The sequence below is a fragment of the Serratia proteamaculans genome (assembly GCF_008830365.1).
In the GTDB taxonomy this organism is placed as follows: domain Bacteria; phylum Pseudomonadota; class Gammaproteobacteria; order Enterobacterales; family Enterobacteriaceae; genus Serratia; species Serratia proteamaculans.
The window spans coordinates 230,687-285,612 of sequence record NZ_WBKI01000005.1; the positions used below are offsets into that span (position 1 = coordinate 230,687).

At 54.8% G+C, this 54,926-nt stretch carries 61 protein-coding genes and 1 other RNA gene (2 of these 62 running past the window's edge); 36 read left to right on the forward strand and 26 right to left on the reverse strand.

The features are described from left to right. On the forward strand, nt 1-6 hold the 3' end of the coding sequence (gene nadB, locus F8R23_RS18485) for an L-aspartate oxidase (protein WP_170925066.1). It extends 1,596 nt beyond the left edge of the window; the window shows 6 of its 1,602 coding nt (coding positions 1,597-1,602); its start codon lies off the left edge, out of view; the stop codon is at nt 4-6. Nucleotides 7-45: 39 nt separating this feature from the next. On the opposite strand, the gene trmN is transcribed toward nadB, so the two are convergent. Continuing rightward, entirely contained in the window at nt 46-828 is a 783-nt protein-coding gene (trmN, locus tag F8R23_RS18490; protein WP_129938960.1) for a tRNA(1)(Val) (adenine(37)-N(6))-methyltransferase TrmN, read from the reverse strand. A gap of 99 nt (nt 829-927) precedes the next feature. On the opposite strand from trmN, the gene srmB reads away from it, so the two are divergent. Next, entirely contained in the window at nt 928-2,253 is a 1,326-nt protein-coding gene (gene srmB, locus F8R23_RS18495) for an ATP-dependent RNA helicase SrmB (protein WP_085118366.1), read from the forward strand. 57 nt (nt 2,254-2,310) lie between these two features. Here the strand turns inward: srmB and F8R23_RS18500 are convergent, their stop codons facing one another. From F8R23_RS18500 to grcA, 3 genes are all read right to left on the reverse strand, one after another. Then, nucleotides 2,311-3,066, reverse strand: a complete 756-nt coding sequence (locus tag F8R23_RS18500; protein ID WP_129938959.1) for an ankyrin repeat domain-containing protein — start codon at nt 3,064-3,066, stop codon at nt 2,311-2,313. After that, nucleotides 3,059-4,021 (reverse strand): Tle-like phospholipase domain-containing protein, encoded by a 963-nt coding sequence (locus F8R23_RS18505; RefSeq protein WP_129937428.1) that lies wholly within the window; start codon nt 4,019-4,021, stop codon nt 3,059-3,061. The genes F8R23_RS18500 and F8R23_RS18505 overlap by 8 nt, the downstream gene beginning before the upstream one ends. A gap of 186 nt (nt 4,022-4,207) precedes the next feature. After that, nucleotides 4,208-4,591, reverse strand: coding sequence for an autonomous glycyl radical cofactor GrcA (gene grcA / locus F8R23_RS18510; RefSeq protein ID WP_112348576.1), 384 nt, complete (start codon nt 4,589-4,591; stop codon nt 4,208-4,210). Nucleotides 4,592-4,936: 345 nt separating this feature from the next. Here grcA and ung point away from each other — a divergent pair, with 345 nt between their 5' ends. Then, the gene (gene ung / locus F8R23_RS18515) at nt 4,937-5,620 is read left to right on the forward strand and encodes a uracil-DNA glycosylase (RefSeq protein WP_112348575.1); all 684 of its coding nucleotides are present in this window, start codon (nt 4,937-4,939) and stop codon (nt 5,618-5,620) included. A 51-nt stretch (nt 5,621-5,671) separates the two neighbouring features. On the opposite strand, the gene grpE is transcribed toward ung, so the two are convergent. After that, entirely contained in the window at nt 5,672-6,244 is a 573-nt protein-coding gene (grpE, locus tag F8R23_RS18520; RefSeq protein ID WP_017893731.1) for a nucleotide exchange factor GrpE, read from the reverse strand. Nucleotides 6,245-6,368: 124 nt separating this feature from the next. Between grpE and nadK the strand changes: the two genes are divergently transcribed. The 3 genes from nadK to bamE all read left to right on the forward strand — a co-directional run bounded on the left by nadK (nt 6,369) and on the right by bamE (nt 9,447). After that, nucleotides 6,369-7,247: an NAD(+) kinase gene (nadK, locus tag F8R23_RS18525; protein ID WP_085118374.1), complete on the forward strand. Its 879-nt coding sequence runs from the start codon at nt 6,369-6,371 to the stop codon at nt 7,245-7,247. Nucleotides 7,248-7,333: 86 nt separating this feature from the next. Further along, entirely contained in the window at nt 7,334-8,995 is a 1,662-nt protein-coding gene (recN, locus tag F8R23_RS18530; RefSeq protein ID WP_165366400.1) for a DNA repair protein RecN, read from the forward strand. 113 nt (nt 8,996-9,108) lie between these two features. Then, a complete protein-coding gene (gene bamE / locus F8R23_RS18535) occupies nt 9,109-9,447 on the forward strand; it encodes an outer membrane protein assembly factor BamE (protein WP_012146393.1) in 339 nt (112 codons plus the stop codon). Between the two features lie 114 nt (nt 9,448-9,561). Here bamE and F8R23_RS18540 read toward each other — a convergent pair whose 3' ends face one another. Both F8R23_RS18540 and F8R23_RS18545 read right to left on the reverse strand, forming a co-directional pair. Continuing rightward, a complete protein-coding gene (locus F8R23_RS18540; RefSeq protein ID WP_112348572.1) occupies nt 9,562-9,846 on the reverse strand; it encodes an RnfH family protein in 285 nt (94 codons plus the stop codon). Next, nucleotides 9,839-10,273, reverse strand: coding sequence for a type II toxin-antitoxin system RatA family toxin (locus F8R23_RS18545; RefSeq protein ID WP_020828273.1), 435 nt, complete (start codon nt 10,271-10,273; stop codon nt 9,839-9,841). The genes F8R23_RS18540 and F8R23_RS18545 overlap by 8 nt, the downstream gene beginning before the upstream one ends. A gap of 161 nt (nt 10,274-10,434) precedes the next feature. On the opposite strand from F8R23_RS18545, the gene smpB reads away from it, so the two are divergent. Next, nucleotides 10,435-10,917, forward strand: a complete 483-nt coding sequence (gene smpB, locus F8R23_RS18550) for an SsrA-binding protein SmpB (RefSeq protein WP_085118380.1) — start codon at nt 10,435-10,437, stop codon at nt 10,915-10,917. A gap of 49 nt (nt 10,918-10,966) precedes the next feature. Then, nucleotides 10,967-11,347, forward strand: a transfer-messenger RNA (tmRNA) gene (ssrA, locus tag F8R23_RS18555). A gap of 436 nt (nt 11,348-11,783) precedes the next feature. Here the strand turns inward: ssrA and F8R23_RS18560 are convergent. Next, nucleotides 11,784-12,131 carry a DUF6404 family protein gene (locus F8R23_RS18560; protein ID WP_129937470.1) on the reverse strand — a complete coding sequence of 116 codons (348 nt, stop codon included), beginning with the start codon at nt 12,129-12,131 and terminating at the stop codon, nt 11,784-11,786. A gap of 346 nt (nt 12,132-12,477) precedes the next feature. On the opposite strand from F8R23_RS18560, the gene F8R23_RS18565 reads away from it, so the two are divergent. Next, complete coding sequence (locus tag F8R23_RS18565) at nt 12,478-12,987, forward strand: hypothetical protein (RefSeq protein WP_129937430.1); 510 nt, start codon at nt 12,478-12,480, stop codon at nt 12,985-12,987. A 274-nt stretch (nt 12,988-13,261) separates the two neighbouring features. Here the strand turns inward: F8R23_RS18565 and F8R23_RS18570 are convergent, their stop codons facing one another. From F8R23_RS18570 to F8R23_RS18580, 3 genes are read right to left on the reverse strand one after another with little or no spacing between them, the layout of a single operon-like run. Then, the gene (locus F8R23_RS18570) at nt 13,262-14,398 is read right to left on the reverse strand and encodes an HlyD family secretion protein (RefSeq protein ID WP_151415885.1); all 1,137 of its coding nucleotides are present in this window, start codon (nt 14,396-14,398) and stop codon (nt 13,262-13,264) included. A gap of 9 nt (nt 14,399-14,407) precedes the next feature. After that, entirely contained in the window at nt 14,408-14,755 is a 348-nt protein-coding gene (locus tag F8R23_RS18575; protein WP_112348568.1) for a DUF3302 domain-containing protein, read from the reverse strand. A gap of 40 nt (nt 14,756-14,795) precedes the next feature. Then, nucleotides 14,796-15,449, reverse strand: a complete 654-nt coding sequence (locus F8R23_RS18580) for a DUF3313 domain-containing protein (protein WP_129937432.1) — start codon at nt 15,447-15,449, stop codon at nt 14,796-14,798. A gap of 125 nt (nt 15,450-15,574) precedes the next feature. On the opposite strand from F8R23_RS18580, the gene F8R23_RS18585 reads away from it, so the two are divergent. From F8R23_RS18585 to F8R23_RS18615, 7 genes are all read left to right on the forward strand, one after another. Continuing rightward, nucleotides 15,575-16,522 carry a LysR family transcriptional regulator gene (locus F8R23_RS18585; RefSeq protein WP_165367318.1) on the forward strand — a complete coding sequence of 316 codons (948 nt, stop codon included), beginning with the start codon at nt 15,575-15,577 and terminating at the stop codon, nt 16,520-16,522. A gap of 201 nt (nt 16,523-16,723) precedes the next feature. Next, the gene (locus F8R23_RS18590; protein ID WP_112348566.1) at nt 16,724-17,104 is read left to right on the forward strand and encodes a Spy/CpxP family protein refolding chaperone; all 381 of its coding nucleotides are present in this window, start codon (nt 16,724-16,726) and stop codon (nt 17,102-17,104) included. A 160-nt stretch (nt 17,105-17,264) separates the two neighbouring features. Then, entirely contained in the window at nt 17,265-17,945 is a 681-nt protein-coding gene (locus F8R23_RS18595; protein WP_129938955.1) for a helix-turn-helix domain-containing protein, read from the forward strand. Between the two features lie 233 nt (nt 17,946-18,178). Beyond that, complete coding sequence (locus tag F8R23_RS18600; protein ID WP_390901306.1) at nt 18,179-19,357, forward strand: efflux RND transporter periplasmic adaptor subunit; 1,179 nt, start codon at nt 18,179-18,181, stop codon at nt 19,355-19,357. 13 nt (nt 19,358-19,370) lie between these two features. Further along, the gene (locus F8R23_RS18605; RefSeq protein WP_151415887.1) at nt 19,371-22,472 is read left to right on the forward strand and encodes an efflux RND transporter permease subunit; all 3,102 of its coding nucleotides are present in this window, start codon (nt 19,371-19,373) and stop codon (nt 22,470-22,472) included. Between the two features lie 51 nt (nt 22,473-22,523). Then, the gene (locus F8R23_RS18610; RefSeq protein ID WP_151415888.1) at nt 22,524-23,276 is read left to right on the forward strand and encodes a MipA/OmpV family protein; all 753 of its coding nucleotides are present in this window, start codon (nt 22,524-22,526) and stop codon (nt 23,274-23,276) included. Between the two features lie 167 nt (nt 23,277-23,443). Next, complete coding sequence (locus F8R23_RS18615) at nt 23,444-24,724, forward strand: DUF3300 domain-containing protein (protein ID WP_151415889.1); 1,281 nt, start codon at nt 23,444-23,446, stop codon at nt 24,722-24,724. A gap of 39 nt (nt 24,725-24,763) precedes the next feature. Here F8R23_RS18615 and F8R23_RS18620 read toward each other — a convergent pair whose 3' ends face one another. Beyond that, nucleotides 24,764-25,216, reverse strand: a complete 453-nt coding sequence (locus F8R23_RS18620) for a GNAT family N-acetyltransferase (RefSeq protein ID WP_115183963.1) — start codon at nt 25,214-25,216, stop codon at nt 24,764-24,766. Nucleotides 25,217-25,377: 161 nt separating this feature from the next. Here F8R23_RS18620 and F8R23_RS18625 point away from each other — a divergent pair, with 161 nt between their 5' ends. Further along, nucleotides 25,378-26,112, forward strand: coding sequence for a class I SAM-dependent methyltransferase (locus F8R23_RS18625; RefSeq protein ID WP_151415890.1), 735 nt, complete (start codon nt 25,378-25,380; stop codon nt 26,110-26,112). A gap of 80 nt (nt 26,113-26,192) precedes the next feature. Here the strand turns inward: F8R23_RS18625 and F8R23_RS18630 are convergent, their stop codons facing one another. Continuing rightward, on the reverse strand, nt 26,193-26,471 hold the full coding sequence (locus F8R23_RS18630; protein ID WP_012146411.1) for a GNAT family N-acetyltransferase: 279 nt from the start codon (nt 26,469-26,471) through the stop codon (nt 26,193-26,195). Nucleotides 26,472-26,702: 231 nt separating this feature from the next. Between F8R23_RS18630 and F8R23_RS18635 the strand changes: the two genes are divergently transcribed. Beyond that, on the forward strand, nt 26,703-27,116 hold the full coding sequence (locus F8R23_RS18635; RefSeq protein ID WP_085118394.1) for a DoxX family protein: 414 nt from the start codon (nt 26,703-26,705) through the stop codon (nt 27,114-27,116). A gap of 47 nt (nt 27,117-27,163) precedes the next feature. On the opposite strand, the gene smrA is transcribed toward F8R23_RS18635, so the two are convergent. After that, nucleotides 27,164-27,736, reverse strand: coding sequence for a DNA endonuclease SmrA (gene smrA, locus F8R23_RS18640; RefSeq protein ID WP_129938912.1), 573 nt, complete (start codon nt 27,734-27,736; stop codon nt 27,164-27,166). A gap of 172 nt (nt 27,737-27,908) precedes the next feature. Between smrA and F8R23_RS18645 the strand changes: the two genes are divergently transcribed. Then, a complete protein-coding gene (locus F8R23_RS18645) occupies nt 27,909-28,247 on the forward strand; it encodes an MbeD/MobD family mobilization/exclusion family protein (protein WP_099062725.1) in 339 nt (112 codons plus the stop codon). A 66-nt stretch (nt 28,248-28,313) separates the two neighbouring features. After that, nucleotides 28,314-28,760, forward strand: a complete 447-nt coding sequence (locus tag F8R23_RS18650; RefSeq protein WP_085118398.1) for a DUF1198 family protein — start codon at nt 28,314-28,316, stop codon at nt 28,758-28,760. 29 nt (nt 28,761-28,789) lie between these two features. On the opposite strand, the gene F8R23_RS18655 is transcribed toward F8R23_RS18650, so the two are convergent. The 3 genes from F8R23_RS18655 to F8R23_RS18665 form a co-directional block, all read right to left on the reverse strand. Beyond that, nucleotides 28,790-29,128 (reverse strand): DUF2002 family protein, encoded by a 339-nt coding sequence (locus F8R23_RS18655; protein WP_012146416.1) that lies wholly within the window; start codon nt 29,126-29,128, stop codon nt 28,790-28,792. A gap of 102 nt (nt 29,129-29,230) precedes the next feature. Then, complete coding sequence (locus F8R23_RS18660) at nt 29,231-30,421, reverse strand: MFS transporter (RefSeq protein WP_112348558.1); 1,191 nt, start codon at nt 30,419-30,421, stop codon at nt 29,231-29,233. A gap of 94 nt (nt 30,422-30,515) precedes the next feature. Beyond that, on the reverse strand, nt 30,516-31,529 hold the full coding sequence (locus tag F8R23_RS18665) for a helix-turn-helix domain-containing protein (RefSeq protein WP_129937443.1): 1,014 nt from the start codon (nt 31,527-31,529) through the stop codon (nt 30,516-30,518). Nucleotides 31,530-31,657: 128 nt separating this feature from the next. On the opposite strand from F8R23_RS18665, the gene F8R23_RS18670 reads away from it, so the two are divergent. After that, nucleotides 31,658-32,698, forward strand: coding sequence for an alpha/beta hydrolase family protein (locus tag F8R23_RS18670; RefSeq protein ID WP_129937444.1), 1,041 nt, complete (start codon nt 31,658-31,660; stop codon nt 32,696-32,698). Here F8R23_RS18670 and F8R23_RS18675 read toward each other — a convergent pair. After that, a complete protein-coding gene (locus F8R23_RS18675) occupies nt 32,658-33,554 on the reverse strand; it encodes a LysR family transcriptional regulator (protein WP_129937445.1) in 897 nt (298 codons plus the stop codon). The two genes, F8R23_RS18670 and F8R23_RS18675, sit on opposite strands and share 41 nt — an antisense overlap. A gap of 106 nt (nt 33,555-33,660) precedes the next feature. Here F8R23_RS18675 and F8R23_RS18680 point away from each other — a divergent pair, with 106 nt between their 5' ends. Together F8R23_RS18680 and F8R23_RS18685 are read left to right on the forward strand one after the other, a co-directional pair. Next, a complete protein-coding gene (locus F8R23_RS18680) occupies nt 33,661-35,043 on the forward strand; it encodes an MFS transporter (RefSeq protein ID WP_129938911.1) in 1,383 nt (460 codons plus the stop codon). Continuing rightward, the gene (locus F8R23_RS18685) at nt 35,040-35,420 is read left to right on the forward strand and encodes a DUF4440 domain-containing protein (RefSeq protein WP_129938910.1); all 381 of its coding nucleotides are present in this window, start codon (nt 35,040-35,042) and stop codon (nt 35,418-35,420) included. The genes F8R23_RS18680 and F8R23_RS18685 overlap by 4 nt, the downstream gene beginning before the upstream one ends. Before the next feature lie 183 nt (nt 35,421-35,603). Here the strand turns inward: F8R23_RS18685 and asr are convergent, their stop codons facing one another. Next, on the reverse strand, nt 35,604-36,035 hold the full coding sequence (gene asr / locus F8R23_RS18690) for an acid resistance repetitive basic protein Asr (RefSeq protein ID WP_129937448.1): 432 nt from the start codon (nt 36,033-36,035) through the stop codon (nt 35,604-35,606). A gap of 218 nt (nt 36,036-36,253) precedes the next feature. Here asr and F8R23_RS18695 point away from each other — a divergent pair, with 218 nt between their 5' ends. Then, nucleotides 36,254-36,562, forward strand: coding sequence for an ElaB/YgaM/YqjD family protein (locus F8R23_RS18695; RefSeq protein WP_099062733.1), 309 nt, complete (start codon nt 36,254-36,256; stop codon nt 36,560-36,562). Nucleotides 36,563-36,625: 63 nt separating this feature from the next. Here F8R23_RS18695 and pdxR read toward each other — a convergent pair whose 3' ends face one another. Continuing rightward, on the reverse strand, nt 36,626-38,059 hold the full coding sequence (gene pdxR, locus F8R23_RS18700; RefSeq protein WP_198642579.1) for a MocR-like pyridoxine biosynthesis transcription factor PdxR: 1,434 nt from the start codon (nt 38,057-38,059) through the stop codon (nt 36,626-36,628). A gap of 96 nt (nt 38,060-38,155) precedes the next feature. Between pdxR and F8R23_RS18705 the strand changes: the two genes are divergently transcribed. The 5 genes from F8R23_RS18705 (at nt 38,156) to nrdF (ending at nt 42,624) form a co-directional block, all read left to right on the forward strand. After that, nucleotides 38,156-38,587 (forward strand): carboxymuconolactone decarboxylase family protein, encoded by a 432-nt coding sequence (locus tag F8R23_RS18705; RefSeq protein ID WP_129937450.1) that lies wholly within the window; start codon nt 38,156-38,158, stop codon nt 38,585-38,587. Nucleotides 38,588-38,868: 281 nt separating this feature from the next. After that, a complete protein-coding gene (gene nrdH / locus F8R23_RS18710; RefSeq protein ID WP_112348549.1) occupies nt 38,869-39,105 on the forward strand; it encodes a glutaredoxin-like protein NrdH in 237 nt (78 codons plus the stop codon). An 8-nt stretch (nt 39,106-39,113) separates the two neighbouring features. Beyond that, a complete protein-coding gene (gene nrdI, locus F8R23_RS18715) occupies nt 39,114-39,518 on the forward strand; it encodes a class Ib ribonucleoside-diphosphate reductase assembly flavoprotein NrdI (RefSeq protein WP_099062737.1) in 405 nt (134 codons plus the stop codon). Next, nucleotides 39,500-41,644, forward strand: coding sequence for a class 1b ribonucleoside-diphosphate reductase subunit alpha (gene nrdE / locus F8R23_RS18720; protein ID WP_112348548.1), 2,145 nt, complete (start codon nt 39,500-39,502; stop codon nt 41,642-41,644). Before nrdI ends, nrdE begins: the two co-directional genes overlap by 19 nt. 8 nt (nt 41,645-41,652) lie before the next feature. Next, entirely contained in the window at nt 41,653-42,624 is a 972-nt protein-coding gene (nrdF, locus tag F8R23_RS18725; RefSeq protein ID WP_129937451.1) for a class 1b ribonucleoside-diphosphate reductase subunit beta, read from the forward strand. A 51-nt stretch (nt 42,625-42,675) separates the two neighbouring features. Here the strand turns inward: nrdF and F8R23_RS18730 are convergent, their stop codons facing one another. From F8R23_RS18730 to F8R23_RS18745, 4 genes are all read right to left on the reverse strand, one after another. Beyond that, nucleotides 42,676-42,963, reverse strand: a complete 288-nt coding sequence (locus tag F8R23_RS18730) for a type II toxin-antitoxin system RelE/ParE family toxin (protein ID WP_129937452.1) — start codon at nt 42,961-42,963, stop codon at nt 42,676-42,678. After that, on the reverse strand, nt 42,963-43,250 hold the full coding sequence (locus F8R23_RS18735; protein ID WP_151415891.1) for a CopG family ribbon-helix-helix protein: 288 nt from the start codon (nt 43,248-43,250) through the stop codon (nt 42,963-42,965). Before F8R23_RS18735 ends, F8R23_RS18730 begins: the two co-directional genes overlap by 1 nt. 78 nt (nt 43,251-43,328) lie before the next feature. Continuing rightward, entirely contained in the window at nt 43,329-43,544 is a 216-nt protein-coding gene (locus F8R23_RS18740) for a DUF1289 domain-containing protein (protein ID WP_112348544.1), read from the reverse strand. Nucleotides 43,545-43,616: 72 nt separating this feature from the next. Further along, nucleotides 43,617-44,357 carry an SDR family oxidoreductase gene (locus F8R23_RS18745; protein WP_151415892.1) on the reverse strand — a complete coding sequence of 247 codons (741 nt, stop codon included), beginning with the start codon at nt 44,355-44,357 and terminating at the stop codon, nt 43,617-43,619. A 123-nt stretch (nt 44,358-44,480) separates the two neighbouring features. Here F8R23_RS18745 and F8R23_RS18750 point away from each other — a divergent pair, with 123 nt between their 5' ends. Then, nucleotides 44,481-45,374 (forward strand): LysR family transcriptional regulator, encoded by an 894-nt coding sequence (locus tag F8R23_RS18750; RefSeq protein WP_151415893.1) that lies wholly within the window; start codon nt 44,481-44,483, stop codon nt 45,372-45,374. A 28-nt stretch (nt 45,375-45,402) separates the two neighbouring features. On the opposite strand, the gene F8R23_RS18755 is transcribed toward F8R23_RS18750, so the two are convergent. Together F8R23_RS18755 and F8R23_RS18760 are read right to left on the reverse strand one after the other, a co-directional pair. Then, a complete protein-coding gene (locus F8R23_RS18755; RefSeq protein ID WP_129938907.1) occupies nt 45,403-46,347 on the reverse strand; it encodes an MBL fold metallo-hydrolase in 945 nt (314 codons plus the stop codon). A 134-nt stretch (nt 46,348-46,481) separates the two neighbouring features. Continuing rightward, nucleotides 46,482-47,837, reverse strand: a complete 1,356-nt coding sequence (locus F8R23_RS18760; protein WP_129937457.1) for a 2-hydroxycarboxylate transporter family protein — start codon at nt 47,835-47,837, stop codon at nt 46,482-46,484. A gap of 327 nt (nt 47,838-48,164) precedes the next feature. Between F8R23_RS18760 and F8R23_RS18765 the strand changes: the two genes are divergently transcribed. The 6 genes from F8R23_RS18765 to proX (F8R23_RS18790) form a co-directional block, all read left to right on the forward strand. Beyond that, nucleotides 48,165-49,763 carry an ATP-binding protein gene (locus F8R23_RS18765; RefSeq protein ID WP_129937458.1) on the forward strand — a complete coding sequence of 533 codons (1,599 nt, stop codon included), beginning with the start codon at nt 48,165-48,167 and terminating at the stop codon, nt 49,761-49,763. A gap of 11 nt (nt 49,764-49,774) precedes the next feature. Then, complete coding sequence (locus F8R23_RS18770; protein ID WP_129937459.1) at nt 49,775-50,461, forward strand: response regulator; 687 nt, start codon at nt 49,775-49,777, stop codon at nt 50,459-50,461. Nucleotides 50,462-50,868: 407 nt separating this feature from the next. Further along, entirely contained in the window at nt 50,869-52,071 is a 1,203-nt protein-coding gene (gene proV, locus F8R23_RS18775) for a glycine betaine/L-proline ABC transporter ATP-binding protein ProV (RefSeq protein ID WP_151415897.1), read from the forward strand. Further along, the gene (proW, locus tag F8R23_RS18780; protein WP_099062747.1) at nt 52,064-53,182 is read left to right on the forward strand and encodes a glycine betaine/L-proline ABC transporter permease ProW; all 1,119 of its coding nucleotides are present in this window, start codon (nt 52,064-52,066) and stop codon (nt 53,180-53,182) included. Before proV ends, proW begins: the two co-directional genes overlap by 8 nt. A 62-nt stretch (nt 53,183-53,244) precedes the next feature. Further along, nucleotides 53,245-54,240, forward strand: a complete 996-nt coding sequence (gene proX / locus F8R23_RS18785; RefSeq protein ID WP_129938905.1) for a glycine betaine/L-proline ABC transporter substrate-binding protein ProX — start codon at nt 53,245-53,247, stop codon at nt 54,238-54,240. A 51-nt stretch (nt 54,241-54,291) separates the two neighbouring features. Continuing rightward, nucleotides 54,292-54,926, forward strand: partial view of a glycine betaine/L-proline ABC transporter substrate-binding protein ProX gene (proX, locus tag F8R23_RS18790; RefSeq protein ID WP_112348535.1) — the 5' portion only. It continues 367 nt past the right edge of the window; only the first 635 of its 1,002 coding nucleotides appear in the window; it begins with the start codon at nt 54,292-54,294; the stop codon falls past the right edge of the window.

Here is a 54,926-nt window from a genome sequence, read left to right on the forward strand (position 1 = left end):
CCATAATGATACCGTCAGGGCACCCATAAAGGTGCCCTGTTCATTTCAGTAGAACAGGTAAAAATCGGTAATCAGACGGCGGAAATCATCGGTGTAACTGCCATCGTCCAACTTGATAGCCAGTTTCTGTTCGGTTTCTTGTTCGGCGGGCTGACGCGTCAGGGCCAATAATACCCGATGCATTGGCGTATCCGCGCGATCGCTGACATTCAGCCGCTGCGCCGTATGCCAGCCGCGTAACTGTGCATTGCTTTCGAAAGCGCCACCAATATCATGGGGCAGCACTACGCAAAAAATCCCCTTCGGTGCGATCAACTGCTCCGCACTGGCCAACAGAGCATCGTGGGTCAGGGTTTCGGTATAGCGTGCGTTGTGGCGCGCCTGGTCACGGCAGGCAACCGCTGGCTCGAAATACGGCGGGTTACTGACGATCAGATCGTATTCACCGGCATGATGCTGGGCAAAATGATGAATGTCCTGTGCATGGACCTGAATGCGCTGCGGCCAGGGGGACTCCTGCACATTGTCACGTGCCTGTGCGACAGCAGCCTCGTCCAGTTCCACCGCGTCGATCAGCACGTTCTCGGCCGAACGCTGCGCCAGCATCAGCGCGATCAATCCGCTGCCGCTGCCGATATCCAGCATTCGTTGCGCCTGCGCCAAGGGTGCCCATGCACCGAGCAACACGCCGTCGGTGCCCACTTTCATTGCACAGCGATCGTGAGCAACAAAAAATTGTTTGAAGGTAAAACCGCCGCGACGCGGAGTAAAACTCGCTTTCGATTGAGTGCTCACAATAACCACCTGAATACAAAACTCGCGTAGCATAAGGCAATCTGATTTTTGGGAAAAGACATGCTTTCCGCTTAAATAGGTGAAGAACGCGGCCAACCCGTCTATAATCGGCGCCCCAAGTAGAGGTAGACCATGACAGTAACCAATTTTTCCGAGCTCGAACTCGATGAACGCCTGATAAACGCCCTGCGCGATAAAGGCTACGAACGCCCAACCGCCATTCAAGCCGAGGCGATCCCGCCTGCGATGGATGGGCGCGACGTATTGGGTTCGGCGCCGACCGGCACCGGCAAGACCGCTGCATTTTTGCTGCCGGTATTGCAACATCTGCTCGACTTCCCACGCAAGAAGTCCGGCCCACCGCGCGTACTGATCCTGACCCCGACACGCGAGCTGGCGATGCAGGTAGCCGATCAGGCACGTGAACTGGCTGCTCATACTTCGCTGGATATCGCTACCATCACCGGTGGCGTCGCTTATATGAACCACGCAGAAGTCTTCAGCGAAAACCAGGACGTGGTCGTTGCCACTACCGGTCGTCTGCTGCAGTACATTAAAGAAGAAAACTTCGACTGCCGCGCGGTAGAAACTCTGATCCTCGATGAAGCCGACCGTATGCTCGACATGGGCTTCGCGCAGGACATCGAAACGATTTCTGCCGAGACCCGCTGGCGTAATCAGACCCTGCTGTTCTCCGCGACGCTGGAAGGCGATGCCATCCGCGAATTCGCCGAACGCATTCTGAAAGAGCCGGTAGAAGTCGAAGCTGACCCGTCACGCCGCGAGCGCAAAAAGATCCTGCAGTGGTACTACCGTGCAGACGACGTAGTGCACAAAACCGCCCTGTTGGTGCATTTGCTGCAGCAACCGGACGTGCAGAAATCTGTGATCTTCGTGCGTAAGCGTGAGCGCGTGCATGAACTGGCAGCCTGGCTGCGCGAGGCGGGCATCAACACCTGTTACCTCGAAGGTGAAATGGTGCAGGCCAAGCGTAACGAAGCGGTAAAACGCATGATGGACGGCCGTGTCAACGTGCTGGTCGCTACCGACGTTGCCGCTCGTGGTCTGGATATCCTGGATATCACCCACGTGTTCAACTTCGACATGCCGCGCACTGCGGATACCTACCTGCACCGCATCGGCCGTACCGGTCGTGCCGGACGCAAAGGCACCGCAATCTCGCTGGTTGAGGCACACGACCACCTGCTGTTGGGCAAAGTAGGTCGTTACCTGAACGAGCCGCTGAAAGCGCGGGTGATCGAAGAGCTGCGTCCATCAACCAAAGTGCCAAGCGAAAAAAGCAACGGCAAACCTTCCAAGAAGGTGATGGCCAAGCGCGCTGTCGACAAAGAAAAGAACAAAGAAAAAGCCAAGGTGAAAGTACGCCATCGCGATGCGAAAAACGTGGGCAAACGCCGCCAGCCAAAGGCCAAGCCTGAGGGCAACGGCGCGAAATAATGCTGCCGTAGTGAAAAAACCGCCTCCATTGACCTGAAGGCGGTTTTTTTATACCCGTTACGGCTGCACGTAATGCGTCGCCCGCTGATGGGCTTTCAGCCAGGCATTCAGTTGACGGTAACGATCGCGCATGTCTTCACTTTGCAACGACGTCGGCGTCTGTGAGAAATAGAACTGGAAGGTCACTCCCTGCTGGTTACGGGCTTTTGCATCGGCCCCGGCCTGCAATAGCATCAACGCCAATTGCGGTGCATTGATTTTTGCCGCTACGTGCAAAGGTGTATCCCCCAACCGATCGCTCAGCGTAACATCCGCCCCAGAGACCAACAACAACCGCAGTTGCTCCTCTCGTCCCGCCAATACCGCAGCCGCCAACGGCGTGGCACCGGTTACCGCATTACGCGGGTTAACCGCCACACCCTGCTCCAGCAACAACCGCAAATACTGCGGATCCTGCACCGCCGCGGCGGTATGCAGTGCGCTGTTGCCATCCAGCCCCGGCGTGGCGGCATCGGCCCCCAGCTCTAGCAGTGAGCCCAGACTTGACGGTTGCTGCGACAGTATCGCCCATTGCAGCAAGGTGACCTGACGGTCGCCCTGCTCGCGCAGTCGCCCCTGCGTGGCCTGTTCGGCAATACTCTGCACATCACCGCGCGCCACCGCCTTAGCCAGCGCCGCATTGCCGTGTCCGTTAAACGGAGAGATATCCTGATTCATCTGTTGTTCCTTAGCCATCATCAGCAAACCGGCGATCGCCGTCAGCAGCAGCATGGCGATAATTAACGCCTGCCGTACTCGTCGCCTGTCAGGCATTGGCTTTCGCCTCCCAGGGCTTTTGCTCCGCCATCGAACCGATCACCTTATCGATACCGTGCGCGGTCAGGCTACGATCCACATGTTTGCTTGGCCGCCAGTCGTCAATGCCGCTCAGAGTGTCGTTATTGGCCAACGTGATTTTATGCCCAATAGCGTCCGGGATCAGCGAAGTGGATTCCTGCGTGCCGGTCAGCATGTCGTATTGCTCACTGTAACGGCGGATGCCTCCGGCTTGCGCATCCTGTTTCGCCGCTGCCGGATCGATCCCCATACGGTTCAGCGTGTAATCGGACACGCCCGCAGCGTTAAAGGTGACCGCCACCGTGCCGGTCGCCAGCGCCGCCGTTGCCGCCAGGCCACCCCCTAACGAATGCCCGGCAATCACCAACGCATCACCAAACGCCGCCTTGGCGCTTTTGGCAACCGCGACCGCCTGATTGTACTGCACATCATCATAGCCGGTTGCCTGCCGCACATTGCTCAGCCAGTCGCGCATATCATTGGTACCCGCGAAGGCCAATACATATTGATGATTATCGCTGTAAATGCCGGCCTGAAAACCCGATGCCGAGTCATGCAGGCTGGCGGGATCAATGCCTGCGCCGAGCAAAGCGCTGTCGCTCAACCGGCTAAATCCGTCAACACCTTGGCCGGTGATGCTGTAAACATCTTTAGCCAATAACGCCAACGTATAGTCCCCTTGCTGGGACTGCTGCCCACGTGTCACGCCCTGATTTGCAGCCACCGGTGCAGCGGCCGACATATCGCTCACCAGCGTATTCAGCAGGTGCTGTGCATTCAGGCTGTTAGTGGAAAGCGTGGCCGCCGGGGCCTTGGTCGGTGGGGTTTCTGTTAGCTGAGGTGAACTCGGTGGTTCGGGCAACGCGCGCGCCACTGGGGGCTGGATGGCCGCGGAACTGACCGCAGAGGTAAAACTCAAAGACATACTCATGCCGACTCCTTGTCGATAGACTTATCTATGCCGCACCCCAATGGGTGCTGCTTTAGCTATCGGCAGGTCGGAGCAGTTCTGTAATTCGGGCGATTATCTTTGCGAGGAATGTGATCCGGGTTCAGTTTCTGGCGAGTACAGCAATAAAAAAGGGAGCCGAAGCTCCCTTATTAACCACGCGGGTAATTACAGGCTTTCTGTAAAGGTACGTGTAATCACGTCACGTTGTTGTTCTGGCGTCAGCGAGTTGAAACGCACCGCATAGCCGGACACACGAATGGTCAATTGCGGGTATTTTTCTGGGTGCTTAACCGCATCTTCCAGCGTTTCACGGCGCAGTACGTTCACGTTCAGGTGCTGCCCCCCTTCCACGCGCACGGTAGATTGCATTTCCAGCGGCACTTCGCGGTACTCGATCTGGCCCAGATCGCTGACCGGTACGACCTGGTCTTCTGTGTATTTGTCTTTAGCGCAAACGCAGCGGGCTTCGGATGTTTCATCATCCAGCAGCCAGAAAGAGTTCAGTAGCGCCTGGTCGTTCGCTTTCGTGATTTGAATACCAGTAATCATTTTGTTGCCTCCGTACAAGGGCGAAAAATTCTACTTCGAGAAAAAACCAATCCTGGTTTCGGCCATTTGGTAAAACCATTGTTGTCTTGTTGTTCTGTATACCAGTCTGGCCGGGGCAATTCTTTGATTAAAGTCAATTTTCACGGGGTACCCACACGGCGACAAGGGGCAAGTTTATGTTTTATGTCAATTTTCCCCACAAAGCACTTCGCAATTATTTTTGTAAATTATCAACAATTTTTGCATCTGTCGCGATAACGCCAGGATAAAAGCGGGTTTCACTGTGTGGAGCTAAACGGTAAGCTATACCCAGTGAATTGTTAACGAAAACAAAGGAGAGCGTTTATGTCCACCTCCCTCACCTGGCATGATGTCATCGGCAAGGAGAAAGAGCAGCCCTATTTTCATGAAACGCTTGCCTTTGTTGCCGCTGAACGCCAGGCCGGTAAGACCATTTACCCACCACAAAAAGACGTGTTCAACGCCTTTCGTTATACCGAACTGGCGGACGTGAAGGTGGTGATCCTCGGTCAAGATCCCTATCACGGCCCGAATCAGGCTCACGGTCTGTCTTTCTCGGTGCTCCCTGGCGTGCCTGCGCCTCCTTCGCTGGTGAATATGTATAAAGAGCTGGCAACGGATATCCCGGGTTTTGAGCGCCCCAGCCACGGCTGCCTGCAAAGCTGGGCAGAACAGGGGGTGCTGCTGCTGAACACGGTGTTGACAGTTGAAGGCGGCCAGGCACACTCTCATGCCAAGCTGGGCTGGGAGACCTTTACCGACAAGGTGATCGCCGCATTGAATGAAAATCGCGAAGGTGTGGTGTTCCTGCTGTGGGGCGCGCATGCCCAGAAGAAAGGCAATTTTATCGACAGCAACCGTCACCACGTGTTGAAAGCGCCACACCCTTCGCCGCTTTCCGCCCACCGAGGTTTCCTCGGCTGCCGTCACTTCTCGCAGGCCAACCAGTTGTTGGAGCAACAGGGGCTAAAGCCTATCGACTGGTTGCCGCAACTGCCGCAGGCCTGATTCAGACGCAAAAAAGGCACCCGAAGGTGCCTTTTCTTTACTTAATTTCGCTTAAGCCTTGGCTTTGGAAACCGCAACCATCGCCGGGCGCAGCAGACGACCATTCAGCGTATAGCCTTTCTGCATCACCATCATTACGTGATTTGGCTGGTGATCGGCAGATTCCATCAGGCTCATCGCCTGGTGCACTTCCGGGTTGAACGGCACGTTAGTGTCGCCAACGATTTCGATACCGTACTTACGCACGACGTCCTGCAGGGACTTCAGTGTCAGTTCGATACCTTCGATCATCGCCGTCAGTTCCGGATTGTTTTTATCCGCCAAATCCAACGCACGCTCCAGGTTATCAAGCACCGGCAGCAGGTCACCGGAGAATTTCTCCAGAGCAAATTTGTGCGCTTTTTCAATATCCAGCTCGGTGCGGCGACGGACGTTTTCCATTTCCGCTTTGGCACGCAGCAGGCTGTCGCGTTCATGCTGCTGGGCTTCGGCCAGTTGAGCTTCCAGCTCAGCAATGCGCTCATCCCGCAGATCGACGCCCTCAGCCGCTTCCGGCAAGACTTCCTGCTGTTCCATTTCTTCCGAGACTTGCTCGTTTGGCGTCTTCTGTTCTTTACTACTCATGAATATCTCCGCGTTTTAGCATTAATCTCGCAACTTGGCTTATTATGGGGATCAAAACCGGGGTTTCAAGTCAACCGGTCACAATGTGGGGCATAAACTGGTCCCGGTGAGGAAAATCACAACAATGAATAAAAAATTCGCCTGTATTGGCATTGTTGGCCACCCGCGTCACCCTTCGGCGCTGGCAACGCATGAGATGTTATTTCACTGGTTGGTCGCCCGAGGCTATTCAGTGATGGTTGAACGGCAGATAGCCAAGGATTTGGGGCTGCAAGACGCCGTGACCGGTAGCCTGGCAGAGATTGGCCAAAAGGCCGACCTGGCCGTGGTGGTCGGTGGCGACGGTAATATGCTGGGCGCTGCGCGCGTGCTGGCACGCTACGACATTAAAGTGATCGGTGTTAACCGCGGTAATCTCGGTTTCCTGACCGATCTCGATCCTGACAACGCATTGCAGCAATTGGCCGACGTGCTGGAAGGCGAATACATCGATGAACAGCGCTTCCTGCTGGAAACCATCGTACACAAAGAGAACCAGCAGTGCCGCATCAGCACCGCGATCAACGAAGTCGTGTTGCACCCCGGTAAAGTGGCGCACATGATTGAGTTCGAAGTGTATATCGACGATCGCTTCGCCTTCTCCCAGCGTTCCGACGGCTTGATCATCGCCACCCCGACCGGTTCGACCGCCTACTCACTCTCTGCCGGTGGGCCGATCCTGACGCCCTCGCTGGAGGCCATCGCGCTGGTGCCGATGTTCCCACACACCCTTTCGGCTCGCCCATTGGTGATCAACGGCAACAGCACCATCCGGCTGAAGTTTTCGCAAATTGGCAGCGATCTGGAAATCAGCTGCGACAGTCAAATCGCGTTGCCGATCCAAGAAGGTGAAGAGGTATTAATACGCCGTAGTGATTTCCATTTGAATCTTATTCATCCAAAGGACTACAGCTATTTCAACACGTTAAGCACAAAACTGGGCTGGTCAAAAAAATTATTCTAAAAACTGCGCCAGCCTCTTTACTGTATATAAAACCAGTCTATACTGTATGAAACTACAGTTATGTATTTATACACAGGAAGGTTCCCATGCTGGCGCAATTGACCATCAGCAATTTTGCTATCGTTCGTGAGTTGGAAATTGATTTTCAACCGGGTATGACGGCGATTACCGGTGAAACCGGCGCCGGCAAATCGATCGCCATCGACGCGCTGGGGCTGTGCCTCGGTAATCGCGCCGACGGTAACGTCGTTCGATTGGGAGCCGCCCGTGCCGATATCTGCGCTCGCTTCTCACTGGCGGACACTCCTTCAGCAAGACAGTGGCTCGAGCAGAACCAGCTGGACGACAGCAATGAGTGCCTGTTGCGCCGGGTGATCAACGCCGACGGCCGCTCACGCGGCTTTATCAACGGTACCGCCGTACCGCTTTCGCAACTGCGTGAGCTCGGCCAGCGCCTGATTCAAATCCACGGCCAGCATGCCCACCAGTTATTGCTCAAGCCTGAGCACCAAAAACAACTGCTAGACGCCTACGCCGACGAACCTGCCCTGCTGGCGCAAATGCAGCAGGCTTACCAGCGCTGGCATCAAAGCTGTCGCGAACTGGCTCACCATCAGCAACAGTCCATCGAGCGTGACGCACGCAAACAGCTGCTGCAATACCAATTGAAAGAGCTGAACGAGTTTGCGCCGCAGGCAGGTGAGTTTGAACAAATCGATAACGAATTCAAACGACTGGCCAATAGCGGTCAGTTGCTGACCATCAGCCAGCAAACCCTGCAATTACTGGCCGATAGCGAAGAAAACAATATGCTGAGCCAGCTCTACACCGCCAAACACCTGCTGGTTGAGCTGGTGAGTATGGATGAAAAGCTCAGTGGCCTGCTGGATATGCTGGAAGAGGCGTCAATCCAAATCAGTGAGGCCAGCGATGAACTGCGCCACTATGCCGATCGCATGGATTTGGATCCAAACCGCCTGCAAGAACTGGAGCAGCGCCTGTCGCGCCAAATTAACCTGGCGCGTAAACACCACGTCGCACCAGAGGAACTGCCACAGTTGCACCAGCAAATGCTGGATGAACAACAACTGTTGTCACAGCAAGAAAACGACCACGAACACCTGGCCGAGGCGGTCACGCTGCATCATCAGCAAGCGCTGTTGCTGGCAGAGCAACTTCATCAGAAACGCCGGCATTATGCCGCCGAACTGACTACGTTGATTACCGACAGCATGCAGGCGCTTTCCATGCCACACGGCAAATTCAACATTGATGTTCGCTTCGAGCCGCAATATTTGAGTGCTGAAGGGGCGACCCGCACCGAGTTCTGCGTTTCCACCAACCCGGGCCAACCGCTGCAGGCCTTGGCGAAAGTAGCCTCTGGCGGCGAACTGTCACGCATCGCGCTGGCAATCCAGGTGATTACCGCCCGCAAGATGGAAACACCGGCGCTGATTTTCGACGAAGTGGACGTAGGTATCAGCGGCCCAACCGCCGCCATCGTCGGCCGCCTGCTGCGCCAGTTGGGGGAATCAACCCAGGTGATGTGCGTTACTCACTTGCCGCAGGTAGCAGGTTGTGGGCATCAGCATCTGTTTGTCAGCAAACAGACCGACGGCACCGAAACCGAAACACAGATGTCCCCCCTGGATAAACGTGCCCGTTTGCAAGAATTGGCGCGCCTTCTCGGCGGCAGTGAAGTCACCCGAAACACCCTGGCAAACGCAAAAGAACTGCTTGCTGCATAGAAAAGCTCAACTTTTTTACTTTCCTGAGGTCATATTGGGGCCCTGTAAAGGTTTCCAACTGCTGCAAGGTCTATTATCATCGGCATCCTATGCCCTAAAGGAATGTGATTACTATGCGCTGTAAAACGCTGACTGCCGCCGCTGTGGTTCTTGTGATGCTGACTGCAGGCTGTTCTACTTTTGAGAAGGTGGTTTACCGGCCTGACATCAACCAAGGGAACTACCTGACGTCAACCGACGTAGCTAAAATCCAAAAAGGTATGACCCAGCAACAGGTCGCTTATACATTGGGAACCCCAATGTTGCAGGACCCGTTCGGTACTCAGACGTGGTTCTATGTGTTCCGCCAGCAACCTGGTCATGAAAATATCACCCAGCAAACCCTGACGCTGACCTTTAACAGCGCGGGTGTATTGACCGATATTCAGAACAAGCCAGCGCTGACCAAGTAATCCGCGCAGGAACTATCGTCCGGCCCGTGAGGGACGCGTCAAGTTCTTCATGACAGTACCAGGCTGTAACTCGGAAGATAAAATTCTGATAAAAAACAAGGCGCACTCAGCGCCTTATTTTTTTGCCTTCTCTGCCCGTTGACGGCGCAGCTCTTTGGGATCGGCAAGCAAGGGGCGATAAATTTCCACCCGGTCGCCATCATTGAGCACATCACCCAACTTGGCCGGTCGGCTATAGATGCCCACCTTGTTACTTTGCAGATCAATGTCACCACGCAGCTCCAGCAGCCCGGAGGCGGTAATCGCCTGCTCAACGCTGCTGCCCTCGGCTAACGTGACGTTGCGCAGATACTGACGTTCCGGCAAGGCGTAAACCACCTCGACCCGTATCTCAGACACTGTAAACCTCTTTCGCCCGCTGGGTGAATGCCTGCACCATGTTACCCGCCAGCTCTTTAAACACCTTGCCGAACGCCAACTCGATCAGTTTGTTGGTAAATTCGAAATCCAGGTGCAGCTCAACCTTGCAGGCTTCCGGGCTGAGCGGCGTAAAATGCCAGCCCCCCATCAGCTTGCGGAACGGACCGTCAACCAGCTGCATATTGATGCTCTGGTTATCCAGCAGCGTGTTGCGCGTGGTAAAAGTTTTACTGATACCGGCTTTGGCAACATCCACCGCGGCGGTCATTTCATTGTTGGACGCGTTAATCACCCGGCTACCGGTGCAACCTGGCAGAAAATCGGGATAAGAATGAACATCGTTAACCAACTGATACATCTGCTCGGCGCTGAATGGCACTAACGCAGATCGACTGATCTGGGGCATATCATTTCCTGTGAGACACAAAACATACAAATCATACCATTTATCTATCGGCAAACAAAAAATCTGCTATGCAACACAGAGGCCAAAAATGCGAAAAATTGCGCAGGTGCTGAGCGGGAAAGGATTTCTTTCGCTGACGCATCCAGTATAATGAACACACTATGACAAAGAAAAAAGCACACAAACCCGGCTCTGCCACCATTGCGCAAAACAAGCGTGCGCGTTTCGAATACGCCATTGAGGAAGAATTCGAAGCGGGCCTGTCTCTGCAAGGGTGGGAAGTCAAATCGCTGCGTGCCGGCAAAGCCAACATCAGTGACAGCTACGTGACTTTTCGCGATGGTGAAGCCTACCTGTTTGGCGCCACTGTCTCACCGCTCAACGTAGCTTCTACTCATGTGGTCTGCGATCCGACACGTACCCGTAAACTCCTGCTGAAAAAGCGTGAGCTGGACTCACTGCTCGGCCGTGTAAACCGTGACGGTTACACCGTGGTTGCCTTGTCCATGTATTGGAAAAATGCCTGGGCCAAGATCAAAATCGGCGTAGCTAAAGGTAAGAAAGAACACGATAAGCGCGATGACATCAAAGATCGTGAATGGCAGACGGCGAAATCCCGTATCATGAAGCACGCCAACCGATAAGCCTCTGGCTTAACGGGATAAACTTCTGTTATACTGCGCGACGTAACTTGGGGCTGATTCTGGATTCGACGGGATTGTGAGGCCTTAGGAGCATGCCGAGGGGCGGTTTGCCTCGTTAAAAGCCGCAAAAAAAATAATTGCAAACGACTCGCAATTCGAATCTGCTGCTTTAGCAGCTTAATCAGCCTAAGAAACTGAAGATTCCCTCTCTCCCTAGCCTCCGCTCTTAGGACGGGGATCAAGAGAGGTCAAACCCAAAAGAGATCGCGTGGATGTCCTGCCTGGGGCTGAAGCGTTAAACCCAATCAGGCTAGTTTGTTAGTGGCGTGTCCATCCGCAGCTGACCGGCGAATGTGAAGATTGGACTAAGCATGTAGTGCCGACGGTGTAGTAATTCCGGACGGGGGTTCAAATCCCCCCAGCTCCACCAAATTCTTGGTTGATGGTTACCAGAGCCATCCAACGAAGTCCTAGAAGCCCGCAAGGCGCAAGCCCTGCGGGCTTTTTTGTGCCTTCAATTTGTCCCGCGAAGTCCGAAGAGAACTCATTAAATCCGAACCTTTTAGGCCCATTACTAAGTGAGCGCTGTATCTAATCCTGGGGGCAGGTCACTCAAGCAATAGATCCCGCTCAAATTGCGCCACAGCAGAATCACCGACATCATCATGAGAAGCAACTCAATAATCGGCTAAGGCCGGTGTTTTGCATTTTTGGGCTGACTGTTCACTGTGAGTGACCAGTTAGGGTAAACTCATCACCAACTAATCACTGGTTAATTGATTGTTTTTAAACAACCAAATCAAAAAGTGAACACTGTGACCAGTTTTTCTAAAATTCTTTTTTCTGGCGTTCAGATTATTGCCTTATTAGAGACTCTTCCAGTCAGGCAGCTTGTTGGCCCGCTTGCGCCAAGAGTGGATTAACGCCATGAATAAACCAAACAGCAAACCGGCAAAGAGGGCGTTTAATACCGCGGTTGGTACAGTGACACCTTCATTTTTCCAGCGACTAAACCACATGAGAATGCCCCAAAGAGGGCCAAACCAGACGGTAAAGAACAACGTATTCAGCCAGAAGGGGGCGAACGGTGGAGGTGGCATTTTACCTCCCATCTTCCAAAACAGGCGCAAGATCGGCGGCGCATAATTGCTCCGCCACATCTTTTTATCTTCCATCAGGGTTATTGCCTTTTTCTTCTTATCTTCAAATGCCATCATCCGAATCCTTTCATTGGGTATCTATAAAGACCGTCTAATAATATGCCTTATCCAGAGTCAGCCATAGCGTAAAATGAATGAACGTTCAGCCCTCCTGTAGCAAGGCAGATCTTACCGTCAGAAACACTTCTAGAACCGGCTCAGGCCGGTATTTGCATTTTTGGGCTGACTGTTCACGGTAAGTGACCAGTCAGGGTAAACTGATCACCAACCAATCACCAGTTAATTTATTGTTTTTAAACAACTAAAATAAAAAGTGAACAGTATGACCAGTTTTTCTATAAATCTTTTTTTCTTGGCAGCTTTGCCGTAACTTACTACTAATAACCATCCCCAAGGATTGATGATGACAGCACAAATACCAAGCACAGTTTTTACTGTCTGTGTCTCTATGACTGACTGGACATGTTGCCCTGACGAGTACGGCCCTTTCTTCCCCAATGAAGATTTAAAAGCAGCGCTGGAGGCCATGCACATCAATCTTAATCTTTGTGGTCTATGCGATTACTATTTTGACGAAATTGCGGTAGGGACTGGCGATATCCTGGTATTCACATCACCCAAGTTTACAGAGACCTACTTCATCGCTGACCTGTATCGAGAGATGACCGACCAACTAGACATTGTCACCTTTTATGTAAGTTGCCCTCAGCAAGAGGTTTTTGAGCAGGTAAAACCTTACCTGCGGAGCTTCTTCGACCATGCTAGTTGTCAAATTGCCTACGAAGAAAACAACATATCAATGACCGCCAGTAGTCTTGTTGAAAGCAAATCGGGCGATACCTACCGCGTGATAGAAGAAACGGGTTACCGACAAAAGGTTATTTTTCAATCTGGGAGTTTTGCTAATTAAAAGATGTGATCAGGCATAGATGAGACCACTCTTCCAAACTTGCTCACGGTAGTTTGCCCTACTCGTTCTGCATTGAAATATTTGCTTGGAAAGAATTCACAGAAAGATATCACTTTTATAATTGGTATACATTTAGGTATACCCAACAAATCTGAACTCAATTTTTATCAATGATTACAATAAACTAATCAAGTTATTCAGATTCCCCCAGCACGACACGAAAAAGCCCGCAATTCACGTTGCGGGCTTTTTCGTGTCTGTAAACAGATAACGGCTAGTGATCCAAATAGAGATAGTGCATCCAACTGGTCATGCGCAGCAGGACTTTACGCATAATGGAAAGATGCTCAAAGTGCTCGGTATACACCGCAGTCTGTGCCGTCACGCCATCGGGCAGTTTGTCGAGTTCCTTGCTGGGGGCCAGATCAATCATCACGTAAACCCCTTCCTGTTGGGCGCCGACATTTAACCCCTGCAATGCCCCGCTGGCCTGGTAACTGCCGTCTGGTACCACCGGCAACACCCGCGTCACCGAGCCGCCATAGATTTTGCCCGGCAAGCCGTTAAATACTACTTCGGCTTTATCGCCCTCGGTTAAACGCAGGATCGAGTTTTGCCGGAATACCGCCACCACCTGCCGTTTTTGCTGCGGAATAAAAATCATCACCGGCTTGAAAGGCAAACGCACTGCGGTGGTGCCCGGCCTGGCCAGTACCTGGGTAACATAACCGTCGCTGGGTGCGAGAATAGTGGTTTGTTCCAGGTTATAAGTGGCCTCTGCAATTTGTGACTTCAGGCTGGCGATATGGGCATCTTCACCGTTGTAGTGGCCCGAAAGCTGTTCCTTCGCCTGCTGATGCTGGGCCCTGGCGGCCTGTAACGCGGCGGATTGCGCCTGGTATTGTTGCTGCGCATGGCTGATGTCTTGCTCAGAAAAAGGGTTGACCGCCATGGTCGCGCCTTTGGCATAGCGCTGATAATCCTTGCGGGCACGCTCATACTCGGCATTTACCCGCTGAACATTCGCGGCAGACTCATTCAATGTCGCCTGGCGCCCACGTACATCCGCCTGCGCACCGGCAAGCTCCGCCTGCAGTTTGTTAAATCGGGCGCGGTAGCGGGTATCATCAAGGCGAAACAGAACTTCCCCTTTACGCAGTAACACGTTGGTTTTATCGGTGACTTCAACAATCATCCCCGAGACCTGCGGGACGATCGGCACGGATATCGCGATCTTCTGCGCCCGGTAGGTATAAGGATGGTTGTAGTTCATGCCCAGGATTAAGGCGCCAACAATAAAAATACCGCCAAGCACCGCCGTCGGCACCGTCCATTTATTGACCGGAATACGGAACAGTTTGAATACGCCGTAGCTCAGCGCGACGTAGCTGAGGATAATTAAGAGATCCATACTGTTTGCTTAACCTTTATTGGACGACGAGCTTTGAGCTGCAACCTGCGTCTGCATACGCTGCAATTCACTTTCGAGCCGATTAATTCGTGCCTGCAACACATCAGGTTGCTCAGCTTTGTCGCTCATTCCCCAGCCCCGTTCCGGCCGGTATAGGGTCGCCCAAATCCATAACAGTGGCCAAATGGCATGCAGAGTAAACAGGCTGACCCAGCCTGCCACATGGATAGCATCCTGATGCGGGTGCTGGCGTTTCTTGGCCAGCAGATAAGGAATATCGTGGATAATGATCACGCCGTAAAACAGAATTAAAAACACGGCGATCAATACGCCTAAAGCGAAGTAATCTAGAAACATGCGAAACCCTGGTTAATAAGGCTAAACTAACTACCGACGTCTATGACGTCTTATATTCTTTAATATCACTGGCAATGGTATCTATGGCATTTTTCACATCGGCCACTTTTAACTGCGACTTTTCATTATTCAGGTTCTCTCCGGACGCCTTCCTCACCACTTTGATTACCGGCTGGTTGGTTGAAGCGTCGATAAACTCACCTTCCATATAGACGGCGCTTTCCATGGTACGGTGGCCGGTTACGCTTTGCGTTGCGGCAACCAGCAGCGTAATCGGCAGTACCTCATACACCTGTAGCCCCTTCTTCTGCGTGTCGATCGCCGTGATAGCCCCACGGAAAATCAGCGTGTTTTCACGCGGTACATCCTCCAGGATAAAATGCGACCCCATAGCTTGCTTGAACTGCCCGTTGGTGTAACTGAGAATATTATCAAGCGCCTGCTGGCTCACCATCTCGCTAGGTTTTGGCCGTGGGAAATAGATCATCGGCTGGTAAACCAGATATTTATATTTGGAAAAATCAACGTTCTTATCCTTCCAATATAATACGTCCTTACCGGAGGCCGATTGGCTCTTGGTAATATCATTATAATTAGGCAGAAACGTCGAGTATTTCTCTTTTTCAGTGACCGATGATGAGCAGGCGGTCAATGTTAACGCCACGGGTAAAATTATCGCGCAGGTTTTTTTCATTATAATCTTCCATGTCAATTTTAATGCATAGCAAATAATTGACCAAAATAATACCCGCCGGTCAGTGATAAGTCATATGACAATACCGGCAAAAATGTATATCATTTTTGATATACAAACTCAGAATGGCTCACCGCGTGAAAGCAAAAGACTTCAGGATCGACGAACTCAGGATCGTTCGCACCATCGCCGAAAGCGCCAGCGTCAGCAAGGCGGCACAGCTGCTGGATATGCCGCAATCCAATGTGTCGCGCACCCTGACGGCGCTGGAACGGCGACTTGGCCTGGAGATATTTCTACGCAGCCCACGAACGCTGTCTTTGACCGAGTTTGGTGAACAGTTTTTACGCCGCGCCGCTCAGCTATTGGATGAGCATAACGACCTGCTCGATATGTCCGGCACCTACAAACAAAGCCTGAATGGCATGGTGACGCTTGGCGCACCGATCGGCATCCATTCATTCCTGACCCGTTATCTACTGCCGCCGTTACTGCGCGAGTCACCCGAACTGATCGTCGACCTGGTGACCCGCAATCCGGATGAACGAGAGAAAAAATATGGCGCGGTTTTCGACAGCGACTGCGATCTGCTGATTAGCTTCTTCCAGCCGCAGAATGAAAGCCTGATCGCCCGACCACTGACCCGCTTCCGGATGGGGCTGTTTGCATCGCCGGATTATATCGCCAACTCTCCGCTCGTGGAGCCGACTGAATTGGCACAGCATCGCTGCATTACCCTGCGAGTGTTGGGCGGCAGCCGTAATACCTGGAGCTGTTACAACTCGCACGGGCAGTTGGTCGATGTAGCGGTCAACGGCACCAGCATCTGCGACAATATTCTGCCGGCGATTGAGCTAGCCAAGCAGGGGCTGGGCATTGTTTATGCCCCTTACTACTCGGTGGCCTCGGCGCTGGAGTCCGGTTCACTGCTGCCCTGCATTGAGCGCGAACGCTGCATCGATATGCAGGCGTATCTTATTTACCGCCAACGTGGCGTGTTACCCCACCGGGTGCAGGTGATGATGGACAGCATCATGAATACCATTAAGCTGCACGAACATCGATTGGTCTAACCACCAGCATCCATTAACGCATACGGCTACCACTCCCGATATATTATTTAAATAAACCAAGAGTCCAATTTCGGACTCTTGTCGCAACCTTATGAAATTAAATAAAAACATAAAATTTAAATATATTTTGAAACATTCACAACCGCACTGAATTTAAAATAATGCGTAATATTGCCATGAGACAAATATAAGGAGTACATAATGAAAAAAAGAATAAAAATGCTGATCGCCGGCATGTGTTTATTTTCCGCCGGTTCTGTCTTTGCCGCCGAAGGCTTGCAAAGCGCCAGTCGTCTGGCCGGTGTATTGGATCTGAGCCAAACACAGCGCCAGGAAATACATGTTATTCGCGATAAGGCACAACTGCAGCTCGACAGCATCAAAACGGATAAGGTCGACAACGGAGCCATTCTGAAAGTGCTTAACTCCTCTCAGTGGGACGAGCCAACGGTAAAAAAGCGCATTGCCGAAATGGGCATTTATCAACAACAGGCGGACTATATCCGTTACCGCTACTTGTTTGACGTGATGCAAACCCTGACGCCAGAACAGAAAACCAAACTGCAAAAAATGATCAAGTAACCCCATCCCCAGGTATACCCACTGCCAGTCATTCCCCCGGCAGTGGGTTACGCCCAGGGCAAAGAACGTTTAATTCCCCGAATTAAGCAGCCTCCCCTATACTCAGCTGGTACAACACGCATAGACTACAAGCTAACGCGCTGATTAACGGGGAATCAAGGTGACAGACAAGCCGCATGCAGCCGGGAGTGCTCCAGGCAACGACCACTTCAATGATGCTCTGCAAAAAATCATTCCGCATAAGCCGAGCGACATCATTGCTCGTCTGATGGCGGAGCTGAAACCCGAGGCCGTCGAAGTGACCGCCAGACGCTCACGCCAGTTCAGCGGTAAAAACCCTCAGGTATTCCTGCTGTTGAAGGGGGCGGTCAACCTGCATCGTCAGTCGGACGACCTGCTGATGACCACCATCTACGCACCGCATATCATCGGCCTGGCGGAGCTGCTGCACCCGGTGGGACAAACCTATCTGCATCTGGAAAAAGACTGTGAGATCCATGTGGTGGCAGGCAGCAAGGTGCTGCAAAAGCTCGACCAGCACCCCATGTTATGGGCCGACGTTTCGCACATTTTGGCTTATCAACTGCATTTCGCCAGCCTGCGAGACCTGCACTTGCTGAATAACCATGCTTATGACGCCATCCGCGGCAAGCTATTGGAATTGATCAATGCACCAGAAAGCACACGGCTCGACTATTCGGCATTGAGGTATATTCAGGAACGCACCACACTGGCGCGCAGCACCATATTAAAATGTTTGAGTGACTTGAAGACTGGCGGTTATATTGCCATGGAGAAAGGCCACCTTACTCAGGTGTTTAATTTGCCTCAGCGTTATTAAAAAAAGCCGCTGGGGATGCCAGCGGCAACGGACACTACTGATATTTTCTTTCTAGCTTTCTTATTGCTTACACACAGTGGCAATAATAGAGTAATAAAATCCTATGCCCATCATTATCCGGTCCGAATTCGGACTCTTTCCGCCGTAATTATTCCGTAAAATACACCGCAATCAATCTCTTTCTGTATTTAATCAGCCGCCAGAGCGCGTTGCTATACCTTCTGGCCAACGGGATAACCATGAACAAATACGCATTATGCTTAACCGGCAGTCTGCTGCTGTGCGGCGGTCTGTTGCTTACCGGCTGCAAGGATCAAAATCCCAAATCTGCACAGCTTCCGCCGCATCCGGTCGGTGTAGTCACCTTGCGCTCTCAGCCACTGGCAATAAAAACAGAACTGCCGGGTCGCACCAACGCTTACCGCACGGCGGAAGTCCGGCCTCAGGTCAGCGGTATTGTCCTCAAGCGCCAGTTTGTCGAAGGCAGTGACGTGCAGGCTGGCCAATCGCTGTATCAGATCGACCCGGCCAGCTATCAGGCCGCCTGCGACAGCGCGCTGGGCGATCTGAAAAAGGCCCAGGCCAGCAGCGAAATAGCGCATCTGACCGTAAAGCGTGAGCAACCGCTGCGGGCCAAAAACTACGTAAGCCCGCAGGAATTCGACACCAGCGTGGCTCAAGCCAGGCAGGCCGATGCCGACGTCATTGCCGCCCGCGCAGCACTGGAAAGCGCACGCATCAACCTGCAGTACACCAAGGTTATTGCACCAATCTCCGGGCGCATCGGCAAATCCAGCGTCACCGAAGGTGCGCTGGTGACCTCCAGCCAGAGCAGCGCGCTGGCGACGGTACAACAATTGGATCCGATGTATGTCGACGTCACCCAGTCCAGCGACGATTTCCTCAAGCTTAAACAGGCTATCGCCTCCGGTACCATTACCCACAACGGCGGCAAAGTGCCGGTCAGCCTGATCCTGAATAACGGCCAGCGCTATCAGCCTACCGGCACCCTGGAATTCTCCGACGTCACCGTTGACCAAAGCACCGGTTCCATTACCCTGCGCGCCATCATCCCTAATCCGCAGCATAGCCTGCTGCCCGGCATGTATGTCCGCGCCGAGATTGACCAGGGGCAGCAGAAAAACGCGCTATTGGTGCCGCAGCAAGGTATCACTCGCAACCCGCGCGGCGAAGCCACAGCGCTGATTGTCGACGCCCACAACCAGGCGCAGTTGCGCCAGGTGAACGCCAGCCAGGCGATCGGCGACAAATGGTTGGTGACGTCGGGGTTGCAGGCCGGCGACAGAGTGATCGTCAGCGGCCTGATGCGCCTGAAGCCGGGCATGAAGGTGCGGGCAACGGAAGAGACGCCGGACACCGCCCAGGCCTTGTCTGACGTGTATCACGGTTAAGGGGCGCCAAGGCATGTCTAATTTCTTTATCAACCGCCCGATATTTGCCTGGGTCATCGCTATCATCGTCATGATGGCCGGTGCCCTGTCCATCATGAAGCTGCCGATCGCCCAGTATCCCACCATCGCGCCACCGGCGGTCAGTATCACTGCCAGCTACCCGGGGGCCGACGCCAAGACGGTGCAGGATACGGTCACCCAGGTGATTGAGCAGAATATGAATGGCCTGGACGGCCTGATGTACATGTCGTCCAACAGTGACGCCGCCGGTAACGCCACGGTCACCCTGACCTTTGCCACCGGCACCGATCCGGACATTGCTCAGGTACAGGTGCAAAACAAGCTGCAACTGGCGATGCCGCTGCTGCCGCAGACCGTGCAGGATCAGGGGATTAACGTGCAGAAGGCCTCCAGCAGTTTCCTGATGGTGGCCGCCTTCACTTCCGACAGCAGTGCCATGACGCAGGCCGATCTGGCGGACTATGCGGTCGCCAATATCAAAGACCCGATCAGCCGTACCAGCGGCGTCGGTCAGGTACAGTTGTTCGGCGCGCAATACGCCATGCGCATCTGGCTGGATCCCAACAAGCTGGATAATTACCAACTGACCAGCGAAGACGTGGTCCGTGCCATCAAGGCGCAGAACAACCAGATTGCCGGTGGCCAGCTCGGCGCCCTGCCGGCGGTACCGGGGCAGCAGCTCAACGCATCGATCATTGCCCAAACCCGCCTCAGTTCGCCGCAGCAGTTCGGCAATATCCTGCTGCGCGTCAATCAGGATGGTTCTCAAGTGCATCTGCGTGACGTTGCACGCATTGCGCTGGGCAGCGAAAACTACACCACCAGCGCCGAATACAACGGCAAACCGGCCGCCGGGCTGGGGATTAAATTAGCCACCGGCGCCAACGCGCTGGATACCGCCAACGCGGTGAAGGCTGAAATTGGTCGTCTGGAACCTTATTTCCCGGCCGGGATGCACGTGGTATATCCGTATGACACCACGCCGTTCGTTAAAATCTCGATCGGTGAAGTGGTGAAAACGCTGATCGAAGCCATCATCCTGGTGTTCCTGGTGATGTATCTGTTCCTGCAAAATCTCCGTGCCACGCTGATCCCGACCATTGCGGTGCCGGTGGTGTTGCTGGGGACCTTCGCCATTCTGGCGGCCTTTGGCTTCTCGATAAACACCCTGACGATGTTCGGCATGGTGCTGGCCATTGGCTTGTTGGTGGATGATGCCATCGTGGTGGTAGAGAACGTCGAGCGTGTAATGTCCGAAGAGGGACTGCCGCCGAAGGAAGCCACCAAGAAATCGATGGAACAGATCCAGGGCGCACTGGTGGGCATCGCTATGGTGCTGTCGGCGGTATTTATTCCCATGGCGTTCTTCGGTGGCTCAACCGGCGCCATCTATCGCCAGTTTTCAGTCACCATCGTTTCCGCCATGGTGCTGTCGGTACTGGTGGCGATGATCCTGACTCCGGCACTGTGCGTCACGCTGTTGAAACCCGGCGTGCACGTGCCTAAAACCGGCTTCTTCGCCTGGTTTAACCGCCTGTTCGAACGCAGCACCCAACATTATCAGGGCAGCATCGGCAATATCCTCAACCATACCGGTCGTATGCTACTGATCTACCTGCTGATTGTGATTGGTATGGCGCTGTTGTTCATCCGCTTGCCCACCGCCTTCCTGCCCGACGAGGATCAGGGGGTATTCATGAACATGATCCAACTGCCGGCCGGCGCCACCCAGCAACGCACCGAGGACGTATTGGGGCAGGTAACCCACTACTACCTGAACAAGGAGAAGGCTAACGTCAATTCGGTCTTCACCGTTGCCGGGTTCGGCTTTAACGGCAACGGCCAAAATAACGGGTTGGCGTTTGTCAGCCTGAAGGACTGGAGCCAACGTCCGGGGGAGAAAAACAAGGTTGAGGCGATCATCAAGCGCGCCAATATGGACTTTGCCCACACGATCAAACAAGGCATCGCCTTTGCCTTTAACCTGCCAGCGATTACCGATCTCGGCACCGCTACCGGCTTTGACTTTGAGCTGATCGACAACGGCGGCCTCGGCCATGCCGCGTTAACCAAGGCACGTAACCAGTTGCTGTTTATGGCCGCCAAATACCCTAACGTGGCAACCAAAATTCGTCCGAATGGCCTGGAGGACACGCCGCAGTTCAAGGTCGATGTCGATCAGGCCAAGGCCGAGGCGCTGGGGGTTTCGGTTGACGACATCAACCAGACGCTGTCCACCGCCTGGGGCGGCACCTACGTTAATGACTTTATCGATCGCGGTCGGGTGAAAAAGGTCTATGTGCAGGCCGATGCGCCGTACCGCATGCTGCCGGACGATCTCAACCAATGGTACGTGAAGGGTAACCGCGGCCAGATGGTACCGTTCTCCGCCTTTGCCAGCGCGCACTGGGAATACGGCTCACCACGCCTGGAGCGTTACAACGGTCTGCCTTCGATGGAAATTCTGGGTGAACCAGCCCCAGGGCGCAGTTCAGGCCAGGCGATGATGCTGATGGAAAAACTGGCGGCCAAACTGCCGAAGGGCATCGGCTATGACTGGACCGGCATGTCTTATCAGGAACGACTTTCCGGCAACCAGGCTCCCGCGCTGTACGCCATCTCGCTGGTGGTGGTGTTCCTGTGCCTGGCGGCGCTGTATGAAAGCTGGTCCATCCCGTTTGCCGTGATGCTGGTGGTGCCACTCGGCGTGGTCGGTGCGCTGTTGGGGGCCACCTTACGCGGCCTCAATAACGACGTTTACTTCCAGGTCGGCCTGCTGACCACCATTGGCCTGTCAGCCAAAAACGCCATTCTTATCGTCGAATTCGCCAAGGATCTGATGGAGAAAGAGGGCAAACCGCTGATTGCCGCCACCCTTGAAGCCACCCGCATGCGTCTGCGTCCGATTCTGATGACCTCGCTGGCCTTTATCCTTGGCGTGCTGCCGCTGGTTCTCAGCAGCGGTGCCGGTTCCGGCGCGCAGAACGCAGTCGGCACCGGCGTCATGTTCGGCATGATCAGCGCCACCCTGCTGGCGATATTCCTGGTCCCGGTATTCTTCGTTGTCGTCCAACGTCGCTTCGGCCGTAAATAACCCGATTAACCCTGGCGGGCCGCTTTGGCCCGCACTTTTTTAAAAGGCCTCATGATGATTAAAAAACAGAAATTAACCTGGATCCTGCTGAGCGCGGGTTGCTTAAGCCACCCCGCCTGGGCGCAAAGCCCGTGGACATTGGGTGCGTCGGTGTTGGTCAGCCCCAGCCCTTATCAGGGGGAACAGGACCGGGTAATGCCACTGCCGGTGATCGGTTATGACAGTGACCGTTTCTTCGTGCAGGGGCTCAGCGCCGGAGCCTATCTGTGGAAGGACCAGCAGAATCAACTCAGCCTGAACGCCTACTATTCTCCGTTGCATTTCAAGGCCTCCGACAGCGACAACGACGCCATGAAACAGTTGAACAACCGTCACGCCACCATGATGGGCGGTATCGGCTATCGCCACCAGGCCAGTTGGGGCACCCTCCGTACCGAGCTGGCGACCGATATGCTGAACAACAGCAACGGCTTTACCGGCGACGTCGCCTATCTGTACCCGATCGAACGCGGTGATTGGCAACTTCGGCCCGGCGTTGGCGTCACCTACAGCAACGGCAAAACCAATGATTACTACTATGGCGTTTCTTCCGATGAGTCGGCGCGCAGCGGACTCTCTGCTTATAAGGCCGGTTCGTCCTGGTCGCCCTATCTGGAACTGTCAGCCAGCTACCAGGTGACCCCGCAATGGACGACCTTTATCACCGGGCGTTATACCCACCTGGCGAACAGCATCACCGACAGCCCGATGGTGGATAAAAGCGGCAGCGGCATGCTATGGACCGGCGCGACCTACCGCTTCTGACCCGGCGGTCCGATTCCGGACCCGGTTTAAATATCGCCCAATGAGTGAACATGGGATTCTGGGGCATCCGAGAAACTGAGCGGGGAATGGCGTTAAACGCCGCAGCCAGGTCGGCGCTTCCCCCTGAATGGCTCAAGAGATCCTCGGCTCAACAAGAGGAGCATCGCATGTTCAACATGAAAAAATTACCCTGGGTTCTGATGGCACTGCTGGCGCTGAGTGGTTGCGACCAAGCGCAAGACCGCCCTGCACCGCCGTCTTCGTCATCTGCCACCGCGCCGGTACCACTGGTGCAAAATAGCGGCCTACCACAGAGTGCCGCAAGCACTCAGCAGTTGTACTCACTGCTCGGTCCGATCGCCCTGTTCCCGGATAATTTGCTGGCACAGGTCCTGGCAGCCAGCACCACGCCCGATCAGGTTACCGCCGCCAATGCCTGGCTGCTGCAAAACAAAAGCCTGACCGGCAGCGCACTGACGCAGGCAGTTAATGCGCAGCCCTGGGCGCCGGCGGTAAAAGCCATGGTGACCTTCCCCGGCGTGCTGCAGCAAATGGCACAGAATCCGGGTTGGACTCAGGCACTGGGCAGTGCTTATAGCCAGGATCCGAGCGACGTGATGAACGCCGTTCAGCTACTGCGCCAACGCGCCAGCAACAGTGGTGCGTTGAAAAGCAACGCACAACAGCAAGTTATCGTTACCGCTAATAACGCGGCAGGCACGCCCGCGACTGCGGCCAATAAAACCCTGGCTGCACCGACCCAAACCATCGTCATCAAACCGGCTCAGCCAAGCGTGGTATATGTGCCCAGCTACGGCACCGCCGTTTATGGCAATCCGCCAGTGGCCTACTATCCGGGCTATGCGCCACCACCGGCTTACAGCACCAGTGACATGGTGGCTACCGGGTTGATCAGCTTTACCGCCGGGGTCATGGTCGGGTCGATGTTCGATAATAACTGGGGTGTGCACTGGGGCGGCAGCCCGGTAGTGGTGTATAACAACCGGACCTTTATCAGCAATAACGGTTGGCATCACAACGGATATGGACCACGCGCGCCCTTCAGCGAACCGCACTTCTTACCGGCGCGCAGCAACTTTACCCCACGGCATGTCACGCCCCTGGATCATCAGGATCTCCGTTCACCGACCTTCGATCCGCATCGCAATGCCGAGCGTTACGCAGGCCCAGTGCGTACCACGACACGCCAGCCGGAACGTCATCTCGAACATGCCCTGCCCCAGCGCAGCAGCGGATTGCAATCCGAACGTCATCTGGCCCCCGGACCGGTGCGCTTGTCCTCCGTGCATCAACCCCAGTTCCAACGTGAGCGTGATGTGCGTCCCTTCAGCGATGGCGCATCCCACCCGGCATTTTCCACCGCGCTAAACCACTCGTGGGGGGATGGACATCTCTTCGGCGGGAATAATCATCGCCGCCGGCTGTAATCGCACTCAGACAACAGTCCACAGCAGATGTCGGGCTTTTCACAATGTCCGCGTATACACTCGCGAAGCCTCACCCCAGGGGTGATAGCCCAGCCCATTGAAGGCAAACCCCTGTTTCTCGTAGTAGCCTTCCAGATCGGTGCACAAATGCAACTGCGGGAAGCCGAACTTGCGCGTCTCCTCCGCCACATGATTAATCAGTTGTGAGCCATAACCGCGCCCGCGGTGCTGCGGCTCCACATACAGCGCACACAGCCAGGGATAAAGTTCACCACGGCTAATAAAGTCATTGGTGATCAGCCCAGCACAGCCCAGAATTTGTTCGTTATCCATTAACAAATACCACTGCGGCAACGGATTGACCGCGCCAATGCATCGGGTGATGGCATCCTCATACATCATCAGGGTCTCTTCCGTGGCCCAATGTTGTTGGAAGTAGCGAATCGCCTGAGATTTAAACTCGGGTAACTGACGCACCGAAATCATCTTCATATCCGTTCCTGAGGTTAGTTTTCATGCTTTTTCCGGTCGACGATTATGCGACAGCCGACACGGGTTATCACTACCTTTATTATAGGAATCAGTTGGATGTGCGGATAATATGGTAGCACTGCCCGAATATCCGGCAGCGGTTTACCCCAACAGGAGTCGTTATGACACAAAATATTTATGACAATCAGGCCTTTTTCGACGGCTATGCCCAGCTCAGCCGCTCGGTACACGGGCTGGACGGCGCACCAGAATGGCAAAGCATCCGTAGCATCCTGCCGGACTTGCAGGGTAAAAAAGTGGTCGATCTTGGCTGTGGTTATGGCTGGTTCTGCCGCAACGCACGTGAACAGGGCGCCGCCAGCGTTTTTGGCTTAGATCTGTCGGAGAAAATGCTCGATAAGGCACGGACGATGACAGAGGATAGCGGTATTGAATACCGCCAACAGGATCTGGAACAGCTTCAACTGCCATTGCTGTCTTTTGATCTGGCTTACAGCTCACTAACGCTGCACTACATCAAAGATCTGGCACGGCTGTTCGCCACGGTTTATCAGGCGCTGGTGCCGGGCGGGCAGTTTATTTTCACCGCCGAACACCCGATTTACACCGCCCCAAAACAGCAGGGCTGGCTGATGGACGAAAACGGGCAAAAATCCTGGCCGGTCAATGGTTATCAGCAGGAAGGCCAGCGCATTTCCAACTGGCTGGCGGAAGGGGTGATCAAGCAGCACCGCATGCTCGGCAGTTACGTGAACTTGCTGGTAAAGCAAGGCTTCGTCGTCACCTATCTGAATGAATGGGGTCCTTCGGCACAGCAAATCGCAGAAAATCCGGCGCTCGATGAAGAACAAGAACGCCCGATGATCTTTATTCTGGCCGCCCATAAACCCGCGTAGTTAGCATTCGTCACAGTAAATACTTAACACATCCAATATTGGGGAGGCTGCCTCCCCCAAAGTCACCTATGGCCCAGCCTTCAGGCACGGATATCCTGATATTCCGGCGTCGTATCAAACTCGTGTTTGGCGAACGGGCACAGCGGAATAATTTTACGGTTTTCCGCCCGCATTTTCGCCACCACCAGCGCCACCAGCTTTTTACCGACGCCCTGACCTTTCAATACCTCATCCACCCAGGTGTGATCGATAATGGTTAATTTGTCTCCGCTCGGTACAAAGGATATCTCGGCGATCATTTTTCCCTGCCGATCGTTTATATAAAAACGTTTCTCGTCTGCCAGAATCTCAAGATCCATAAATTTATCCCATTTTAAAAATACATAAATTTATACCCTATAGCTTTCAAGCTGCAGCTAGGCGCCCAGCTCGCTCATCCCCAGGCGCTTACTTGAGTAAGTAACTGGGGTGAGCGAGTGCAGGTAACAACGCTGCAGCTTGAAAGATGACGGGTCTAGAACAAACCTGATATTAGTCTACTATTTAATCAGTAACACAACATAATTGTGACAGTGGCTGAGGAGTTCAAAATGGGTGAAGGCTCAAAAGACGGCGTTATTCTGCTATCCCGAATATTGTTGATGATCCTGTTTATCATTTTTGGCTGGATGAAATTGACCAGTTTTGGCGCAACCGTGACAGCGATGGAAGGGTACGGCACGCCAATGCCCTATTTAGCGGCGATCATCGCCGTGGTGGTTGAATTCTTTTTTGGCATCGCGCTTATTCTCGGGTTATTTACCCGGCCTATCGCGGTTATTTTTGCCGTTTATGTTCTCGGCACCGCCTTTATCGGTCATCCATTCTGGAAAATGACCGGTATGGAAATGATGGGCAACGAAATAAACTTCTTTAAAAATATCAGCATTATCGGCGGGCTGCTGCTGTTGGCGGTCACCGGTGCTGGGCGTTATTCGCTGGATTATAAATTCTTCAATAAATAGCTTTATTCAGCCGGCGGCACCGCTGCCGGCTGTTCCTCCGCAATACCCTAACGACTGCGCTTGGCGTGACGCTCGAAATTGTCGGCTTTGGCCTGCGCCGATTTACGCAGCGTGACGTAGCAAGCACCTTCCCCGCCGTCACGCGGCAACGCGCGGCAAAAGGCCTGTACCTGTTCAAACTGCACCAGCCATTTGGCGAGATAACTGCGGATGATGTTGGCATGGCTTTCATCTTCGCGACCACGGCCGTGGACAATCAACAGCGAGCGCAAGTTTTGCTTTTCCGCCTGAACAATAAAGCGGAACAGCGCTTGTCGACAGGCCTCTACCGACTGTTTCAGCAGGTTCAGGCTGGCCTGTGGCGGATAGCGCCCATGGCTTAACTTGTCCAGAACGCCCTGCTGAATGCCCTCGCCTTTGTATTCCAACGGGACTTCGCAAGGGATCAACTCAAGAAAACCGGTGCTGAGAAAGTTTTCCTGCCGCAGCGCCTCGGCCTCACGGCGTGCGCTTTTATCCACTGTCTCCTGCGGCTTGAGGTACAAGGTCTCGGGGGCGCTGGATAACGGGATCACATCCGCCATCGCCTGTTCAAAAAAGTCTTTTTCCTGGTTGCTCATCGCTCTGCCACTCCTAGACTGGGCCTTTAATGCCGGGAATGACCCTGATTGTAAGACGCCTCACCCCGGTTGCAAGCCGGGAATTTTCCGCAATCGTCGTCAACGGGTGAGGTTCTGTGCAGTTTTCGTTATACTGCTAAACCATTATTGAGTGCCGCAAAGGATCGATCCCATGAAAATGCGCGAGCTGGAAACCCAGTTTCAAAATGCCATGAGCGAGTTGCAGGCCAGCTTCGAAAAGCAGCATCGTGAATGGCAGCACAGCTATCAGGCACTGCAGCAGTTGCTGGAAGAGGCTAAACAGCGCGAAGTCGCATTGCGTATGCAAAATGAACAGTTGGTGCGCAAACTGAGCACCGCCAGCTCAGTGCCGGAACAGCACGCGTTAGTGAAGCAAATCAAAATGCTGGGCGCTCATCTGGACGCGTTGGCCAAAGATGCCGCCACCTTCAACCACCACCTGCACAATCAACAGCGGGCAGCCGACAACTTCAGCGGCGAACAGCGTTGACACCGGGCGCTGTCACGCAGCGCCTCCTGCCAAATACTGGCGTTCTGAGAGTGTAATAAATCATAAATGACCTGGATCATCATCGCTGCCCTGATCGTTGTATTTATTATTGGCTACCGCATTCTGACTTCCGATACCCGCAAAGCCATCGACTCTCTGGCCCACCTGCTGAAAGTAAAACCGATGCTGATTGAATCCATGATTCAGGAGATGGGCAGTCGCAACAGCCAGACCTTTATTCGCGTGTTGAACAACGGCTACACCGAAGAGATGCACCAGGCGGCCTATTTGCTGTTTATCTACCTGACCTTTATCAAGCAGGCGGATGACCAACAGATCGCCCTGTGGCGGGAAACGCTGCTGCGCGCCGGGCTGTCGCCGGAACTGCATGCCGAACACACCGAGGCCGCGCTGTTTTACTTTGCCGATCTGGATATTGACGCTTTCGAACTGGCGCAGTTTCGCCGCGCTTACAATGAGCGTTTTAATCAGGAAGCAATTGCGAATTGGTAAGAGTGTGTCCCCCGCAGGCGGGGGAAGCATTACTGGAACATGCTGTAGATATAGCGCGAAAGCGCATCACGCGAGCTGAAGCCGTGTGGAATGCCGTAACGCGCACTCGGGGCATCGCTGCTTAAATCCAGGGGAAACTCAAGATACTGATTGCTGATGCGTACCGGCGAGGTCGGCGTGGCAAAATGCACGCTTTTCTCTTTCAGCGCCGGGTGGATCACCAACGCGGTTCTGCCCATCCGCGCTTCACGATTCACATATACGTAGTGCTCACCCTTGCGGTAACCATAAGACTGGTCGGTGACATAATCACGCTCAAAGCCAGTATTCTCCAACACTCTAGCCACTTCATCCGGCCGTAAATACATCGATTTCTCCTCTCGTTCTGGACCGCTGAGCGACCTTACCGTAATCATGAGATGAAACAATAAATTTTTCGGTATGGATGTTGGTTTAGGAATAATCCTTAATTATGGGTTTTGCCGGTTTTGCACCAGTAACCGCAGCGTCAACAGCACGCCCAAAAACACCATCAACGCTGCCGCCAGATAGATCGACGGCACGCCCATGTGGCTCATCAGCAGCCCGGCCAGCGGCCCGGTGATCCCCAACGCCAGATCGAGAAACGCCGAGTAAGTGCCCAGCGCGGTGCCCTGATTCTGCTGCGGCACCTGTTTCACCGCCTCCACGCCCAGCGCCGGGAATACCAGCGAGAAACCGGCACCGGCCAACAACGCGCCCGCCTGCACCATCAACGGATCGCTGGCCTGCCATATCAGCAGCAGCCCAACAATCTCGATCAGGAACGACACCAGCGTGACCTTTAAGCCGCCGTGACGATTAATGGTCTGGCTGAAGATTAAACGGATACCGACAAAGGCAACGCTGAACAGCGTCAGTGAGAATGCCGCCCCGCTCCAGCCCTTATCAGCATAATAGAGAGTGATAAATGTGGCGATCACGCCAAAGCCCACGGTGCCCATCGCCAGTCCGAGGCCATAGGTCCAGATGCGGCCGAATACCGCGCTAAAGGCGAGGCGTTTGCCGGCAGTGATCGAAACATTGGGCTTGGCACTCGCCAGCCACAGCGAAATCGCGACGGCCAGTACGATCAGCGCCGCCACCCCGGCCAGCCCCCATTGCTGGTTAAGGTAAACGCCGAGCGGTGCTCCGGCCGCCATAGCACCGTAAGTCGCCACCCCGTTCCACGAAATCACCCGAGCGGTATGCAGCGGCCCCACCAGACCAATGCCCCACAGCGTGGAACCGGTGCTGGCAAAGCTTTCACCGACGCCAAGAAATACCCGGCCAATACACAGCAAAATCAAGCTCAGCAGCGGCATACCGACAAACCAAAAAGCCATGGCGTAAAACAGACCACTCACCCCGCAGCAGGCCAGGCCGAACAGCACCACCTTTTTCGGCCCGAGCTGATCGGCATAGCGTCCGGCATGCGGGCGGCTAAACAAGGTAGCGAAATACTGGGCGCTGATAATCAAACCGGCCAGTACCGAGTTGTACCCCAATTCGTTATGCACAAACCCCGGTAATACCGCCAACGGCAAACCTATGGTCAGGTAACAGACAAAGGTAAACATCACCACGGACAGAATCCGTTGGTTAAGCTGAAAGTTGTTTTCTTTAGAACTGACGGCGGTCATCGAAGGTGGCTCGCATTAAACCGGGTAGGCAACAGCACTCAGCATACCCGGTCGGGGGTCGATCATAAATCTGCGAGTTATAACCAATTATTATTTAACTCAACTTTTGCTGCCTGCGCCATTCGCTCGGGCTAATGCCCTGAATGCGCAGAAACTCACGGTTAAAGTTGGATTTAGTGGTGAATCCGGCCTTTTGCATGATATCTGTCACAGGATCCTCACCGTCCAGCAGCCACTGGGCCGCCTGGCGGATGCGCAGTTGATTCACATATTGCGACACATTCATGCCCGTATGACGGTTGATCGCCTGTGAAACCCGCCGCGTCGGCAAACCGACCTTGCGCGCCAGGCGGGCCAGATTCAGTTCAGGCTCCAGATAGAGGTCGTCCTGCCGCAGCCGCTGCTGCACCCGGTCAAACCACTCAGCCAGTTGCTCCTCGTCTTCGGCAACCTCCTGCGTCGGCTCCGGCAACGGCTCTACCGGGCTGTCTGAGGGACGGCTGCGGGACAACACCAGACACAGACTTACCGCCACCAGCAGATTAACCAGGGTCGCCAACCTGCCGGCGTGACGCCCGTCGAACAGTGAAAAATCGAGCGTAATCACCAGTTCGGCCGCCGCCACGGCCATCAGCAAGATGCCCAGCCCCTGCCACAGCCGATAGCTGAGCCAGCTTTCCGCCAGCGCCACCTGCTGCAAAGCGTTCTCACCGCGCCGTAGCGCGTACAGCAGCGCCGCGCCGTAGCCCAGATAAGCGCCAGCGATCAGCACATCCAGCCAAAAAGGCGCGAACAAGCTCGCCAGCAGCGTCAGGCATAGTGACATCAGGTGCCCGAGTTCGCGTCGCCGCAGCCTGCCCTGGGTGCTGACCAGAAAGGCCAGATAGGTCAACGTAGGGATCGCCACCGCACCGAAGGGTTGCAGTCCATTAAACTGCGCCACGCCATAGCCATAGCGGATCCCCACCAGCAGGCTTTGCCAGGCGCACAGCAACAGCAATAACTGGAAGACCCAGCGCTGCGGCCTTGGTCGTCCCAGGCGATACAGCAGCCCCAGGCACAGCAGGCCAAATAAAAAAGTGAGGGGGATAAGCGGCATCGTCGGCATCTTGTTGTGTTCACACAGAAATGGCAGTGTACTGTTAAAACAAACCTTTAACGACCCGGATCGCGATCGAGGTCGCCGGATAACGCCCCTCATGCCACCCTCTCGAGGTCAACATTTGAGGAGTAAAAATGAACAGAGCGTTGTTGTTGTGGATACTGCTGTGCGGCATTGCCAGTGCCACCCCCTATCAGGTTGCCACCCGCGATCAAGTCTTTCAGGCCGGTTCGCGTTCGTTGAACAGCCGAATTTATTACCCCACCGCCGAGATGGATGGGCAACGGCTCACCGGTGCGAATAAGGTCTTTACTGGCATCAGCAGCCGGCCAGATGCGCCGGTGGCGAACGGACACTTTCCGCTGATCGTGATCAGCCACGGCAGCGGCGGCAATAACAGCAGTCAGGCCTGGCTGGCGGCGGCGTTAGTCCAGCAGGGAATGATTGTCGTGGCAGCCAATCACCCGGGTAGCACCACCGGCAACTCGGTTCCGGCGCTCTCCGCCAAACTGTGGTTACAGACCGAGGATGTTTCCGGTTTGATCAGCGCCATCACCGCCGATCCTCAGTGGAGTCAAGTCGTCAATCGCCAGGTCATTGGCGTTATCGGCCACTCCAAGGGCGGTTACAGTGCCATTGCCGCTATCGGTGGGCGAGTCCGGCTGGCCGATTTCATCAGCGGCTGCAAACAAGCTCCGCAGTCACCCAACTGCCAGTTTTATACCCGGGCCAAAGTTGATTTAGAAGTGCTCTCCGCCCGGCAATTTGATGCTGATTATACTGACCCGCGCATCCGCTTTGCCGTCGCCCTCGATCCCGGCATGGTGCCTTATCTGTTGCCTGGCAGCCTGCGTCAACTCAACGCCCCTTTATTGGTTATCGAACCTCAAGGTTTCGAACCTGACAGCCAAATACCCGGTCTTGGCGGTGCCACACTGGCCAAAGACGCAGGACAGCAACCGATTGATGCACTACGGCTGTCGAACGGTAACCATTTTGATTTTATTCCGCTTTGTCAGCCGAATGGACGCCAAATTCTGGCTGCAGAGGAGAAAGATGCAGAGGTGTTATGCGCTTCCTCCAATACACAGCGTGAATGGGTACACCAGAAGACATTAACGGCCATCATGGCGTTTATTCACCCGTGGCTATCCGCGCCCGCAGGAAATCAATAAACGCCCGCACCTTCTCCGGCACATGGCGGGTATTGGGGTACAGCGCATAAATGCTTTGGGCCGGAAATTGATGGTCTGCCAGCAGCGGGCACAGTTTGCCTTCGGCAATGGCGGGCCGCACCAGCCATTCGGGCAGTAATGCCACCCCGGCACCGTGCAGGGCAAACGCCAGCAGCGCGGAGGCACTGTCGCCCATTAGCGTGGCGGCGTCTTCAACCTTGAATAGCACCGCCTGCCGTTCCGGGGTAATCACCTGCCAGCTCAACGGTGAACTGAGACGGCTGTGGGCGATCCACTGCGCCTGCGCCAGTTGCGCCAGCGAGCCAACCGGATGACGGACCAGATACTCCGGCGAGGCGACCGGCAGGATGGCAAAACTGTCGAGCCGCGCCGCATGGTGGCTAGAGTCCGCCAGTTGCCCCAGCCGGATCGCCACATCGAAGCGTTCCGAAATTAAATCGGCATGATAAGAAGAAGAAACGTGCTGAATACGCAAGCGCGGATGCAACCGGGAAAATGCCGCCAGTGCCGGCACCACCACCTGCGCGCCGTATTCCGGCGTAGTGGTGATTCGCAATACGCCACTCAGACCGTGGTGATCGCGGCGCACGTCATCCAGCACGTTTTCCGCATCCTGCAGCAACCGCAGGCAGCGTTGATAGAAGCGTTCACCGGCATCGGTCAGTGCCAGCCGCCGGGTACTTCGCACCAGCAACGACACCCCCAACTCGCTTTCCAGCTGTTTGACATTGAAACTGACCGCCGCCTTGGTTTGCCCCAACGCCACCGCCGCAGCGGTAAAGCTGCCGGCATCCACCACCGCCACAAAGATCGCCAAACGCTGCAGGTTAAGCATAGTGCCACGCCTTACTGTCAAAATTATTTTGACAGTGTAATCGTTCGCAGCCGATTTATCCGCAGTTTCCCGCCCGCTACACTGCAGGCCTTCAACCGGAGGCCCCATGCCCTATCGCATCAAAGTCGCAATCGTCTATCTGCTCGGATTTTTTGTCGATCTGATCAACATGTTTATCGCCAACGTCGCTTACCCGTCGATCGGTCATGCGTTGCAGGCTTCGGTCGGTGAACTGGCCTGGGTCAGCAACGGTTATATTCTCGGCCTGACGCTGGTGATCCCGCTCAGCGCCTGGCTGGCACAGCGCATCGGTGGACGGCGGGTATTCTTGCTGTCGCTGACGCTGTTTATGCTGGCAACAACCGCGGCGGGCTATGCCGGCTCAATTGGCGAGTTGATTGGTTGGCGAGTGCTACAAGGTATGGGGGGCGGTTTGCTGATCCCGATCGGTCAAACGCTAACCTATCAACTGTATCGCAGCCACGAACGCGCCGGGCTTTCCGCCGCCATTATGCTGGTTGGCCTGCTGGCACCCGCGCTGTCACCGGCGCTGGGCGGACTGATTGTTGACAGTCTTGACTGGCGCTGGGTGTTCTTCGCCAACCTGCCACTGGCAGCGCTGGCACTGTTGCTGGCCGCGCTGTGGTTGCGCCCTCAGGCAGCCGAGCTACAACGCAAGCCACTCGACGTTAACGGATTGTTCAGCGCCTGCACCGCTCTGACGCTGATCCTGCTGGGTCTGACCCGGCTGGGTGATGCCGATGGCCTGCTGCAGGGCGCTTTGCTGTTGGCCGCCGGGGCGCTGACGCTGGCTTATTACCTGCGGCGCAGCCTGTGCATCGCCCAACCGCTGCTGAACCTGCGGCTGATGCAAGATCCGCTGCTGCGCACCTCTATGATGATTTACCAGTGTATTCCCGGCCTGTTTATCGGCGTCAGTCTGGTGGCCATGCTGTATTTGCAAAACCAATTGGGCATGCGCGCCGCACAGGTCGGCAGCCTGATGCTGCCCTGGTCGCTGGCCTCGTTTCTGGCCATCACCCTGACCGGCAAGAAATTCAATCGCCTTGGCCCGCGGCCGCTGTTTATCGTCGGTTGTCTGCTGCAGGGACTGGGGATTCTGACGCTGTCGCAGATTGCTCACGCCGGGGACTACGGATTGCAGTTGACGGCCTTCGCCCTGATGGGCTTTGGCGGCAGCCTGTGCAGCAGCACAGCACAGAGCAGCGCTTTCCTGCAGATTGCCGATGAACAATTGGCGGACGCCAGTGCACTGTGGAATATCAATCGTCAGCTCAGCTTTTGCCTGGGTGTCGCCCTGCTCAGCCTGCTGTTAAATCTGCTGCTTGAGCATTTTTCGCCTGCTGCCGCCTACAAAATCTGTTTTTACCTGGCCGCCGCCAGCACGCTAGTGCCGCTGTTGCTGTGCCTGCGTATCGCTAACCGTGCCATCGTGCACCGTCTCAACACTCAACAGGAAGCTCCATGAACCGATATTTTACCGAAGTGATCGACGCTCACGTCGCCATTGAAAACTGGCTGGAAAAAGGAATGGGGGAGGAAACAGCGCTGCTGGCGCGTTTTGATCCGGCCTTCAGCATGATCGCGCTGAACGGCAACCGACTGGATTTCACCGCACTGAGCGCCTTTTTCCATGCACATCGCGCTGCTAAACCGGGGCTGGAAATTACTATAGAAGAGATGACGTTAGTGGCCGAGTGGCCAACGGGGGCGGTGGTTAGCTATCGTGAAAAGCAAATGTTGCCTGGGCAGGCGGCAACGCTACGCAACTCCACAGTGGTGTTTGAGCAGGGTCAATCCGGGTTGGTCTGGCGGCACCTGCATGAAACCACGCTGGCACAGTAATCAGAGAAAACCGTCTGCCAGAAACAGCTCCCAGGCGACAATCAGCCCACACAGGGTAACGGCGCTGAAAATCACTTCGAACAGATAGCGATTGATCATCATGGGCTAGCCCTAAAAAGTAAACACCCGGCAAAACCGGGTGTTTACATAGCGTCTGGATGCGGAGGTACCCGCAGACTTCACTTATTTAGCGGCTGGAGCTACTGCTTTTTTGGTAGCTTTGTGGTGTTTTTTAGCGGCCTGAGCTTTCTGCACTGGCGCTTTTTTGCTTACTTTGTGGTGAGTTTTAGCAGCCTGAGCTTTCTGGGCTGGGGCTTTTTTGCTCACTTTGTGGTGAGTTTTAGCAGCCTGAGCTTTCTGGGCTGGGGCTTTCTTGGTCGCTTTGTGGTGCTTTTTAGCGGCCTGAGCTTTCTGTGCTGGCGCTTTCTTGGTTGCCTTGTGGTGCGTCTTCTTATGATGAGTGGCTTTAGCAGGTGCCTTCTCAGCAGCAGCGGCTGGTGCAGCAGTAGTGGTTGCAGCCGGAGCAGCCGCCGCCGGAGCTACAGCATCAGCAGCGAAAGCAACAGAAGACAGACCCATGGTAGCAGCAACGATCAGGGCTAATACTTTTTTCATCTTTAATTCCTCAGAGTGTTTTTTCAGTAAGCCCCGCTGGGCCGTTGAAGCAGATATTAGAGGAATCGCTGAGCCGCTTCCGTGAGTGATTGGTTTCGCCGAGTAACCAAATGTACAGTGGCCGTATGGCCGACGAACATGGCGTTTTTTCCGTGATCGCCAACACGTTTTAATAAATGGTCTACACTTAAAAGACATGTGTCGAAACGGAGAATCGAATGTTTAAGAGATCAGAAAAAGTAGAACGCGACATCGATCAAGACGTCACCCTGCTGGCGGATACGCTGGATGAGGTGCTACGCGAATCCGGTGACAAGACCAAAGAGGAACTCAAAGAGCTGCACAGCAAGGCAAAAGGCGTATTACGCGATGCCCGGGCACGCTTTAATGGTTCCAGCAGTCTGACACAGCACGCTCGCGATGCCGTCGAACAAGCCGACAGCTATGTGCGCGACAAACCTTGGCAGGGCGTAGGGATCGGGGCCGCAGTTGGCATCGTCCTCGGCGTGCTGCTGGCCCGGCGTTAACACCCCTTGCAGTCATAAAGATAAAACAGATGTGCGTCTGGCCCGCGGGAAACCGCGGGCCGTTTAATTTGTGCCTTTGATTAATCCAGCCAACCGGGCCACCGCTCGCTCCGTCTCCGCCTGCTGGGTAAAGTTGGCAAAGCCCATTAACAGGCCCGAACCCGCCGGATCCGCAATGCACCAGTCGGATAGCGCCTGTATCGACAAGCCGCACTGCCAGGCCAGTTCAGCCAAAAGCCGATCCTGCCTTTCCCCCTTCAGCCGGGCCAATAACTGAATGCCACCGGCCTGTGACGCGACCGTCAAATGCTCCCCCAACTGCTGTTCCAGTGCCTGCGCCAACCATGCGCGCCGTTGGCGGTAAATGGGCCGCATCCGCTTCAAGTGGCGATAAAAATGCCCCTGATGAATAAAATCCGCCACGCTGGCCTGCAGCAACGGCGGACAACCGCAGCCACGCAGCCGACTGCTGTGGCCAAAGGCCTCTACCTGCCCGGCAGGCACCACCAGATAAGCCATGCGCAAGGCCGGGAACAGCGTTTTGCTGAAGGTACCGGCGTACAGTACCCGCCCCTGACGATCGAGACTTTTCAACGGCGGCAGCGGCCGACCGTGATAACGAACCTCGCTGTCATAGTCGTCTTCAAGGATCCACGCCTGCTGCTGCTGCGCCCACTCCAGCAGCGCCATACGCCTTGCCAGACTGAGTGTGACCCCCAGCGGACTCTGATGGGTCGGCGTCAGCACCGCCATACGTGCCAGGGGGGCGCTGGCCAAACCGGCGGCAATGTTCATGCCCTGCTCATCGACCGGCACCGCCACTGGCCGCATACCGGCGGCGCGAAACAGCGGCAGCGTGACCGGATAGCCCGGGTCCTCCAGCCATACCGCTTCCCCCGGCTGAAGCAAAGTGCCAATCACCAGATCCAGCAGTGCCTGATAACCGGCGCAGATAAACACCTGTTCCGGGCGGCAACTGATGCCGCGCGAAAGCTGCAAATAATTGGTGATTGCCGCACGCAGTTCGGGCAAGCCCTGAGTTGACGGATGTGCCATAGAGGCCAACGGGGCAGTGCGTAACTGGCGACCGACAATTCGCTGCCATTGCGCACGCGGAAATGCATCCAGCGCGGGTAGCCCCAGTTGAAACGGCGGCGTCGCCCCGTTCGGATGCAGCGGATTTGCCGTTACCGTCGGCAAAGGTTCCACTGCCAGCGCCGCACGCACCGGCAGGTTCTGCAACTGCGGCGAAACATAGGTCCCCGCCTGCCCCCGGCTTTGCAGAAAACCTTCGGCAACCAGCTGCGCGTAGGCACTTTCTACCGTGGCGCGTGCCACGCCCAAATCGCTCGCCAATCCACGAACCGAAGGCAAGCGGCTGCCCGCCGGCAGGGTTCCCTGCGCTATGGCGTCTTTGATCCGCAAATAAATCTGCCGGTACAAGGGATCGGCAAGCCGGCTGTCCAGCCGCAAGGAGGTAAGAAACTGACGCATTATGGCCCGGTTAAATAATCACTTTATGGCCCTATAGCATAGTCCATATCACCGCTAAAGTAGCACCATGATTCTGCTATTCGCTAACCGAGGTTGACCATGATTAAGCAACGTTTGAACTATTCCGAACTTTCACCGGCTCCGTACAAAAATATGGTGAACGCCTTGATGGCGCTGGAGAAAGGTGCGCTGGATAAAGAGACAATTGAACTGATGTTTATGCGTGTTTCGCAGATCAACGGCTGCGCCTACTGCCTTGATATGCACGGCAAAGCCCTGCGCGAAAGTGGCGTCAGCAGCGCCAAGCTGGATCAGCTTGCAGGCTGGCGCGTCAGCCATGCGTTCAGTGAGCGCGAGCGTGTGGCACTGGAATGGGCAGAGTCAGTCACCCTGATCGCCGCTACCGGCGCACCGGACAGCGCATTTGAAACACTGCAGGCGCACTTTAGCGATGCGGAAATTGCCGATTTGACCTTTGCCATTAGCATCATGAACGCCTTTAATCGCCTGGCCATCAGCATGCGTCAATGATTAAACCGCACTTCCCCTCTCGCTGCGAGAGGGGTTTTTCGTCACTAACTTCCCCGCAAAAAAAATTCTCCAGCATTTTTCCAGCGCCGCTGCGGCCTGCGAGCAAACCTCACAAAAACACCATATATAGCGTGGTTGATAAATTAAATATCAACATATAGTATTTAATCCATCAACCGCAGGGAACATGTAGCGGTCGATAACGCCGTCAGAAACGCCGTTCAATGCTCCGTTATCTGACCTGTCCGCCTTTCCTTCAGCCCATAAGGTGAATGCGAATCATGAGCATTATTATTTACAGCAAACCGGACTGTGTCCAGTGCAACGCCACCTATCGCGCCTTCGATAAACAAGGGATTGGTTATCAGGTGATTGACCTCACCCAGGATCAACAGGCGCTGAGCCATGTTAAATCCCTCGGCTATCAACAGGTTCCGGTGATTATCGCCGGAGACGATCACTGGTCCGGCTTCCGGCCAGACAAAATTGGCGCGCTGGCTCACGCCGTCGCGCCCTGAGGTTGGCCATGAACCCGCTGGTCTACTTCTCCAGCAGTTCGGAGAACACCCACAGGTTCGTTGAAAAGCTGGGCTTACCGGCGATGCGCATACCGATCGCCGGAGCCCGCAGCAAACTGCTGATGGAAAGTCCCTATATTTTGATCGTGCCCAGCTATGGTGGCGGCAGCGCCGTGGGAGCCGTGCCGATCCAGGTGATCCGCTTTCTCAACGATCCGCAGAATCGCGCTTTCCTGCGCGGCGTTATCGCCGCCGGGAATACCAATTTCGGCGCAGCGTACGGCATTGCCGGCGATATCATCGCCAAAAAATGCCAGGTGCCTTTTCTTTACCGTTTTGAGCTGCTCGGCACCACACAAGACGTTGCAAACGTTCGACAGGGAGTAACCGCATTTTGGCAACGACAGAACTGACCAGGCCCGCTACCAGCGCGCTGGATTACCATTCGCTCAACGCGATGCTCAATCTTTATGATGCCGAAGGCCGTATCCAGTTTGATAAGGATCGACTGGCGGCACGACAATACTTCCTGCAGCACGTCAATCAGAACACCGTGTTCTTCCACAACCTGGAAGAGAAGCTGCGCTATCTGGTGGAAGAAGGTTATTACGAGCAGAGCGTGCTGGCGCAGTACGACTTCGCCTTTATCAAGCAGTTGTTCCAGCAGGCCTACGCGAAAAAATTCCGCTTCGAGACGTTTCTCGGCGCCTTTAAGTACTACACCAGCTACACGCTGAAAACCTTTGACGGCAAACGCTATCTGGAACGCTACGAGGACAGGGTATGCATGGTCGCCATGACGCTGGCCGCTGGCGATACCGCACTAGCGCAAGCTCTGGTAGAAGAAATGATTTCCGGCCGCTTCCAGCCGGCGACGCCCACCTTCCTCAACTGCGGCAAACAGCAGCGCGGCGAACTGGTGTCCTGCTTCCTGCTGCGCATTGAAGACAATATGGAGTCGATCGGCCGGGCGGTGAACTCCGCGCTGCAACTGTCAAAACGTGGCGGTGGTGTGGCATTTTTGCTGACCAACATTCGCGAAGTCGGCGCGCCAATCAAACGTATTGAGAACCAATCCTCCGGCGTCATTCCGATCATGAAAATGCTCGAAGATGCCTTCTCTTACGCCAACCAACTGGGTGCGCGTCAGGGCGCCGGTGCGGTATACCTCAATGCCCACCACCCGGATATTTTACGTTTCCTCGACACCAAACGCGAAAACGCCGACGAGAAGATCCGCATCAAAACCCTGTCGCTGGGGGTGGTGATCCCGGATATCACCTTCGAGCTGGCGAAAAATAACGAAGAGATGTACCTGTTCTCGCCGTATGACGTCGAGCAGGTGTATGGCGTACCCTTTTCGGAAATCAGCGTCAGCGAGAAGTACCGCGAAATGGTGGATGACAAACGTATCCGCAAATCGCGCATCAATGCCCGCGAGTTCTTCCAGGTGCTGGCGGAGATCCAGTTTGAATCCGGCTACCCGTACATGATGTTTGAAGATACGGTCAACCGCGAGAACCCGATCGCCGGACGTATCAATATGAGCAACCTGTGTTCGGAGATTTTACAGGTTAACCGCGCCAGCACTTATCACGATGACCTGAGCTATGACCAGGTCGGCAAGGATATTTCCTGCAACCTCGGCTCGCTAAACATCGCCAAAACCATGGATGCACCGGACTTCGGCAAAGCGGTCGACACCGCGATCCGCGCGCTGACTGCGGTGGCGGACATGAGCGACATCCGCTCGGTACCCTCAATCGCCGAAGGCAACCGCAGCTCGCACGCTATCGGCCTGGGCCAGATGAACCTGCATGGCTACCTGGCGCGCGAACGCATCTTCTATGGCTCTGAGGAAGGCATCGACTTCACCAATTTCTATTTCTATACCGTCGCTTACCACGCCATTCGCGCCTCTAACCAGCTGGCTATCGAGCGCGGCAGCGCATTCGCCGGCTTTGAGGACTCCACCTACGCGTCCGGCTCGTACTTCAGCAAATACACCGAAAGGGAATGGCTGCCACAGACCGAGCGAGTGCGCGCTCTGTTCGCAGACGCCAATATCGCCATTCCGGGACGCGAAGAGTGGCTGGCGCTGCGCCAGTCGGTAATGATGCATGGGCTGTACAACCAGAATCTGCAGGCGGTGCCGCCGACCGGCTCCATCTCCTACATCAATAACTCGACCTCCAGCATCCATCCGATTGTGTCACGCATCGAGATCCGCAAAGAGGGCAAGATTGGTCGCGTGTATTATCCGGCGCCCTATATGACCAACGACAACCTGGAGTACTACCAGGATGCCTATGACATCGGGCCAGAAAAGATCATTGATACCTACGCCGCCGCCAGTCAGCACGTCGATCAGGGGCTGTCGTTGACGCTGTTCTTCCGCGATACCGCCAGCACGCGCGATATCAACCGTGCGCAGATTTACGCCTGGCGTAAAGGCATCAAAACCATTTATTACATCCGTCTGCGCCAGATGGCGCTGGAAGGCACCGAGGTGCAGGGCTGCGTGTCCTGCGCGCTGTGAGGCAACTTATGAATAGTATTAAACCGGCGCAGCTGGTGCGCGCAATCAACTGGAACATCATCGAAGACGACAAGGATATGGAGGTGTGGAACCGCCTGACCTCCAACTTCTGGCTACCGGAAAAGGTACCCTTGTCGAACGATATTCCATCGTGGGCCACGCTGACACAGAAAGAACAGCAACTGACCATCCGGGTGTTCACCGGCCTGACGCTGCTGGACACCATTCAAAATACCGTCGGTGCCCCGGCGTTGATCGCCGACGCCATTACGCCGCATGAAGAGGCGGTATACTCCAATATCGGCTTTATGGAAGCGGTGCACGCCCGCTCTTACAGTTCAATTTTCTCCACGCTGTGCCAGACACCCGACGTCGACGACGCCTACCGCTGGAGCGAGGAAAACCGCGCATTACAGAAAAAGGCCCATATCATTCTGGCCCACTACCGCAGTGACGATCCGCTGATGAAGAAAGTCGCCAGCGTGTTCCTCGAGTCGTTCCTGTTCTATTCGGGCTTTTACCTGCCGATGTACTGGTCGAGCCGCGCCAAACTGACCAACACCGCCGATCTGATCCGTCTGATCATCCGCGACGAGGCGGTACACGGCTATTACATTGGCTATAAATTCCAGAAAGGATTAGAAAAGGTCGACGCCGCCCGTCGGCAACAGGTGAAAAACTTCGCCTTCGATCTGCTGCAGGATCTGTATGATAACGAGGTGCGATACACCGAAGAGCTGTACGACGGCGTTGGCTGGAGTGAGGACGTGAAAACCTTCCTGCACTATAACGCCAACAAGGCGCTGATGAACCTGGGTTACGAAGCGTTGTTCCCACCGTCGATGGCTGAGGTCAACCCGGCGATTTTGTCGGCGCTGTCGCCGAACGCCGACGAAAACCACGACTTCTTCTCCGGCTCCGGCTCGTCTTACGTAATAGGTAAAGCAGTCAATACCGAGGATGACGACTGGGATTTCTGAGGGTAATTATCGCGATATCGTCCTAATCCTAATGAGGACGGTATCGCAACATTAATAACCAAGCTCTTTCTGACTTCGGATCGCCAGAATAAATGCCGTATCAATATCAGGAATGTATTTGTAAAGGGCCAAATACCCACGGGCTTGCTGACCAATGATCAACTCACGCTTTCCTGATCCAAGCGGCCGACCAATTAGCGGATTATGTTCCAGTACTGCAATGGCCTGGATAATTTCCTCAATTCGACGCCCTGAATCTGTAACCTCATAATGTGCCAAATGGACGAGAATACGCTCAATATCATCCTTGACCTCTGGCGCTAACTCGATCTTTGTCATCAGCCCCCCAGCTTTTTAACAGAAGGTTTGGTTGCAGCAGTATCCCCCGCCACATAATTTTCCAGATAGCCACGCATATCACTCCAGGAAATGGTTTCCCCCGTAGCAACAATGTTGGCATAACGTTTTTCCGCTTCCTCTTCGAAATCACGACGTAATTCTTCCTGCTGAGTTTTCTCAGCAATCGCCTGCAAAATAAAGTTGTGTGAAGTCACGCCTGCTTGCTCTGCTATGGCCGCGACTCGGGCTTTAAGTTCTTCTGGTATACGGATGGTGGTGGTCGGCATAGTCAACAAACCTCGGTGCAGACAAAGCGAATGTAGCTCAATTGTGCTACATCAATATTGATTACTCAACAACATTGTTCATTTAATCGCCACAGAACGCTGCCGGATGCGTTGCCAGATGGCCCGTTTTTCCTGGTCATCGGCGCTCGACCAGGCAGCAATTTCATCCAACGTGCGCCAACAGCCACGGCACCAGGATTTTTCGGCGTCGATCTGGCAAACATTATTGCAGGGTGAACGGACGCTATCGTCAATCTGACTGCCCGTTTTCCTTCTTCTGCTGCGCCCTACCATTAAATGCTTCCTCGAGGTGGATTTCTCGCCACAGGATACCCGATCCTGCCGCGAAAAAACCGCCCGCCAGCATCAGATGATGCCACCGTTGGCACGCAGGGTTTGGCCATTAATCCAGGTGCCGTCGGTACCGGCCAGGAATGACACTGCTGCGGCGATATCCTGCGGCTGGCCCAAACGCTCCAACGGTGCCATTTTCGCCAGTCGCTCGATTAGCTCAGGCGTTTTACCGTCCAGGAACAACCCGGTAGCGGTGGGCCCGGGTGCGATGGCATTCACGGTGATATTACGACCGCGCAGCTCTTTCGCCAGCACGCTGGTCAGCGCCTCGACGGCGGCCTTGCTGGCGGCGTACATGCCGTAGCTCGGCTGCAACAGCCCGACCACACTGGAAGAAAAGTTGATGATACGGCCATTGTCACACAGGCGTTTTGCCGCTTCACGTAGGGTATTGAAGGTGCCCTTCAGATTGATGCCGATCAACCGATCCACATCGGCATCGCTCATTTCTGCCACCGGGGCCAATGCAATCACCCCGGCGTTGTTCACCAAAATATCCACGCCGCCGAAAGCCTGTTCGGCACGGTCAAACAGTTGAGCCACCGCAGCAGCATCGCTGACGTCCGCTTTGGCGCTCAGCGCCCGGCCACCATTCTGCTCAATTTTGCGCACCAGTTGATCGGCCAATGCCTGGTTACCAGAATAGTTGACGATCACAGTAAAACCGTCGGCAGCCAGGCGTTCGGCGATGGCGGCACCGATGCCGCGTGATGCGCCGGTTACGATGGCAACTTGTTGTCTAGTGGTGTTCATCTGATCTCTCCTCGTCGACGATGCGCCGGCAGGCTTGCTGGCGTGGGATCATCATGTACCTTTCTCAATGGCGAATAATCCCCTAATATTCGTTATCACTATTCGAATCAAGCGAACAATCCCATGGACAGAATTGATGCCATGCGTCTGTTCACCCGCGTGGTAGAACAGCGTAGTTTTACCCAGGCCGCACAGGATCTGGGCCTGCCGCGCTCGACGGTGACCGATGCCATCAAACAGCTGGAGGCCCGGTTGCAGGTACGGCTGCTGCAGCGCACCACCCGCCACGTCAGCCCGACGCTGGATGGCGAGGCCTATTATCAGCGCTGCCTGACTATTTTGGCGGATATCGAAGATGCCGAGATGGCATTTGCCGGTGCCAGGCCGCGCGGGCTGTTGCGTATCGATGTGCACGGCACGCTGGCGCGTCACTTCCTGCTACCGGGGTTGCCCGACTTTCTGGCGCACTATCCGGATATTGAATTGTTCATGAGCGAAGGCGATCGGCTGGTGGACCCGGTGCGCGAAGGTATCGACTGCGTGGTGCGAGTCGGTAAGCTGAAAGACAGCGATATGGTAGCGCGTCGGTTAGGCGAGCTGGAGGAAGTGACCTGCGCAGCCCCCGACTACCTGCAACGCTTCGGGACACCACTTAACATCGGTGAGCTTGCAGGGCACCGCATGGTGGGTTTTCGCTCCTCAGCCAGCGGCACCATTATGCCTTTGGAATTTAACGTCGCAGGTCAGCCGCAGCAGGTGATGCTGCCCTGCACGGTGTCGGTCAGCGCGGCGGAAAGCCTGGTGGCCGCGGCGCGCATGGGACTGGGGATTATTCAGGTGCCGCGCTATCACCTGCGCGACGATTTGGCCAATGGCAGCCTGCTGCCGCTGTTGCCGCAATACCCTTCCACACCGATGCCGGTCTCGCTGCTGTATCCGCGCAGCCGACAACTTTCACCTCGGGTGCGGGTATTTATCGACTGGTTCAGCAAGGCTTTTACCGCACGCAACGGTTAACAAGCCGCCCGTCAGGGCGGCCAGCGGTTTATAGTGCACCGTAGTCCAGAGGTACCCAGTCGTATCCTTCACCCTGCTGATTCAGATAGCCCAATCCCGGGAATGACAGATGCGCAGCGCCCACCAGTACACTCTGCCGGGCGCTATCACCAAAGACTCGCAGGCGCTGAGCCACCGCCGCTTTTGCATCGCTGTCGAAACTTATGGCAACGCGCGGATCGGGAAGCTGCACTGCCGCCACATGGATCAGATCGCCAATCACCAGCAGCTTTTTACCTTCGCTCTCGACCAGATAAATGCTGTGCCCCGGCGTATGGCCGTGAGCCGCGAACGCGCTGATCCCTCGCGACAACTCACCGTCACTGGAGAAAGATTTAAAGTGCCCGGCAGCCTGATAGGGTTTGATCGCCGCCATTGCCCTTTCAAACGAGGCTCTGTCTTCGCTTTTCGCCTGCTTCAATCGGCTCTCGCTCAGCCAAAAATCGGCATCCTGCTGACTGGCGCGCACCACCGCATTCGGGAATACCGCCTTGCCGTTTTGCGACAGGCCGCCGAGATGGTCCGGGTGCAGGTGGGTCAGATAAATTTCGTCCACCTGCTGCGGCTGGTAGCCGGCGGCCTTCAGGTTGGCAACCAGCTTGCCCACCCCGTTCCCCAGCAACTTGCCGGCACCGGTATCAATCAGGATCAGCTTACTGCCGGTGTTGATCAGATAGGCATTGACCGAGGTGACCACCGGTTGTTTCTGATGGCGCTCGGCCAAGGCGGTTTCGATCTGCTTTGGCGAGCTGTTAAGCAGCAGTTTTTCCACCGGCAAACGGAGCACGCCATCGGACAAGGCGGTGACCTCATAGCTGCCCAGCATGATGCGATAAAAACCCGGCGCAGGGGTTTTCACCTGTGGCGCAGCGGCCAGAGTTTGCAGCGACATGACGGCCAGCGCCGTCCCCAGCAGGTAACGTTTCCAGAACATAACGACTCCTTATTGTAAATTTGGCAGCGCTAAGTATTGACGCAAAACCCAGAGCCTGCCCGCAAGAGCGATGACACAGGCAAAAAAAATCCCCGCGGGGGCGGGGAAAGGCAAAGAAAACTGAGGTTTTTTTGTTATACGAAGAATTTGGCCAGGACTAACAAAGAGAGTGAGACATTGATCGCACCGCCGATACGGGTGGCAATCTGGGCAAACGGCATCAGCGACATGCGGTTACCGGCAGTCAGGATGGCCACATCACCGGTGCCGCCCTGCCCGCTCTGGCAGCAGGAGACAATCGCCACGTCGATCGGGTGCATGCCAATTTTTTTGCCGACGAAGAAACCGGTCGCCACCAGGGTGGTAACGGTGCTGACAATCACCACCAGGTTTTGGAGAGTGAAGGCGTTAACCAGTTCCTGCCATGGGGTGATGGCTACGCCAACGGCAAACAGGATTGGGTAGGTCACCGCCGTGCGGAAGAACTTATACACCACCTGCGAACCTTCCTGAATTCGTGGTGAAACACCGTGTGCCAGCTTCACCGCTACCGCCGCGAACAGCATACCAACCGGGGCAGGCAGGCCAATCATGCGGTGCAGCAGCATTCCCACCATGTACAGCAAGATGGCCAACAGCGCGCCACAGGCAATGGTGTTGACATCCACCTTGCCGCTGATTTTATCCACCGCGCTCATTTCGCTGTCGCCCTGCTTGCTCGGCATCAGGCTACCTTCACCGGTCAGGTGCGGGTAGCGTTTACCGAGTTGGTTGAGCAAACCGGCAAGCACAATGGCGGTCAAACTGCCGAGCATCACGATCGGCAAAATACGCCCTAACGCCACCCCCTGCTCCATATGCAGGATTGCCGCGTAGCCCATCGACAGCGGTATCGCGCCCTCACCGACGCCCCCGGCCATGATCGGCAAGATCAGGAAGAAGAAGATTTGGAACGGCTCCAGCCCCAGCGCCATGCCGACCGCCATGCCCACCAGCATGCCGGCAATCTCGCCGCACAGCATCGGTGCAAAGATACGCAGGAAGCCCTGGATCAACACCTGACGGTTCATGCTCATAATGCTGCCGACGATAATGCAGCAGATATAGAGATACAGAATATTTGTCGACTTGTAGAACTTGGTGGTCGACTCCACCACCACATCCGGCAGCAGGCCGTAATGCACCAGCGCGGAAGGAATAAAGGTGGCGCAAATGGCTGCGGCCCCCATTTTGCCGATCAGCGGCAGGCGTTTGCCAAACTCGCCGCAGGCAAAACCGAAGAAGGCCAATGTAGCAACCATCACCACGATATCGCTGGGTAATTTCCCTTCCAGGCAATCCAGTAAAATAAGTACGCCGGCCAGAACGAAGAACGGCAACGGAATAATCCCTACTTTGTAATTGTCCAGTATGTGCCACCATTTTTCACGCAACGGTATTTCAGCCGTTTTGTCTTTGGCAACGAGGTAAGAATCATCTGTTGTGCTCATAATCTGGCCTCTTATTAGTTTGTTCGGCCATCATAGAGAAACGCACGGATTACCTGCTGTGATTTTGTTCAAAATTAAAAAGGGTTTTTAATGGTGGTTATGGTTTCTATGGTGTTAATTAGGGTTATGTAAAATACAGCGAGGTTTTAATGGTGTTAATGTTATTTTAACTTTAAAACTTATCAGTTTTATTGCAGTCGTTTAATACCGCGACCCATTAAGGATAAACCCGTGGCGGCGATCACAAGTTGATCGGGCGCAATATTACATTAACCACGACTCATGATAGGGTAAGCGCTCAGGATCTCTCAGGACGCCCCCCAGGCCATGCGCATAAAACTCTCATTTCAAATCAAGCTATTCCTGTGCCTGGTCGCCTTCTCCTGTGTGCTGTTAACCTTTATCGGTGCTTATACCTACTATCAGTTGGATGCCCAGTTGCACCGCGACCTCGGCGCGCGGGCGCAAGTACAGGCGCGGGAGATTGCCCTGATCCCGTCCCTGGTCACCGCAGTGGAAAAAAACGATCCGGTAAAAATCGCCGAGCTGATGAAAAAAATACGTGCCAGCAGTGATGCCAGCTATATCGTGATCGGCGATAAACAAACCCGGCATCTTTACCACTCTGAATATACTGATCGTGTCGGTACCCCGATGGTCGGCGGCGATAACCAAGAGGTGCTGGAAGGCAAAAGTATTATTTCCATCCGCAAAGGCGGCATCGGAATTTCATTGCGTAGCAAAGCACCGATTATGGATGACAATAATAAGGTTATCGGTATTGTCTCGGTCGGCTATCTGAAATCACATATCGATAACCTGAATGCCAGAACCCTGACGCAAATTGTGGTGTCGATTGTGATGTTATTAATCGCCCTGTTTGTCTTTTCCTGGCTGTTATCGAAGAATTTAAAACGCCAGATGTTCTGGCTGGAGCCGAAGGAAATTGCGCTGCTGGTGCGCCAACAAAAGGCCCTGCTGGAAGCGATTTATGAGGGTGTAATTGCCGTCGATCCCCAGTTGCAGATCATCACCATCAACCACGCAGCACGTGAATTACTGGATCTGCGTCAACCCGCCGGGGCCTTGATGGGACGTGAAATTGGCGAGCTGATCCAGTCACAGCCGGACTTTTTCGGCGCTTCCCAGTTGGGACACGACACCCATGATGAGGTTTGCCGTTTCAACCACGTGCGGGTCATCGCCAGCCGGGTACGGATTATGCAGGAAGAAGAGTTGCAAGGCTGGGTGATCAGCTTCCGCGACAAGAACGACATCAATACCTTGAGCAGCCAACTCAGCCAGGTCAAACGCTACGCTGACAACCTGCGTATCATGCGCCATGAACAGCTCAACTGGACCGCCACCCTCGCCGGGCTGTTACATATGCAGCGCTACGACGAAGCGATCCGTTATGTTGAGGCTCAGTCGGAAGGCGCACAGGAGATCCTCGACTTTATTTCTCAGCGTTTCAGTTCTGCGGCACTTTGCGGCCTGCTGTTGGGCAAGTACTCCAGTGCGAAGGAAAAAGGCGTTGAGCTGCGCTTCGATCCCGCCTGTCAGCTGGGGCAAATCCCGGCGGCGCTGAACGAAACCGAACTGATGTCGATCATTGGCAATTTGCTGGATAATGCGGTTGACGCTACGCTGCATTGCGATGCGCCGCATGAAGCGGTAGAACTCTATATTAGCGATAACGGCAATGAGTTGGTGATTGAAGTGGCCGATCGCGGTACCGGCATTGCCCCCGAGGTGCGTGATACGCTGTTCGAACAAGGCGTCACCACCAAAGATGACAAAGGTGACCACGGCATCGGCCTGCATTTGGTCGCCAGCCACGTAGCGCAGGCGCATGGCAGCATAGAAGTGTCGGACAACGAGCCGCACGGCACCATTTTTTCTTTGTTTATCCCTAAACAATCTTGAGCACCCGAATAATGCAACCAGAAGCACTGGACGTTTTGATCGTGGAAGATGAGCCGCAGTTGGCCACGCTGCACGCCGAGTTCATTGAGCAGAACTTTGCTCTGCGGGTGGTGGCCTATGCCGCCACGCTGGCCGAGGCCAGAGCCAAGGTCAAAACCCACCAGCCACGGTTAATCCTGCTGGATAACTTTTTGCCGGACGGCCAGGGGATTGAGCTAATGGAGGAAGCCGCAGTGAAAAATCCCGGCTGTTCGGTGATCTTCATTACCGCCGCCAGCGATATGAACACCTGCAGCCAGGCGATCCGCAACGGCGCTTTCGATTACATCATTAAACCGGTGTCCTACAAACGACTGCGCAACTCGCTGGAACGCTTTATGCAGTTTGTTCAAACCCAGCGCACCTTTAAGGTGATCGACCAAAGCAACGTCGACGCGCTGTATAACCTGCAATCCAAACAGTTCTCCAGCGAGCCCAGCGCCAAGGGCATTGAAACCAATACGCTGGAGTTGGTGCAGGCGCTGTTTATCGAACAGCCGGAGGTTGCGCACGCGGTGGAAGACGTGGTCGAACAGGTCGGTATCAGTAAAACTACCGCCCGGCGTTATCTGGAATATTGCGTCGCTACCCAGTTCGTACGCGTAGAGATGATGTACGGCAATATTGGCCATCCACGCCGCCTGTATCGCAAGGCGTAGGCTGACATCAGGCTGTCATATTAAGCGGATAATATGCCTGCGACGATATCCCCTCGATATCGGCACCTGTCGTTAAAAACTGATGAAATACTGATGACTTTTACCCGACCTCTGGTCGGGTTTTTTATTGTCTGATAAGACGACTCAGCGAGTAAATAATAGCGTTAATACAATGGGATTATTTTTACTTAAAACCAAGCGTTTACGGGGAATATCAAACGCAAATAATTGAATATTCACCGCACTACCATAACCAATAGAAATGTTGATGTAAATCGCTAATATCCCATTCAGCGGACATTGAGGGTTGTCTCAGATATCCACTGTGTTAGGGTATAGGGGACTATTATTTTCTATTGGGACATTTTTTATCGTTTGATAATTCATCAGAGGAAACAGCAAATTGCATGGCAATTAAACTCGAAGTAAAGAACCTGTATAAGATATTTGGCGAACATCCGGATCGCGCATTCAAACTGATTGAGAAAGGTCTGACAAAAGACCAACTGCTTGAAAAAACCGGGTTATCATTAGGCGTAAAAGACGCCTCTCTGGCCATTGAAGAAGGCGAGATATTTGTCATCATGGGGCTTTCCGGTTCCGGAAAATCCACCCTGGTACGCCTTCTCAATCGTCTGATAGAACCCACCCGCGGACAGGTGCTGATTGATGGCGAGGATATATCGAAAATATCCGACAGCGCACTGCGTACCGTACGTCGTAATAAGATCAGCATGGTGTTTCAATCATTCGCTTTAATGCCACATATGAATGTATTGAATAACACTGCATTTGGCATGGAATTAGCCGGCATTCCTCCTCAGGAACGCCAGGATAAAGCACTGGAAGCCCTGCGTCAGGTAGGACTGGAGAATTATGCCTATGCTTATCCTGATGAACTTTCCGGTGGCATGCGCCAGCGCGTAGGATTAGCCCGCGCCATGGCAAATAATCCGGATATATTATTGATGGATGAAGCCTTCTCGGCGCTCGATCCCTTAATCCGTACCGAAATGCAGGATGAGCTGGTCAAATTACAGGCCCAGCATCAGCGCACCATCGTCTTTATTTCTCACGATTTGGACGAAGCTATGCGCATTGGCGATCGTATTGCCATCATGCAAGGCGGTGAGGTGATTCAGGTCGGCACGCCGGAGGAAATATTAAATAATCCGGCCAACGATTATGTACGTACCTTCTTCCGTGGCGTAGATGTCAGCCATGTTTTCAGCGCCAAGGATATCGCCAAGCGTCGTCCGGTAGCGCTTATTCGTAAAACCCCCGGTTTTGGTCCTCGGTCGGCGTTACAGCTGCTGCGCGATGAAGATCGTGATTATGGTTATGTTGTTGAACGCGGAAAGAAATTTATCGGCGTGGTGTCGGTAGATTCGCTCAAGCAGGCACTGGCGGCCAATCTGACGCTGGATGATGCCCTGCTGGAAGCGCCCGCCCCGGTACCGGCCGACATGCCGCTAAGCGAACTGATTTCATTGGTCGCTTTGGCGCCTTGCGCGGTACCTGTGGTCTGCGAAGAAAACAACTATATCGGAATCATTTCCAAGGCCATGCTGTTGCAGGCCCTGGATAAAGAGGGCCCAACGAATGAGTGATACAACACAAGATCCCTGGGCCACTGCGCCTGTCGACCCCAGTGCCGCACCGGCCGCTGACGCTGCAAACTCGGCAGCTCCCGCCGGCGATGCCTGGTCCAGTACGCCACCACCGGCGACCCATGACGCCGCCAGTCAGGCCGCTCAAGGCTCAGACTGGCTGAATAGCGCCCCAGTCCAGCCGGAGCACTTCAACCTGCTGGATCCGTTCCACAAGACCTGGATACCCTTTGACTCCTGGGTCACCCACGGCATTGATTGGCTGGTGCTGCACTTTCGCCCGCTGTTCCAGGGGATCCGCGTGCCGGTCGATTTTATCCTCAGCGGTTTTCAACAATTGCTGCTCGGTATGCCGGCTCCGATCGCCATTCTGCTGTTCTCGCTCATTGCCTGGCAGCTCTCCAGCCTCAGCATGGGTGCCGCTACGCTGGTCTCGCTGATAGCCATCGGCGCTATTGGTGCCTGGTCGCAGGCCATGGTGACGCTAGCGCTGGTATTGACCGCCCTGTTCTTCTGTATCGTCATAGGGTTGCCACTCGGCATCTGGCTGGCGCGCAGCAAGCACGCAGGGAAAATCATACGGCCATTGCTTGACGCCATGCAGACCACGCCGGCCTTCGTCTATCTGGTGCCGATTGTCATGCTGTTCGGTATCGGTAACGTGCCCGGAGTAGTGGTCACCATTATCTTCGCCCTGCCGCCGATCGTGCGGCTGACTATCCTGGGCATCAAACAGGTGCCGGAAGATCTGATCGAAGCCGCTGAATCCTTTGGTGCCAGCCCGCGCCAGCTGCTGTTTAAAGTGCAGTTGCCACTGGCGATGCCGACCATTATGGCCGGGGTAAACCAAACGCTGATGTTGGCACTGTCGATGGTGGTGATCGCCTCGATGATCGCCGTCGGCGGTCTGGGCCAGATGGTACTGCGCGGTATCGGTCGTCTCGATATGGGGCTGGCCGCCGTCGGCGGGGTCGGTATCGTGATCCTGGCGATTATTCTCGACCGCCTTACCCAGTCGCTGGGGCGCGATCGCCGCAGCAAAGGCATGGGACGTTGGTACGCACACGGCCCCATCGGCCTGGTCACCCGGCCCTTCATCAAAAAGCCTTAATCGCCCTGCCCCCGGCGCTGGCCGGGGGCACCGACAGCACGAATAAAATCGAAGGAACCACTATGCGCTCGACAGGAATTTGGGCTTTTGCCCTGACTTCATTGCTTGGCACACAGGCGTTCGCCGTCGAACTTCCCGGCAAAGGCGTCACGGTTAAACCCTTGCAAAGCACCCTCGCCGAAGAAAGCTTTCAGACCGAGCTGGTCAACCGTGCGCTGGTCAAGCTGGGCTATAACGTCCAGCCCACCGCCGAGGTGGAATACAATATTGCCTATACCTCTATCGCTTCCGGTGACGCCACCTACATGGCGGTAAACTGGGATCCGCTTCAAACCGACATGTACCAAAGCGCCGGCGGCGACAAAAAGTTCTATCGCCAGGGCGCCTATATCACTAATGCGGCACAGGGTTATCTGATCGACAAGAAAACGGCTGATCAATACCACATCAGCGATATTTCCCAGTTGAAAGATCCCAAGCTGGCCAGGCTATTTGATGCCGACGGTGACGGCAAGGCCGATCTGGCCGGCTGTGAGCCCGGCTGGGTGTGCGGCAGCGCGATCAACACGCATATCAAAGCCTATGGCCTGAGCAACACGGTTACTCAAAACCAGGGTAACTACTCCGCCATCATCGCCGACACCCTGACCCGCTATAAACAGGGCAAACCGGTGCTGTACTTCACCTGGACGCCGTATTGGGTCAGCGACGAACTGGTGCCCGGCCGCGATGTGGTCTGGCTGACCGTGCCGTTCTCCGCCAGCCCGGGTTCGTTGAAAGACAAGGATACCGCCTTGCCGAACGGCAAAAATTACGGCTTCTTCGTCAATAACGAGCATATCGTCGCCAACAAGCTGTGGGCGCAGGCCAACCCGGCGGCGGCCAAGCTGTTCGCCATCATGAAACTGCCGTTGGCGGACGTTAACGCGCAGAACCTGCGTATGCACAAGGGCGAGAACAGCGCCGACGATATACAACGCCACGTAGACGGCTGGATTAAAGCCCATCAGGCCACCTTTGATGGCTGGGTCAGCACCGCTGCTGCGGCAGCGAAATAATCCCGACGTGCCGGAAATCCCGGCTTCATAACATAAAAAAGGTATTTCACTATGCGCACTACAGGAATCTGGGCGGTTGCCCTTACCACACTGATTAGCTCACAGGCGGTCTCCGCCGCAGACTTGCCAGGCAAAGGCATCTCCGTTCAGCCGGTGCAGAGCACCATCTCTGAAGAGACCTTCCAGACGCTGCTGGTCAGCAAAGCGCTGGAAAAGCTGGGCTATGACGTCAAAGACACCCGTGAAGTCGACTATAACGTCGCCTACACCTCGATCGCTTCTGGTGATGCCACCTTCCTGGCGGTGAACTGGGATCCGCTGCACGCCGATCAGTACAAGGCAGCCGGTGGCGATGCCAAATTCTACCGTGAAGGGGTTTACGTCAACGGCGCAGCACAGGGTTACCTGATCGACAAGAAAACCGCCGATAAATACCACATCACCAATGTTGAGCAGTTGAAAGATCCGAAGATCGCCAAGCTGTTTGACACCAACGGTGACGGCAAGGCCGATCTGACCGGCTGTACGCCAGGCTGGGGCTGCGAAGCGGCGATTAATCATCACATCAAGGCCTACGGCCTGGATAAGACCGTCGAACACAACCAGGGCAACTACGCAGCGATGATTGCCGATACCATTACCCGCTACAAAGAAGGCAAGCCGGTGCTGTATTACACCTGGACGCC

What these genes read in the sequence shown, in the direction of transcription:
- trmN (WP_129938960.1), bottom strand. Translation starts at nt 828, where the DNA reads ATGCTACGCGAGTTTTGTATTCAGGTGGTTATTGTGAGCACTCAATCG.
- srmB (WP_085118366.1), top strand. Translation starts at nt 928, where the DNA reads ATGACAGTAACCAATTTTTCCGAGCTCGAACTCGATGAACGCCTGATA.
- F8R23_RS18500 (WP_129938959.1), bottom strand. Translation starts at nt 3,066, where the DNA reads ATGCCTGACAGGCGACGAGTACGGCAGGCGTTAATTATCGCCATGCTG.
- F8R23_RS18505 (WP_129937428.1), bottom strand. Translation starts at nt 4,021, where the DNA reads ATGAGTATGTCTTTGAGTTTTACCTCTGCGGTCAGTTCCGCGGCCATC.
- grcA (WP_112348576.1), bottom strand. Translation starts at nt 4,591, where the DNA reads ATGATTACTGGTATTCAAATCACGAAAGCGAACGACCAGGCGCTACTG.
- ung (WP_112348575.1), top strand. Translation starts at nt 4,937, where the DNA reads ATGTCCACCTCCCTCACCTGGCATGATGTCATCGGCAAGGAGAAAGAG.
- grpE (WP_017893731.1), bottom strand. Translation starts at nt 6,244, where the DNA reads ATGAGTAGTAAAGAACAGAAGACGCCAAACGAGCAAGTCTCGGAAGAA.
- nadK (WP_085118374.1), top strand. Translation starts at nt 6,369, where the DNA reads ATGAATAAAAAATTCGCCTGTATTGGCATTGTTGGCCACCCGCGTCAC.
- recN (WP_165366400.1), top strand. Translation starts at nt 7,334, where the DNA reads ATGCTGGCGCAATTGACCATCAGCAATTTTGCTATCGTTCGTGAGTTG.
- bamE (WP_012146393.1), top strand. Translation starts at nt 9,109, where the DNA reads ATGCGCTGTAAAACGCTGACTGCCGCCGCTGTGGTTCTTGTGATGCTG.
- F8R23_RS18545 (WP_020828273.1), bottom strand. Translation starts at nt 10,273, where the DNA reads ATGCCCCAGATCAGTCGATCTGCGTTAGTGCCATTCAGCGCCGAGCAG.
- smpB (WP_085118380.1), top strand. Translation starts at nt 10,435, where the DNA reads ATGACAAAGAAAAAAGCACACAAACCCGGCTCTGCCACCATTGCGCAA.
- F8R23_RS18560 (WP_129937470.1), bottom strand. Translation starts at nt 12,131, where the DNA reads ATGGCATTTGAAGATAAGAAGAAAAAGGCAATAACCCTGATGGAAGAT.
- F8R23_RS18565 (WP_129937430.1), top strand. Translation starts at nt 12,478, where the DNA reads ATGATGACAGCACAAATACCAAGCACAGTTTTTACTGTCTGTGTCTCT.
- F8R23_RS18570 (WP_151415885.1), bottom strand. Translation starts at nt 14,398, where the DNA reads ATGGATCTCTTAATTATCCTCAGCTACGTCGCGCTGAGCTACGGCGTA.
- F8R23_RS18575 (WP_112348568.1), bottom strand. Translation starts at nt 14,755, where the DNA reads ATGTTTCTAGATTACTTCGCTTTAGGCGTATTGATCGCCGTGTTTTTA.
- F8R23_RS18580 (WP_129937432.1), bottom strand. Translation starts at nt 15,449, where the DNA reads ATGAAAAAAACCTGCGCGATAATTTTACCCGTGGCGTTAACATTGACC.
- F8R23_RS18585 (WP_165367318.1), top strand. Translation starts at nt 15,575, where the DNA reads ATGGCTCACCGCGTGAAAGCAAAAGACTTCAGGATCGACGAACTCAGG.
- F8R23_RS18590 (WP_112348566.1), top strand. Translation starts at nt 16,724, where the DNA reads ATGAAAAAAAGAATAAAAATGCTGATCGCCGGCATGTGTTTATTTTCC.
- F8R23_RS18605 (WP_151415887.1), top strand. Translation starts at nt 19,371, where the DNA reads ATGTCTAATTTCTTTATCAACCGCCCGATATTTGCCTGGGTCATCGCT.
- F8R23_RS18610 (WP_151415888.1), top strand. Translation starts at nt 22,524, where the DNA reads ATGATGATTAAAAAACAGAAATTAACCTGGATCCTGCTGAGCGCGGGT.
- F8R23_RS18615 (WP_151415889.1), top strand. Translation starts at nt 23,444, where the DNA reads ATGTTCAACATGAAAAAATTACCCTGGGTTCTGATGGCACTGCTGGCG.
- F8R23_RS18620 (WP_115183963.1), bottom strand. Translation starts at nt 25,216, where the DNA reads ATGAAGATGATTTCGGTGCGTCAGTTACCCGAGTTTAAATCTCAGGCG.
- F8R23_RS18625 (WP_151415890.1), top strand. Translation starts at nt 25,378, where the DNA reads ATGACACAAAATATTTATGACAATCAGGCCTTTTTCGACGGCTATGCC.
- F8R23_RS18630 (WP_012146411.1), bottom strand. Translation starts at nt 26,471, where the DNA reads ATGGATCTTGAGATTCTGGCAGACGAGAAACGTTTTTATATAAACGAT.
- F8R23_RS18635 (WP_085118394.1), top strand. Translation starts at nt 26,703, where the DNA reads ATGGGTGAAGGCTCAAAAGACGGCGTTATTCTGCTATCCCGAATATTG.
- smrA (WP_129938912.1), bottom strand. Translation starts at nt 27,736, where the DNA reads ATGAGCAACCAGGAAAAAGACTTTTTTGAACAGGCGATGGCGGATGTG.
- F8R23_RS18645 (WP_099062725.1), top strand. Translation starts at nt 27,909, where the DNA reads ATGAAAATGCGCGAGCTGGAAACCCAGTTTCAAAATGCCATGAGCGAG.
- F8R23_RS18650 (WP_085118398.1), top strand. Translation starts at nt 28,314, where the DNA reads ATGACCTGGATCATCATCGCTGCCCTGATCGTTGTATTTATTATTGGC.
- F8R23_RS18655 (WP_012146416.1), bottom strand. Translation starts at nt 29,128, where the DNA reads ATGTATTTACGGCCGGATGAAGTGGCTAGAGTGTTGGAGAATACTGGC.
- F8R23_RS18660 (WP_112348558.1), bottom strand. Translation starts at nt 30,421, where the DNA reads ATGACCGCCGTCAGTTCTAAAGAAAACAACTTTCAGCTTAACCAACGG.
- F8R23_RS18665 (WP_129937443.1), bottom strand. Translation starts at nt 31,529, where the DNA reads ATGCCGACGATGCCGCTTATCCCCCTCACTTTTTTATTTGGCCTGCTG.
- F8R23_RS18670 (WP_129937444.1), top strand. Translation starts at nt 31,658, where the DNA reads ATGAACAGAGCGTTGTTGTTGTGGATACTGCTGTGCGGCATTGCCAGT.
- F8R23_RS18675 (WP_129937445.1), bottom strand. Translation starts at nt 33,554, where the DNA reads ATGCTTAACCTGCAGCGTTTGGCGATCTTTGTGGCGGTGGTGGATGCC.
- F8R23_RS18680 (WP_129938911.1), top strand. Translation starts at nt 33,661, where the DNA reads ATGCCCTATCGCATCAAAGTCGCAATCGTCTATCTGCTCGGATTTTTT.
- F8R23_RS18685 (WP_129938910.1), top strand. Translation starts at nt 35,040, where the DNA reads ATGAACCGATATTTTACCGAAGTGATCGACGCTCACGTCGCCATTGAA.
- asr (WP_129937448.1), bottom strand. Translation starts at nt 36,035, where the DNA reads ATGAAAAAAGTATTAGCCCTGATCGTTGCTGCTACCATGGGTCTGTCT.
- F8R23_RS18695 (WP_099062733.1), top strand. Translation starts at nt 36,254, where the DNA reads ATGTTTAAGAGATCAGAAAAAGTAGAACGCGACATCGATCAAGACGTC.
- F8R23_RS18705 (WP_129937450.1), top strand. Translation starts at nt 38,156, where the DNA reads ATGATTAAGCAACGTTTGAACTATTCCGAACTTTCACCGGCTCCGTAC.
- nrdH (WP_112348549.1), top strand. Translation starts at nt 38,869, where the DNA reads ATGAGCATTATTATTTACAGCAAACCGGACTGTGTCCAGTGCAACGCC.
- nrdI (WP_099062737.1), top strand. Translation starts at nt 39,114, where the DNA reads ATGAACCCGCTGGTCTACTTCTCCAGCAGTTCGGAGAACACCCACAGG.
- nrdF (WP_129937451.1), top strand. Translation starts at nt 41,653, where the DNA reads ATGAATAGTATTAAACCGGCGCAGCTGGTGCGCGCAATCAACTGGAAC.
- F8R23_RS18730 (WP_129937452.1), bottom strand. Translation starts at nt 42,963, where the DNA reads ATGACAAAGATCGAGTTAGCGCCAGAGGTCAAGGATGATATTGAGCGT.
- F8R23_RS18735 (WP_151415891.1), bottom strand. Translation starts at nt 43,250, where the DNA reads ATGCCGACCACCACCATCCGTATACCAGAAGAACTTAAAGCCCGAGTC.
- F8R23_RS18740 (WP_112348544.1), bottom strand. Translation starts at nt 43,544, where the DNA reads ATGGTAGGGCGCAGCAGAAGAAGGAAAACGGGCAGTCAGATTGACGAT.
- F8R23_RS18745 (WP_151415892.1), bottom strand. Translation starts at nt 44,357, where the DNA reads ATGAACACCACTAGACAACAAGTTGCCATCGTAACCGGCGCATCACGC.
- F8R23_RS18750 (WP_151415893.1), top strand. Translation starts at nt 44,481, where the DNA reads ATGGACAGAATTGATGCCATGCGTCTGTTCACCCGCGTGGTAGAACAG.
- F8R23_RS18755 (WP_129938907.1), bottom strand. Translation starts at nt 46,347, where the DNA reads ATGTTCTGGAAACGTTACCTGCTGGGGACGGCGCTGGCCGTCATGTCG.
- F8R23_RS18760 (WP_129937457.1), bottom strand. Translation starts at nt 47,837, where the DNA reads ATGAGCACAACAGATGATTCTTACCTCGTTGCCAAAGACAAAACGGCT.
- F8R23_RS18765 (WP_129937458.1), top strand. Translation starts at nt 48,165, where the DNA reads ATGCGCATAAAACTCTCATTTCAAATCAAGCTATTCCTGTGCCTGGTC.
- F8R23_RS18770 (WP_129937459.1), top strand. Translation starts at nt 49,775, where the DNA reads ATGCAACCAGAAGCACTGGACGTTTTGATCGTGGAAGATGAGCCGCAG.
- proV (WP_151415897.1), top strand. Translation starts at nt 50,869, where the DNA reads ATGGCAATTAAACTCGAAGTAAAGAACCTGTATAAGATATTTGGCGAA.
- proW (WP_099062747.1), top strand. Translation starts at nt 52,064, where the DNA reads ATGAGTGATACAACACAAGATCCCTGGGCCACTGCGCCTGTCGACCCC.
- proX (WP_129938905.1), top strand. Translation starts at nt 53,245, where the DNA reads ATGCGCTCGACAGGAATTTGGGCTTTTGCCCTGACTTCATTGCTTGGC.